The organism is Kocuria sp. KRD140, assembly GCF_017168375.1.
Lineage (GTDB): Bacteria > Actinomycetota > Actinomycetes > Actinomycetales > Micrococcaceae > Kocuria > Kocuria marina.
In genome coordinates, this window is the sequence record NZ_JABFAW010000001.1 from 197,070 (window position 1) to 254,740 (window position 57,671).

The following is a 57,671-nucleotide window of genomic DNA, read 5'->3' on the forward strand; positions in this document are numbered from 1 at the left end:
GGTCACTCCCGCACCGCCCGTCGCGCCGGTACCCCCGGCTCCCACGAGCACCCCTCGGCCCGTTCCGTCCACGGCTACGCCCGAGCCCACGAAGAGCCAGGCACCGGAACCGACCCGCGCACCTCGGCCGCCCCAACCACCGGCGCCCACGCGGCCGGCGGCGCCGACCGTCGATCCGGACCCCGCGCAGAAGGGGACTAAGCCCGCGCCGATCACCACACCAGGGAAGGGACAAACCTCTCCTGGTCGGTGAGCGACCCGTGCTGGCCCACCATGGCCAGGGGCCGGGTTCCCTGCCGGGAGACGTCGTACAGGGCGATGTCCTCGCGGGCCAGCACCCACACGTCGCCTGCTCGTTCGAGCAATCCTTGATCCGGCTCGGGGCCGAAGTACCCGTGCGCCGCAAGGTGCTGCTTGGTGGCCACCCACACGACGTCCCCGTAGTGCGCGCTCCAACGGCTTGCCAGTTCTTCCGGATCGGTGTCCGCGTCCGTGTGCAGCTGTACCGCCCGGGGCTCACCCGCGGTGAGCCGCACCCCGGCCATGAGCTCGGGGACCGCGCTGTAGTCCACGCGGTGCTCGGGGGCCACGTCCACCATGCCATGGTCCGCGGTGAGGATCACCCGGGTGTTGGCGGGCAATTTGGTCACGAGCCGCTTGAGCGCGGAATCAAGTTCCTCGAGGGAGCGTAACCAGTCGTCCGAACGCCACCCCGCTTTGTGACCGGTCTTGTCCAGCTCGTCCCAGTAGAAGTACACGAGCCCGTGCCTGCCCTCCCGCAGTTGCTCGAGGGTGCGCGCGGTGCGGGCGTACACACCGTGGGCGCCCACGAAACGGCCACCACGCAGCACGGCCCTCGTAAGGGCGGAGGACTCGAAGCGTGGTGAGCTCACCGTCACGGCGTCCGCGTGCTGCGCGGCGCGTTCCAGGACCGTGGGCTCGGGTTGCCAGGCAAGCGGGTCCACGTCCGAGGGCCAGTTGCCGAGCATGTTGACCACGCGGTCGGAGGCGGGGTCCACGACGTCGTAGCCGAGCATGCCGTGACGCCCCGGTGTGGCTCCGGTGCCCAGGCACGAGAGCGAGACGGACGTGGTCGTGGGGAACGCGGCGTCGAGCTCACCAAGTGACTGGGCCGCGCGCAGGGTGGGCGCGTAGCTCGCCGTCTCCCTCAGCAAGCGCGAGCCGAGACCGTCCACGAGCACCACCACATAGCGTTGCGCGGACGGCAAGCTGAGGGCGTTGCGGAAACCGGGGACGCCCAGGGCCGCGGCCGCGGAACCCATGACCTCCGCGACGCTGTGCGAACCGTAACGCGGCGCACGCGGCAGCTCCGGGGCGGCGGGATCCTCCACATTCACGCGTTGCGCCCCGAATCGCGGCCGTTGAACCGGTGACCGAACCGCGGTCGCGGTGCCGGCGGTTCGGGACGGGCCGCGGTGGGGTGCTGCGGCGGGGACTGCGCGATCTGCGCACCGGAATCCGTCAGCGGTGCCACATTGGCCCGGCGCAGCGTGCGCGCGAACTCGCGAGCGCCCTCCACGGCCTCCTGCCCGTCCGCCTCGGAGCTGATGCGCATGACCACGTCCTCGCTCGCGGCAGTGCCCGTGTAACCGTGGTCCGCCTGGCACTCGGGGTCCTCGCACATCGCGGGATACAGCTCGAGCTGTTGGGTCCCGGTCCAGCTCACGGCCAGGTTCAGCTCCATGATCGCGGTGCCCGGGACGTAGTTCTGCGGCTGGTGGTACGCGTAACTCAGCGTGACCGAGCGGATCTGGGAGATCGGCACGGTCTCGGACGAGACCCGAGCCACGGTGTCCGAACCGTTCTCGTCATACTGTTGGTCGTCCACGTGCGTGATGTGCAGGACGTCCTCCGCGAGCACGAGGGCCGTGATGTGCCGGTGCAACTCCGTGTTGGTGAAATGGGTTTCCAACTGCACCAGGTGGGACACCGGGCGCCGCCCGTCCAGGGAGTCCATGACCACGTCCGTGACCAGTTGCGGATAGAAACCCGCCTTCTCGATGTCCTGGACCAGGCGCGATCCATCGGGTGCTGAGTATGTCATGGCGCCATTGTCCTCCACCGCGCCGCCCGGGGCACATTGCGACCCTTCGCGGTCCGGCACACGGCGCAACCCTCCGCTGCCCGGCGCCTCACGGGGCCACCACGCACGAAACCGTGCCGTCTTCGAGCTTCGAACAGATCGGGGTCACGTCCGTGGTGGGCGCCGGTTCCGGGTCCCTCGTGGGAGAGATGGTGGGGGCCGGTGTCTGCGCCGGTGACGGATCACCGCCCCACTGCACCAGCACGGGGCCGAGCCACAGGTACCCCGCGGCGAGGGCCAGGAGCGCGAGCGTGAGCGCTAGGACCCACCACGGCCAGCGGACCGCTCGCCGAGAGTGCGGCTCCCGTTCGTCCGCCGTGCCACCCGGGTCCACGACGCCGCCGGCTCCCGTGTCCGCTTCTCGCCCTCTGGCAGCCAGGCCGGTTGCGGTACCCACGGCAGTGATACCGGCGGGGTTCACGCCCGTGAAGCCCGCAGGATCCACGATCGTGATCTCCTCGGACCGGTCCGGGGCGCTCGCCCCTCCCGAGGTGCCCACGGGGTGCCTTTCGAGCATCGCGGGCGCGCCCTCCACGGGGTTCAGCCACTCGGTCGTGTCCTGCCCGGCACCGGTTCCGATCGCGTGCGCAGCGGTCACCTCGTTCACGGGGGCGAAGGGGCGCAACCGGTCACCGCCGCGCTCGGCCATGGGCCGGTGCTCACCCCCGGCGATCACCTTCCGGTGCACCGCGTGCCACGCGATGGGCGCCTCCGTGGTCCCGCCCGCCCCGGGAGGTAACCGCGCGGCGTCGAGCACCGGGGACAGCTCACGCTCCGTGGTGGGTTCCAGGACGTCGAAGACCTCGAACGGCTCGCCATCCACCGTCTCGCTGGGCCGGTCCCGGCGGGCGGCCGCCGTGGCCGTGAGACTCGCGAGCAGCTGGTCGGCGGCGCGCGTGCGCTCCGCGGGCACGATGCTGAGCAGTCCGGCCACGCCCGCGTGTAACAGCGGGGAACCCCCGAACAAGCCGAGGCGGGCCACGTCCTCCGGGCGCAAGGGGTCGCCACTGAGATCCACCTCGGGCAGGACCATGCGCACCGCCGTGACCCCGGCCGCATAAAGGTCCATGGTGCGAGACGGATTCCCCGGGGCGTACGCCTCGGTCGGCAGGTACCCGGGGGTACCCACCACGGTGCCGGCGTGCGTGAGGCGCGCATCGGTCACGCGCACGGCGATCCCGAAGTCCGCGAGCCGGGCCACGGGGGTCCCCGAACCCGTGGGTTCGAGCAGCACGTTGGCGGGCTTGACGTCCCGGTGCACCCAGCCGTGCTCGTGGACGAAGCGCAGTGCCTCGAGCAGCTGACACATCAGCTCCTCCGCGAGCCAGTCCGCCACGGGACCGTTGTCCTGCAGCGCGGCCTCGAGGGTGCCCCCGGACACGAGCTCCATGGCGATGGCCACGTGTTCGTCCTCCGCGGCCCAGCCGTACGGAGCCACGACGTGCGGGTGCTCGAGGTCCACGGACTGTTCCCGCACGAAGCGCAACAGCTCCGCCGAATCACGCTGCCGCAACACCTTGGCCGCGCATTCCCTGCCCCGGCGCAGGTCGTGGGCTCGCCACACGGCCCCGCTGCCACCCTCGGCGATGGGTGTCAGCAGTTCGAAGCGTCCGGCTATCGTGTCCCGCACTCGGTTCGCGGTCCCGTGCTAGCCCAGCATGGCGCGCCGGGCACTGTCCGTGCGTTGTCCCGGGTCCCCGATCTTGACCGCGGCAGAGAGCACCGTGACGACGGATCCGGAGAGCACGACCGGGTTCAGTTCCAGGAACGCGATCTCGGGGAAGCGATCCTTGAGAAAGGCCACATGGTTGATCAGCTGCTCCAATCCGGTGGTGTCCACGGGCGGGACGCCCTGGTAGCCGAACAGTTTCCGCGCGGCCTTGGGCGCGCGCACCATGCGAGTGATGTCCCGGTCGGTCAGCGGGGGCACGCGGTGGGCCCAGTCGTCCAGCAGGTGCACGGCGTCCCCGGCCATCCCGAAGGACAGGACGGGACCGATGAGTGGGTCCTCCGCGGCGCGCACCACCACGGTCTGACCCGTGGGCGCCATGGACTGCACCTCGAAATCGCTCGCGTTCCAGCCCGCGAGCGTGCGCTTCATGGTCTCGATCGCGGCACCCAGTTGGTCCGCGTTCGCGATGTTGAGCACCACGCCACCCAGGTCCAGGCGGTGGCGCAGGAACGGGTCCGTGGACTTCAGGGCCACGGGGTAGCCGAGCCGTTCGGCGGCGGCGTACGCGGCCTCCGGGTCCGTGAACCGCACGGACTCGAGCACGCGGATCCCCGCGAGACCCAGCAGCTCGTTGCGCTCGGCGATCTCCAGTTCGTAGAGCGCGTCCCCGCTGATCTTCTCGCGCAGCCGTTCCAGGAACTTCTCGACGCCGTCGGAATCGAACTCCTCGGGCGACACCATCACGCCCTGGTCCTGCGAGCGCCATGTCATGTAGTCCACGACGCTCGCGAGCGCGCGCAGGGCGGCGCCGGGCGAATCGAAGCACGGCAGGGCGGCGTCGTCCGCGGTGTGCACGGACGTGGTCATGGCCTCGGGGCCGTGCTGACCCGTGAATACGACCACGGTCGTTCGGTCGGCGTCGCGCGCGGCCCGGGCGACGTCGCTCGCGAGCGTCGCGGTGTCCAGGCCGCGCACGGGCATGAGCACGAGCACGACGCTGTCGACCGCATCCGACGAGAGCTGAGCGCGCACGGCGTCCAGGACGGCCTCGTGCGCCCGCTCGGGCCCGTTGGAGGTGTCCACGGTGCCGTCCACGACGGCGGGGTCGAGCCGTAGGCGCAGGGCCGTGTCCTCGGCGAGCTGCGCGAGCGCGAGCGCGTTCGAGACCACGGCCACGCGCGGGGAGGCGGGCAGCGGCTGGCTCTCCGCGATCGCGGCGATGTCGAGCAACTGCTCGGCCGTGGTCGCACGGATCACCCCGGCCTGGCGAAACATCGCGTCGAGCGCGCCGGTTGGGGCCTGGGTGACCCGACCCGTGTGGCCCGGCGGGAGCCGCAGGCCGGTGACCTCGGACTTCGCGACGATCACGGGCTTGCTCAGCGAGAGCCTGCGCGCAATGCGCGAGAACTTGCGCGGGTTGCCCACCGACTGCAGGTAGAGACCGCACACCGTGGTGGCGGGGTCGTCCTCCCAGTACTGCATGAGGTCGTTGCCGGAGACGTCCGCGCGGTTCCCCGCCGAGAGGTAGCTGGACATCCCCACGCCGTGGCGCTGCGCGGCACCGTAGAGCATGGTGCCGATCGCCCCGGATTGGGAGAACAGTCCCAGTCCTCCGCGGCGCGGCAACTGGGGCAGAACGGACGCGTTGAGCGAGACCTCCGGATCGGTCGTGAACAGACCCAGGCTCGCTGGGCCCACCACGCGCATCCCCGCGGCGCGGGCGATCCGCACCAGGCGGCGCTGGGCGGCCGCGCCCTCCGCACCGTCCTCGGCGTAACCGCCCGTCATCACGACGACGGCGCGCACTCCCGCCCTACCGCACTGCGTCACGGTCTCCTCCACCGATTCGCGCGGCACCGCGATCACCGCGAGGTCCACGGTGCCCTCGATCTCGTCGAGGGACGAGACGAAGTGCAGCCCTTCGCGCTCGTACGGGGAATGACCTACGCCGTAGAGCGTGCCCGTGTACCCGCCCGTGAGGATGCCCTCGACCGCGTGGAACCCCGCGTGGTCCCGGTTCGCGGACGCCCCCACGACCGCCACGGTGGCCGGTGTCAGCAGGTCCGTGATGGACCGGGCCTCCGCGCGGTGCTCGCGCGCGGCCATCACCGCGAGCGACTTCTCGGTGGGGTCGATGTCGAAGTCCACGACCACCACGCCGTCCTCGAACTGACGGGAGACGTCGTAGCCGGCCTCCACGAAGACGTGGAGCATCTTGCGGTTCTCGGGCAGCACCTCCGCGGTGAAGCGGTCGATCCCGTTCTCGCGGGCGGCGGCGGCCAGGTGCTCCAACAGGATGGACCCGATTCCCCGCCCCTGGTGGTGATCGGAGATCATGAATGCGACCTCCGCCGAGCGCTGCGTGGTGCGGTCGTAGCGGCCCACACCAATCATCCGCTCCCCCAGGATCAGCACGAAGCACACGCGGTCCCGGTGGTCCACCGTGGAGAAGCGGTCCAGTTCCCGCTGGGACAGGGTCGGTTTGTAGGAGAAGAACCGCAGGTAGATGCTGTCCTCGGACTGCCCGGAGTGGAACTCCTGGAGCAGGTCCTGGTCCTCGGGGCTGATGGGGCGCAGGTGCGCGGTGGCGCCGTCGCGCAGGATGACGTCCGCCTCCCAGTACTCGGGGTAGGTCTGCTGCGGCGCGGCGTCGTCGGTGGTACCCATAGACTTCAGAGTAGCCAACCGCCTGCTCCGGTCACAGGAGCACGCCCTGATTTCAAGGAGTTACCCCTCGATGGCTCGTCGCCGCTCAGCCACGCGTTCTCCCCAGGACGAACTGCCCAAGGACTTCACCGAGCACATCGTGGACGTGGACGTCACGCAGGAGATGGAGACGAGCTTCCTGGAGTACTCCTACTCCGTGATCTACTCCCGCGCGCTGCCGGACGCCCGGGACGGTCTCAAGCCCGTGCAGCGGCGGATCCTGTTCATGATGGACCAGATGGGCCTGCGCCCGGACCGCGGCCACGTCAAGAGTGCGCGCGTGGTGGGCGAGGTCATGGGCAAGCTGCACCCCCACGGTGACGCCGCGATCTACGACGCCATGGTCCGCATGGCGCAGTCCTTCGCGATGCGCGTGCCACTCGTGGACGGGCACGGCAACTTCGGGTCGCTCGACGACGGTCCGGCGGCCCCGCGCTACACGGAGGCCCGGATGGCCCCGGCCGCGCGCACGCTCACGGGTGACCTCGACGAGGACGTCGTGGACTTCGGGCCCAACTACGACAACCAGTTCCAGCAGCCCGCGGTGCTGCCGGCCGCGTACCCCAACCTGCTCGTCAACGGGGCCACCGGGATTGCGGTGGGCATGGCCACGAACATGGCACCGCACAACATGCGCGAGGTCGCGGCCGGGGCCCGGCACCTCATCCTGAACCCCGAGGCCACGCTCGAGGAACTCATGCGGTTCATCCCCGGTCCGGACCTGCCCTCCGGCGGTCGGATCGTGGGCCTCGAGGGCGTGCGGGACGCCTACCGCACCGGGCGGGGTTCGTTCCGCACGCGCGCCACGGTCTCCGTGGAACAGGTCTCGCCCCGCAAGCAGGGCATCGTGGTGACCGAGCTGCCGTACATGGTGGGCCCCGAGAAGGTCACCGAGAAGATCAAGGACGCGGTCCAGGCCAAGAAGCTCGCCGGGATCTCGGACGTCGTGGACCTCACCGACCGCACCAACGGGCTGCGCCTGGTCATCGAGCTCAAGAACGGGTTCAACCCGCAGGCCGTGCTCGCGCAGCTGTACAAGCACACACCGCTCGAGGAGTCCTTCGGGATCAACAACGTGGCTCTCGTGGAGGGTCAGCCCCGCACCATGGGGCTGCTCGAGCTGTTGCGGGTCTACAGCGACCACCGGATCAGTGTCGTGCGCCGGCGCACCGCGTTCCGCCTGGCCAAGCGGCAGAACCGGTTGCACCTCGTGGAGGGGTTGCTGATCGCGATCCTCGACATCGACGAGGTCATCCAGATCATCCGTTCCTCCGAGGAGACGGCCGAGGCCCGGGACCGGTTGATCGCGGTCTTCGACCTCTCCCGCGCGCAGTCCGAGCACATCCTGGAACTGCGGTTGCGTCAGCTGACCAAGTTCTCCCGGATCGAGCTCGAGGCCGAGCGGGACACCCTGCAGCGGGAGATCGCCGAACTCGAGGCGATCCTGGGCTCGGAGAGCGCGCTGCGCGGCGTCGTCGCGGACGAGCTCACCGAGACCGCGGAGAAGTTCGGTGACGAGCGGCGCACCGTGCTGCTCGAGGCCGAGGACCTGCCCGCGGTCACCGCGGAGAACGCGCGCGGGAAGAAGAACGCGGCACCGTCCGTGGCGCTCGAGATCAGCGACGACCCGTGCTGGGTGTTCCTGTCCACGACCGGGCGGATCGCCCGCAGTGCCGTGCGCACCCCGCTCGCGGATGGCTCCCGGCGCTTCAAGCACGACGCCCTGACGAGCGTGGTGCCCTCGACGGCGCGCGGTGAGATCGCCGCGATCACGTCCACGGGCCGGATGCTGCGCGTCTCGTGCGTGGACGTGCCCGTGCTGCAGGAGTTCGACGGCGTTCCCCGCCTCGCGGACGGCGTGCCCGCCGCGGACTTCCTGGGTCTGGACAAGAACGAGACGCTCGTGGGACTCGTGCCCAGCAATGCCGTGTTCGCGATTGGGACCGCGGACGGCGTGGTCAAACGCGTGAACCCCGACTACCCGCTGAACCTGGACCAGTGGCCCGCGATCAAGCTCAAGGACGGGGACTCGGTGGTGGGTGTGGGTGCCGCGCCGGTCGACGCGGAACTCGTGTTGGTCTCCTCGGACGCCAAGCTGCTGCACTTCCCCGCATCCGCGGTGCGCCCCCAGGGCCGAACGGCCGGTGGCGTGGCCGGGATGAAACTCGCGGCGGACGAGCACGTGATCTTCTTCGGGGCGGTGGCACCGAGCGAGTCCACCGTGGTGGTCACCCAGGCCCGCAGTGACGGTCAGCTGCCCGAGATGGGCGAGGCGTCCGTGAAGGTCACCCCGCTCTCGGAATTCCCCGCCAAGGGCCGCGCGACCGCCGGTGTGCGGGCCCAGCGACTACTCGCGGGTGAGACCGGGTTGACCCTGGCGTGGGTCGGCCACGGGCCGGGCAAGGCCGTGTCCGCGGCGGGCGTCGCGCGATCGCTCCCCGTGGAGTATGGGCGCCGGGACGGTTCCGGTGTGGGCATCGACCGTGCGGTCGCAGCCGTGGGACCCGCGCTCAGAGGTCTCCCCGTGCCGGGGACCACGACGAATGGGGAGTCAGCCGCGGAGGACGAATGACCCGCGGACCGGGCGCCGCGGAGGAGGATGGATCGGCGACGGTCGGCGACCGACCCGCGCACGGGGCGACGGCGGCGTCACCCGCGGACGACCGACCGTCCGGGGCGTCGCGCCGCCCGGCGCGTGAGACGGCGCCGCTGCCCGAGCACACCACCTGAGGCGCTCAGGCGTCGATCTGCTCCTGGTTGAGCTGGGCGGCACCGGCCACGATGAAGTCCTTGCGTGGGGCCACCTGCGAGCCCATGAGCAGGGAGAACGCGCGCTCGGCGGCCTCGGCGTCGGACACGCGCACGCGCCGCAGGACACGGTGGCGGATGTCCATCGTGGTCTCCGCGAGCTGATCGGCGTCCATCTCCCCCAGGCCCTTGTAGCGCTGGATGGGCTCCTTGTACCGACGATCCTGCTCTTCGAGGCTGCCCAGCAGCGTGTCGAGTTCGCGCTCCGAATACGTGTAGACCATCTCGTTGGGCTTGGAGCCCGGGTTGACGATCTGCACCCGGTGCAGCGGGGGCACCGCGGCGTAGACCCGTCCGGCCTCCACGAGCGGGCGCATGTAACGGTAGAAGAGCGTGAGCAACAGGGTGCGGATGTGGGCGCCGTCCACGTCCGCGTCCGTCATCATGATGACCTTGCCGTAGCGGGCGGCGTCCAGGTCGAAGCTGCGACCCGACCCGGCCCCGATTACCTGGATCAGGGCCGCGCACTCGGCGTTCGCGAGCATGTCCGTGATCGAGGCCTTCTGCACGTTCAGGATCTTGCCGCGGATCGGCAACAGCGCTTGGTAGTTGGAGTTGCGGGCGAGCCGGGCGGTGCCGAGCGCAGAGTCGCCCTCCACGATGAACAGCTCCGAGCGGTCCACGTCCGCGGAACGGCACTCCACGAGTTTCGTGGGCATCGACGACGTCTCGAGCGCGTTCTTGCGCCGCTGGGTCTCCTTGTGCACTCGGGCCGAGATCCGGGACTTCATCTCCGCGACGACCTTCTCGAGCAGCTGACCGGCCTGGGCCCTGTCGTCCCGCTTCTTGGAAGTCAGCTGCTTGGTGAGCTCCGCCTCCACGACCTTAGCGACGATCTGGCGCACCGCAGGGGTGCCCAGCACCTCCTTGGTCTGCCCCTCGAACTGGGGTTCGGCCAACCGGACCGTGAGTACCGCGGTGAGCCCGGCCAGGACGTCGTCCTTCTCGAGCTTGTCGTTACCCGCCTTGAGCTTGCGGGAGTTGGTCTCCACCTGCTTGCGCAGGGTCTTGAGCAGCGCATTTTCGAAACCGCTTAAGTGGGTGCCACCCTTGGGCGTGGCGATGATGTTGACGAACGAGCGCACCGTGCTGTCGTACCCCACGCCCCAGCGCAGGGCCACGTCCACCTCGCACGTGCGATCCACGTCGGTGAGCCGGGCGTGTCCGGACTCGTCGAGCACAGGGACCCGCTCGGTGAAACTGCCCTGCCCCTGCAGCCGCCACACGTCGGTGACGGGCGCGTCCGCGGCGAGGAACTCCGCGAACTCCGAGATCCCGCCGTCGTACTGGAAGACCTCCTCCACGGGACCGTCCGCGCCCGGTGTACCCGGCAGGCGGCGTTCGTCCTGCACGGTGATCTTCAGCCCGGGGATCAGGAACGCGGTCTGGCGGGCGCGGCGCACGAGCTCCTCGGTGGAGAAGCGCGCGTCCGGGGTGAAGATCTGATCGTCGGCCCAGTAGCGGATCCGTGTGCCGGTGACGCCGCGCTTGGCTCTGCCCACGACCTGCAGGTGCGAGTCGGTCGTGAACGCCTCGAACGGTGCACTCGGGGACGGCGCCCCCTTGTCCGTGAACGTCCCGGGCTCACCGCGTTTGAACGACATCTGGTAGGTCTTGCCGCCACGGTCCACCTGCACGTCCAGGCGCGCGGACAGCGCATTGACCACCGAGGCACCCACGCCGTGCAGCCCGCCCGACGCCGTGTACGAACCGCCGCCGAACTTGCCGCCGGCGTGCAGTTTGGTGAACACGACCTCCACGCCCGTGAGGCCCGTGCGGGGTTCGGTGTCGATGGGGATGCCGCGACCGTCGTCATGGACCTCCACGCACCCGTCCCGGTGCAGGATCACCGTGATGTCCTGGCCGTACCCCGCGAGCGCCTCGTCGACGGAGTTGTCGATGATCTCCCACAGGCAGTGCATCAGACCGCGCGAGTCCGTGGAGCCGATGTACATGCCCGGGCGTTTGCGTACCGCCTCGAGGCCCTCCAGGACGGAGAGGTGGCGGGCGTTGTATTCGGAACGGGACGGTGTCACGGTGGTGCTACTCCGGGGTTCGGGGGCGGCCCGCGGGCGGTGCGGGACCATCCCACTGTAGTCGGCACCCGGGGTTTGTGCGCGGTGGGCGAAACAGGGCCTTCGTGGGAAGCATTGACTGCACGCGTGGGTTGTACTGGTACGTGCGATCGGGGCGCGACACCCCTGATGGCCGTGCGGCGGCTCAGATGAGCGCCGTCGCATTCCGTACCCCGTGAGGAGGATCCCATGAACGCGACACTCGAAGCGCGTGAACTTAACGCGACCCACCGTTGCGACGCCTGCGGTGCCCAGGCATACGTCCGCGTGGTCCTCGAATCCACCGGTGGCGAGCTGCTGTTTTGCGCCCACCACGCTCGTGCGAACGAGGAGAAGCTGCGCCCGTTGGCCGCCACGTGGCAGGACGAGACGCAGCACATCGGCGCCTGAGCGACAGGCCCACCCGCGGCGTTCCGGTCCCCCGCCGGAACGCCCGGACACGAAGGAAGGCGCGCATCCTCGGATGCGCGCCTTCCTTGTCATGTGTCCTTCACATCATATGTCCCTCACGGGCCGGGCTTGCGGCCCCACAGGATCACGTTGGTGCCCAGGTACTTGGTCTCGAAGTCCACGTCCGTGAAGCCGACCTCGCGCATGAGCTGCGCGACCTGCGTGGGCTGCATGAATCCGAGGGTGGAGCTCTCCAGGTAGGAGTAAGCGTCCTTGTCCTTGGCGACCACCCGTCCTAGCAGGGGCAACACAATCCGCATCCCCGCGGTGACCGCGAGCTTGAGCAGCCCCCGGGGCGGTGCCGTCTCCAGGACGACCACCCGCCCCCCGGGCGCGAGCACACGGAACTGTTCGCTGAGTACGCGCGGGACGTCGCTCACGTTGCGCAGCAGGTAACCGTGGGTCACCGCGTCGAAGGATTCGTCCGCGTACTCCAGCGAGTGGGCGTCCGCGAACTCCCACGCGATGCCGTCCGCGCCGGGCTTCGTGCGGGCGCGCTCGAGCATGTTCTCGGAGAAGTCCACCGCCGTGATCTCGGCGCGGGGTTCACGACGCCGCGCGGCCAGCGCGATCTCCCCCGTGCCCGTGGCGATGTCCAGCAGCCGGCCGCCCGGCGTCACGGCCGCCCGCTGGGCCACCTCGCGGCACCACTGGGCGTGCCGACCCAGGGTCATCAGCGTGTTGATCCGGTCGTAGGAGTCCGTGATCCGGTCGAAGATGCCCTGGACCTTCGTATCCCGTTCGGTCATGGAGTGCTTACCGTTCTTGTTCATCGAGGACATCAGTCCAGGTAGTCCCGCAGCACCTGCGAGCGGGACGGGTGACGCAGCTTGGACATGGTCTTGGACTCTATCTGGCGAATCCGCTCACGGGTGACGCCGTAGACCTTCCCGATTTCGTCCAGGGTCTTGGGCTGACCGTCCGTGAGCCCGAAGCGCATGGCCACCACACCGGCCTCGCGTTCGGAGAGCGTGTCCAGCACCGAGTGCAACTGCTCCTGCAGCAGCGTGAAGGACACGGCGTCCGCGGGGACCACGGCCTCGGAGTCCTCGATCAGGTCGCCGAACTCGGAGTCACCGTCCTCACCGAGCGGCGTGTGCAACGAAATGGGTTCGCGACCGTACTTCTGGACCTCCACGACCTTCTCGGGGGTCATGTCGAGCTCGTTGGCGAGCTCCTCCGGGGTGGGTTCGCGCCCCAGGTCCTGCAGCATCTGGCGCTGCACGCGGGCCAGCTTGTTGATGACCTCGACCATGTGCACCGGGATGCGGATGGTGCGGGCCTGGTCCGCCATGGCGCGGGTGATGGCTTGGCGGATCCACCACGTGGCGTACGTGGAGAACTTGAAGCCCTTGGTGTAGTCGAACTTCTCGACCGCGCGGATCAGGCCCAGGTTGCCCTCCTGAATCAGGTCCAGGAACAGCATGCCGCGGCCCGTGTAGCGCTTGGCCAGGGACACCACGAGGCGCAGGTTGGCCTCGAGCAGGTGGTTCTTGGCGCGGCGGCCGTCGTGGATCACCCAGCGGTAGGCGCGGCGGGTGTCCGCGTCCATGGAGTCCTGTTCGTCCGCGAACTTGTGCTCGGCGTACAGCCCGGCCTCGATGCGCAGGGCCAGGTCCACCTCCTGCTCCGCGTTGAGCAGCGCGACCTTTCCGATCTGCTTGAGGTAGTCCTTGACGGGGTCCGCGGTGGCACCGGCGACGACCACCTGCTGAGCGGGAGCGTCGTCGTCGTCGTTGTTGGTCAGCACGAAGCCGCGCGCACTCTTGTCCTGGCGGCCCTTCATGAGCGGGGCCGATTCCTCCACTGAGGCCTGCTGGGACTCCTGGGTGTCCTCGTCCTCGAGGTCCTCCGGGGTGTCCTCGGGCACCAATTCGTCCTCGGCGAGCGCCTCCTCGACGGGATCCGCCTTCTTCCGACCGCGTCCGCCCGCGGGGGCCTTGGCGGCGGGCTTGGCGGCGGTTTTGGTGGTCTTGCGGGTGCCCGTGGACTTGGCGGTGCCCTCCGCGGAGTCCGCGGTGGTCTTGGTGCGGGTCGTGGACTTGGTCGCCGCGGTCTTGGTTGCGGCCGTCTTCTTGGCGGCGGTCTTCCGGGTGGCGGTCTTCTTCGCCGCGGGCGCGGCGGTGTCTGTCTCGTTCGACGCCGCCGCGTCCGATGTGGCAGCGGTGGTCTGCGACGACGCCGCGGCGGTCCCCCGTGTGGCGGAAGCGGTCTTCTTAGCGGCGGTGCTCTTGCGCGCCACAGTCTTCTTGGCCGCGGCGGCCCGCTTCACGGCGGGCTTCTTGGCAGCGCCACTCGTGCTAGCGCCGCCCGTGCCTGCCTGAGAAGTGGTCTCAGCGGGGTCCGTCTGCGCCGTGGAGGCCTGAGAAGCGGACGCGGTCTTGCTGGCAGCTGGTGACACGGAGAACCTTTCGTTGGACAGATCTACGGGTGCGCACCGCATCAGCGGCCAACACACCTATGACCCTGTCAAGTCCGGCGTGGTGACACGAGGTCCCGCCGAGACTCTGAGGGCCTTATTCGCCCTAACACCGACCCTTCGCAGTTTGTTCCCGCACACCGTGAAAAGTTTTTGCCCGCCCCCGTTACCTCTAGCGATGTGCCCCCATCACCCCTGGTCCGAGGCACCGCGTTCCCACACGCCCCGGCCCGGCCACGCGGTACGCCGGTCCACGCACCACCACGGCGTGGGCTGGTGCCGCAACCGGTGCGCCACGTCGGCCGCCGCGGAACGGCCGGGCATCACGGATCGTTCGGACCCCGCGGCACCCTCCCGGTTCGCGCAGCGTGCGAGCAACCGCGACGCCGTGTGGGCGCGACCCCGGTACACCTCGAGCTGCGCCAAGGTGGCCACGACGCTCGCGGCAGCCGCGGTCAAGGGTTGCCGATCACTCGAGGGGTTTGGGTCACTTGACGGCTCTCGGTCACCCGACGTCTCCCGGGAACCCGACAAGTCTCGAGGACCCAACGACTCCCGCGAGCCCGCCACGATCCCGGTAGGGTCGGCGAGCGGGTCGCGCCCCGCACCCAGAATCCCGTCCAGCACCTGCAATACCCGGTACGCACCGTCCAGGGTGTCCCAGTCCGGCGGGCCGTCCCATTCCCCGGCCACCGCGACCACGCAGCGCAGGGCCTCGTCGATCTCGTCCTGCGAGGGCTCGGACCCCGCGATGCCGCCGCCCAGTCGCACCATGGCGGCCCGCAACCCTGCGAGCGCCGCCGCGGCCCGAGCGGTGCTCCCGCTCAACCACGCGTACAGCAGCGCGTCCCTGACGAGGTCGTCGTGCACCCCCTCGATCAGCAGCGCGAGATGTCCGTCCGACAGACCCAGGACGGCATCCACCCAGTGCTGCCTGTCCGCCTGGACGCAACGCACCGCGCGGTGCCACGCCGTCAACGGATGCCGCGGATCGGGGTCGATGGTGGGCGGCGTCGGACCCGGCACCGTGGTCCGCGCAGGTGCGGAATCGCCGTCGTCCGTGCGCAGTCGCTCCCACGCACGCGTGACATGCTGTGCCCTCCGGGCGAACCGGTGCCGCCACCGCGGATGGTGCTCGGGCGCATCCGGTTCGGCAGCGCTACCCAGTGCGATCATCTGGGCGTTGACCGCGCTGTCCCGGATCAGCTCGACGGGCAACGCCCGGTCCGGTTCCGCGAGGTCCCACCAGTGCTGCGGACCCACCACGAGGGCGCGTAACACGGTGAGTCCCGCCCGTTCCACGGCGCACTCCCACCGGGCCGCGGCCACGGCCTCGCGATCCATCCCGCCCTCGAGGGCCTGGTCCGAGTACACCGTCACGACCACCTCCCCGCAGTGACGCACACGCGCGAGGACCTCGGCGAGCTCCGCACCGAGCTCGTACGGATCGGTCTCCACGGTGGGTGAGTTCATGCTCAGGCACAGGGCGCTGCTGTCGGCCACGGGGAAGAACAGCACCGAGGTGTTACGGGGCTGGCGACCCACCTGATGAGGGATCAGCGCGAGGAGGTCCTCGGTGCTGCGGATGCGAACGGTGTCGGCGGCTTCATGGGAAATGGTCATGACGCCACCCTGGCGACCGGACGCCCCTCGGTGGGGTCGGTCCGCGCGCATGTGCACGAGCTCGCTCCCGACACACCCCGGGGCGGTGCTGTGGAGGGCGCTTGCCGCGGTGGGCGAAGTGGGGTGCCGTCGGCGGTGGAGCGGTAGGGCGTGGCGAGCCGGAGCCGTAATGGGACGCGCGGCGCGGGTTCCCACTCACCCAGGGGTCAGACGGAATCGGGGCCGCGCACCCGGCGCACCTTGCGTGTGCAGCGAAGGATCGCGACCGTGCCCACGAGGGCCACGAGGGCCTGGGCGGCGATCGCGGGACGGAACGCATCGGCGTCGTACAGCGTGGGTGTGATCCCGGCGCCGAACAGCAGGTCGAGCACGAGCCCCGTGACGTAGATCGCGAGCAGGGACGCCGCGAACCCGCCCACGTTGGCGAGTCCCGTGGCGGTGCCGTTGCGCTGCGGCGGGTTGAAGGAGCGCACGATGTCGAACGCCAGCATGGACGCGGGCAGGGACAGAGCGATCATGCACACGGCCACGTAGACGACCACGGCGGGGGCGTGGCCCGGCCAGACGAGCAGTGCCGTCCACCCGGCCCAGCTCACGAGCACGCATGCCAGGGACAGTGTGGAGCGCCGGCGCGCGAAGCGCGCACTGAGTTTGCCGATCACCGGCGCCACCGCCACGTTGAACACCACGTACACGGTCATCACGGCGGAGGCCTGCGTGGGGTCCAGCCCCTGTGCGTTCTGCAGGTACGGGTACGCCCACATGAGGGCGAACGTGTTGCCCACGAACTGCACGGTGAAGTGGACCCAGAAGCCCAGCTGGGTCCCCGGTTCCTTGATGGCCTGCCCCATGGAGGTGCGCACGGTCGCCAAGGAGATCGCGTCGTTGAGCTCACGCGCGCCCGGCGGGTTGCTGCGCAGGAACAGGCCGGAGAGCACCGCGGCGAGCAGGGCGATCGCCGCCATGACCGCGAAGGACGGCACCCAGCCGACCACGTGGAGCAACGCCGCGAACGGGATCACGGAGAAGAGCTGGCCCAGGTTGCCCGTCATGCCCACGACCTGGGTGAGCATGGGTACCTTCAGCGCGGAGAACCACACGGGGAGCAAGCGCATGACGCACACGAACGTGGCGGCGTCGCCGGCGCCCACGAGGATGCGACCCACCACGCCCTCGGCCACGGACTGCGCCGCGGCCAATTGCAGTTGTCCCGCCGCCATGGCCACGGCCCCCACGGTGATGAGGATGCGCGGGCCGAACCGGTCCACGAGCACCCCCACGGGCACCTGTAGTGCCGCATAGACGAGCACCTGCATCATGGAGAACAGGGACAGCCCCGAGGCCGCGGTCTGGAACCGGTCGGCGGCCTCCACCGTGGCCACGCCGAAACTCGTGCGCTGCGCGACCGCGGAGAAGTACGCGAAAACACCCACCGCGAAAATCAACCATGCGGTGGGTGAGTCCTTGTACCGGGACGGACGGGGTGCAACCGGTTCGGGCATGCGGATGGGCCTCCTACGGGCTCGGCGACGGAGGCCCGTGCATACCGGGTGCGGGGCCCTACTCTCGGTGGTCCTCCGGGTCGCTCTGCGCGGCCAGGAACGCCTCCGCGGCGGCACCGAGGTCGTCGGCGTCGGGCAGGTCGGCGTCGTCGGGCCCGGCGAGAATCGAACGACGGGCGGACGCGTCCACCACGTCATCGTATCGCCGTTCCATGTTCTGGATGACAGCCTGGACCTCGGGCGAGGAGTTCGCCTGCGCGTCGATCTGACGGATCACGTCCCGGGAGGCCTCCCGTAACTCGTCCGTGGGCAGAGTGCGCCCGGTCACGGCACTGAGATACTCGAGGGCCGCGACGGCCGCCTGCGGAAGGTAGGACTCCGCGAGGTACTGCGGCACGTGCACGGACAACCCCACGTGATCGATCCCACCCTCCTGCAATCGCAGTTCGAGCAGGTGCGAGGCGGATGCGCTGACCTCGAACGTGGGCTTGTTGCCGTCGATCCGGGGCAGCAGATCCGCACGCGGACCATGGGCGGTCACCAGGATGGGCCGCGTGTGCGGCACGGGCATGGGGATCCCTCCCACGAGCGCCACGAGACTCACCCGCAGTCGTTGCGCGAGCCCCACCACGGCGGAGCTAAACCGCTCCCACTGGGTGTCCGGCTCGGGTCCTGTGAGCAACAAGAAGTGCCGATCCAGCCCGTCGGTGACCACATGCAGGTTCAGCTCGGGCGCCTCGAAGTCCTCGAAGTGGTCCTCCGAGAACTTCACGTGGGGGCGCCGGGAGCGGTAGTCGTAGAGCTGGTCCAGGTCGAAACGGACCACGGTCTCGCTCGGCATGGAGTCGAGGATGACGGCCTCGATCTGACCGGCCAGGTGGCCGGCCTCCACGTATCCGGACAGCGCCACGATCATGGGCAGCCCACGCAATCGCTCGTCTCCCAGCAACGCGGGATTCCCCAGATACAGGGCCGTGGGATCCAGCACACTTCCTCCTCGTCGAATCATGGGCGCGGCACAGGGGCGCCGACGCTCGTGAGAAGGGAACGCCCGGAGCGACCCCGCCTATTCCCCGCTTCCCCGGGGCTGTGCTGGCTAGGATCGGAGTCGTGCGCGCCACACGAACGCCGCGCACGCCGCGGCCATCCGTACCGCGCCGCATCGTCGTCAGCCACCCGTGAAAGGACACGACAGTGACCACTCCGCAGGACATCCTGGCCACCCACGAGGTACGCCTCGAGAGCAGCACCAAGCCCCTGGGCACCTCCGCAGACGCCCTCGTGCTGGGGGTACGCCACGACGGCGAGCTCGCGGTACCGAGCGACGTCAAGGCGGGCGTGCGGCGTCGTCTGACGGAGCTCGCCGAACGGGCCCGGGTCTCCGGCGGGCTCGACCGCGTGCTCGTGGTGCCCGCCCCGGACGAGGTGGACGCGCGGTCCGTCGTGTTCACGGGACTGGGCCGTGGTGAGGACGACGAGCGTGGCGAGAACCTGCGCCAAGCGGCCGGTGCTGCGGCGCGGACCCTGCGCGGGGCGGCCGAAACCGCCGTGTTCGCGCTGCCCGTGGCCTCCGAGACCGAGGTCCAGGCCGTGGCCGAGGGGATCGGGCTGGGCGCGTTCAACTACGTCACGCAGAAGTCCCGCACGGCCTCCGAGGCCGACGTTCCGCTGAGCGCGGCGACCGTGGTCGTACCCAAGAACCTCGGCAAGACCGCGAAGGACGCCGTCATCCGGGCCGCCCAGGTGGCGCGCGCCGTGCGCCTGACGCGCACCCTCGTGGACCTCTCCCCCGACACCGCGACCCCCGAGTTCGTCGCGGCCGTGGCGACCACCGCCGCGAAGGGCACGAAGGTCTCGGTCGAGGTGCTCGCCGAGAAGGAACTGACCCGCGGCGGTTACGGCGGCCTGCTGGGCGTGGGGCGGGGCTCCGTGAACGGGCCGCGCCTGGTCAAGCTGCAGTGGTCCCCGGCCCGCGCCAAGAAGCACGTGGCGCTCGTGGGCAAGGGCATTACGTTCGACTCCGGCGGCCTGTCGTTGAAGCCGCCGGCCTCGATGATGACCATGAAGTCGGACATGGCCGGTGCCGCCGCGGTGCTCAGCACCGTCCTCGCGGCCGCTGCGCTCCAGTTGCCCGTGACCGTGACGGGCTGGCTGTGCCTCGCCGAAAACCTGCCCTCCGGCTCCGCGACCCGTCCGGGTGACGTGTTGAGCATGTTCAGCGGTCACACCGTGGAGGTGTTGAACACGGACGCCGAGGGCCGCCTGGTGCTCGCGGACGGGCTGTGGGCCGCGGGCCAGGAGAACCCGGACCTGTTGCTGGACATCGCGACCCTGACGGGCGCGCAGATGGCCGCGCTCGGCGTGCGTACCGCGGGCATCATGGGCGACGACGCCGCTCGCGAACGTGTCGTGCGCGCCGCTTCCCGCGCGGGCGAATCCGCGTGGCCCATGCCGCTGCCCGAGCACCTGCGTCCGTCCCTCGACTCGTTCGTGGCGGACCTGAAGAACATGGGCGACAAGTACGGCGGGATGCTCGTGGCCGGGCTGTTCCTGCGGGAGTTCGTCCCCGAGCAGCGTGGCCGGCGGATCCCGTGGGCGCACATCGACATCGCGGGCCCCTCCTTCAACGAGTCGCAGCCCTGGGGGTACACACCCAAGGAGGGGACCGGCTTCGGGGTGCGCACCATGCTCGCGGTGGCCCAGGACCTCGCCGAGTAGGTTTTCCCCGGTCGTGCGCCACGCTGCGGGGGTCCACCGGGATGCAATGTCTGGTGAGCCCCCCGGGGTGGCGTTAGGCTGGACCCCAACCGTGACCGCCCCACACACACCCAGGATCGGGACCCGGGCGGGCATCAGAAACCAAGAACTCGAACCCCGAGGGAGCCAACGTGGCCGACAACCAATACGACATTCTGGTCCTGGGCGGAGGATCCGCCGGGTACTCCGCCGCACTGCGCGCGGTGCAGCTGGGTTACAGCGTGGCGCTGATCGAGAAGGAGAAGCTGGGAGGTACGTGCCTGCACTGGGGTTGCATCCCCACCAAGGCGTACCTGCACTCGGCCGAACTCGCCGAAGGCGCCCGGGAGTCGGAGAAGTACGGCATCAAGGCCTCCCTCGAGTCCATCGACATGGCGGCCGTACGCGAGTACAAGAACAAGGTCGTGCAGGGCAAGTACAAGGGTCTCACCGGGCTCATGAAGATGCGCAAGGTGGACGTGATCCAGGGCAACGGCAAGCTCACCGGCCCCAACACCATCGACGTGGACGGCACCACCTACACGGGTGAGCACATCATCCTGGCCACTGGTTCCTTCTCCAAGACCCTGGGCATCGAGATCGGCGGCCGCGTGATGACCTCCACCGAGGCCCTCGAGATCGACTTCGTGCCCAAGTCCGCGATCGTGCTGGGCGGCGGCGTGATCGGCTGCGAGTTCGCCTCCATGTGGCGCTCCTTCGGCGTGGACGTGACCGTGATCGAGGGTCTGCCCCACCTCGTGGCCAACGAGGACCCGGCCATCGTGAAGATCGCTGAGCGCGAGTTCAAGAAGCGCGGCATCAAGTACAACCTGGGCACGTTCTTCGAGAAGGTCGAGCAGAACGACGACGGCGCCAAGGTCACCCTCGCGGACGGCAAGGAATTCGAGGCCGAGATCGTGCTGGTGGCCGTGGGCCGCGGCCCCAACACCGAGGGCATGGGCTTCGAGGACCAGGGCATCCCCATGGACCGCGGTTTCGTGACCCCCGACGAGCGCCTGCACACGGGCGTGGCCAACATCTACGCGATCGGTGACATCGTCCCCGGCGTGCAGCTCGCCCACCGCGGCTACCAGCAGGGCCGCTTCGTGGCCGAGGAGATCGCCGGGCTCAACCCCGTGGTGGTCCCGGACATCAACGTCCCCAAGGTCACGTTCACCGAGCCCGAGATCGCCTCCGTGGGCTACTCCCAGCCCAAGGCGGAGGAGAAGTTCGGCAAGGACAACGTGGAGACCTTCGAGTACAACCTCGCTGGCAACGGCAAGAGCTCCATCCTGGGCACCGGCGGCATCATCAAGCTGGTGCGCGAGAAGGACGGACCCATCGTGGGGTTCCACGCGATCGGGACCCGCATCAGTGAGCAGATCGGTGAAGGCCAGCTCATGGTGAACTGGGAGGCCTACCCCGAGGACGTGGCGGCATTCGTCCACGCCCACCCGACCCAGAACGAGGCCATCGGTGAGGCAGCGATGGCATTGGCCGGCACTCCGCTGCACGGCTGATCCACTGCACCGGGTGCCCGCCCCACGGGGTGGGCACCCGGCCCCTCACCACCCCGGGACCGCACGGACCCGGGACACGTTGCACATTTTCCGATCTTTAGAGAGGGACGGACGACACAATGTCTGAAACCGTTAACCTGCCCGCGCTGGGCGAGTCTGTCACCGAAGGAACCGTGACCCGCTGGTTGAAGCAGGTGGGCGACGAGGTGGCCGTGGACGAGCCCTTACTCGAGGTCTCCACCGACAAGGTCGACACCGAGGTCCCCTCCCCCGTGGCCGGCGTCGTCGAGAAGATCCTGGTCGACGAGGACGAGGACGTGGAGGTCGGTGCCCCGCTGGTCGTCATCGGTGACGGCTCCGGTTCGGGTTCCGATGACTCCTCGGACGCTTCCGCCGAGGAGGTCGAGGACGCCGCGACCGAAGCCGATTCCGGTGAGAACACCGAACAGGCCGCGGAGACCGAGACCGAGCAGGCCCCCAAGGCCGACACCAAGCAGTCCTCGGGCAACTCCGTGGAGGTCACCCTGCCCGCGCTGGGTGAGTCCGTGACCGAGGGCACCGTGACCCGCTGGCTCAAGGAGGTCGGCGAGCAGATCGAGGTCGACGAGCCCCTGTTGGAGGTTTCCACCGACAAGGTCGACACCGAGGTCCCCTCCCCCGTGGCCGGGACCCTGCTGGAGATCAAGGTCCAGGAGGACGAGGACGCCGAGGTCGGCCAGGTCCTGGCGATCGTGGGCGACGAGTCCGCCGCCGGCTCCGGTGGCTCCGACTCCGACTCCGACAACGGCTCCTCCGACGAGTCGGGTGAGACCAAGGCCGAGCAGATCGAGGACGCCGCGACCGAAGCCGATTCCGGTGAGAACACCGAACAGGCCGCCGAGGCCAAGGCTCCCCAGAAGAGCTCCGGCTCCGAGGAGAAGCCCACTCCCGCCAAGCAGTCCGAGTCCGGTGCGTCCTCCGATTCCGGTGCCAAGTCCTCGGACTCCGGTACCAAGGACGTCCCCGGCTACGTGACCCCGCTAGTGCGCAAGCTGGCCCGTGAGAAGGACGTGGACCTGTCCACGATCACCGGCACGGGCGTGGGTGGGCGCATCCGCAAGCAGGACGTGCTCGCCGCCGCGGAGGAAGCCGCCAAGCAGTCCGAGGCTCCCCAGGTCCAGGACACCGGCGCCAACATGGCACCGGCCGTGTCCCGCCAGGGCTCCGAAGCCCAGCCGGCCTCCGCCCCCGCCCCGGACGCCAAGCGCGGCACCACGGAGAAGGCCCCCCGCATCCGGATGACCATCGCCAAGCGCATGCGCGAGTCCCTGGACGTCTCCGCCCAGCTCACGCAGGTGACCGAGGTGGACATGACCCGCGTGGCCCAGCTGCGTCAGAAGGCCAAGGACCAGTTCCAGAAGCGCGAGGGCGCCAAGCTCACGTTCATGCCGTTCTTCGCCAAGGCCGTGGCCGAAGCATTGCAGGCGCACCCCGTGCTCAACGCCACGTTCAAGGAAGAGTCCAAGGAGATCGTCTACAACGCCTCCGAGGACATCGCGATCGCGGTGGACACCCCCCGCGGGTTGCTTGTGCCGGTCGTCAAGAACGCCGGTGACCTGAACCTGGGTGGTCTGGCCAAGCAGATCGCGGAAGTGGGTGCCGCCGCCAAGGACGGTTCCATCTCCCCGGATCAGCTGACCGGTGGGACCTTCACCATCACGAACATCGGTTCCTTCGGTGCTCTGTTCGACACGCCCATCATCAACCAGCCGCAGGTCGCCATCTTGGGCACGGGCACGATCGTCAAGCGCCCCATGGTGCTCACGGACGCGGACGGCAACGACACCATCGCCATCCGCCACATGTGCTACTTGTCCCTGACCTACGACCACCGTCTCGTGGACGGCGCGGACGCCGGCCGGTTCCTGGGCACGCTCAAGAAGCGCCTGGAAGCGGGTCAGTTCGAGTCGGAGGTCGGCCTGTAAGGGTTGCCCTGTGACCCACCGCGGTCAACCGTTCGGTTGATTTCCCGGCCGCCGGGATGTGTTCTGGATCACTCAGAACGCATCCCGGCGGTTTCGTGTGACGGGGCTCCGATAGGCTCGAATCATGTCTTTCCTCTTCAGCCTGATGTTGTTCCTCCACTTCCTCGGTCTAGCCGTCATCATCGGCACGTGGCTCTTCACCATGAAGCGCCCCACCGTCACGTCCGGTCAGTTCTGGGCCGCGATCGTGATGCTGCTGACCGGTCTGGTCATGGTGGTCTTCCGCGAGATGCAGGACGGTTTCGCGGTCAACCACATGAAGATCGGCGTCAAGCTGATCATCCTGCTCGTCGTGGCCGTCGCGGCGTTCATCGGGATGCGCAAGACCAAGCGTGGTGAGCCCGTATCCACCGGGCTGGCCCACGCGGTCGGCGGTCTGGCCGTGATCAATGCCGCCGTCGCCGTGTTCTGGTGAGCCACCCGCTTCCCTGAACGTCCCCCGTTCCCACCGCACGCCCCGGCGCCGCGCGTTCCCTTGGGATCGCGACGGCACAGGGGCTTCGCGTTGCTCACGACCCGCGGGTCAGCGCCTCCGCCCATGGGCGGCGGCTGCCTCGCAGCCACCCGTTGCGGACCTGTCGATGCCGTCGGCGCGCGGCAGCCTCCCACGGCGATCCGACCATCATGACGAGACCTTCACGAGCCGACCCTCATGTCGCAGCCGTCGCGCGGGGGCCGTCATGGGCCGCCTCTCACGGGGCGGCCTCGACCGGTGTGACGTCGGCGAGCCGCCACCCCTGCGGGGTGTGGGTCACCGAGATCCGCAGGGTCTGAAGGGCCTCGTCCCCCTGCCGGGTCACGTGGGAGCCCGTGGGTAACTCGCCGTGCCAGCCCCGCGTCCGGACCTCGGCGTCGTAGGTGCGAGTGCGGGCCGCCTCGGCGGGCGTGAGACCCGACCCGGCGCGGGGCCGCTGTTCGGTCAACCGGGCGACGTCCATGCTGACACCGGACAAGGCCGTGAATCCCGATCCCGAGGTGTCCTGGGCCTTTGCGCGCCGGATCAGGTCCCGATCCCGCGCGGCGAGTCCCGAATCCGCGACGTACACTTCCGCGACGGCCGTCTCGTCCCCGGCCGCGAGCGCCGCCGCGCGGGCGGACACGAGGCCTTCGACGGCCCTTCGCGCCTCACCGTCCTTGTCCTGCATGGTCTCTCCTGGCGCGGTGGCCGATCGCTCGGTGGCTTCCCTGGACGCCCCCGCAGCGTCCGGCACGGGGGTCGCCCCAGGGGACCGCGAGCTCGTTCCGGAGGGTGTCCCGGCGGCCGCATCCGGGGGCGAGGACGCCGTTCCCGCCTCGGCTGCCGACGTCGCACCGGATTCGGCGGGCCTGGCGACGGGCCCGCCAGCGTCCCACGCGAGGAATCCCCACGCCAGGGCCGCTGCACCCAGGACTCCGGCGGCCGCGAGCCACGCCCTGCGCCGCACGGATGTGTCCACCCCGGCCACGGCGACGCCGCCCGGGCTCATCCGAATCCGACGCGGGGGAACGAGCCGACGGGGAACGGGGCGCAGTGGCATGAGGCGGCGGGGCCGCACCACGGTGCCGTCCGCGCGGATGACCTCCGGGGTCATGCGTTCGGGTGGCCGGCCGACCGGTTTGCTCCGCGGTGCGGAGGCCGAGAAACCCGCGGCGAGTTCCTGCGCGGAGGGGCGCGCGGCGGGGTCGTCAGCCAGGGCGGCTTCGAGCATCAGCACGAGGTGACGCGGCGCGGCGGGACACATGAGCGTCAATGGCACCCGGTGCGACTCGGGGCCGGGGTGGCGGCCCGTGAGCGCGAGCCACCCCAGCACGCCCAGGGCATGCACGTCCTGCACCGCGGTGTATGCATCCTCCGCGGGGCCGAGCGCCACCCCGGGGTGCGTGGGCCGATCCGCGACACCCCATGGCACGGGCCCCACCGAGCTGCCCGCGGGAACGCCGTAGCCGTCCACGAGCGCGCGCTCGTCCAGCGTGAGGAGGACGTGATGCGCCGCGAGGTCCCCGTGCACCCAGCCACGCTCGTGCAGGTGCGAAAGCGCACGGGCGACCGCCGCGAGAACCGGCGCGGTGTCCTCCGGCCGCAACCGTCCCCGGTCGCGCATGGTGTCCTCAAGGGTCTTGCCGCGGACGTGGTCCGCCACGAGCGCCCGGGATGCGCCGTCCCCGCCGAGGGTCGCGCGCACGCTCACGAGCTCGGGATGCGGTGACTCCGCCCATGCCTCGACGAGGGCGGCGATCTGCTCCTCGCCGGCCCGCCGGTGTTCGCGGTCCTCGGTCACGACGAACGTGACGGTGTACTTCTCATGGGTCGTGCGTTCCCGGGCCAGCCACGTGCGGGACCCACCGCCCTCCCCGAGCTTCTCCACGAGTTCGAGACCGTCGCGCTCGACCGTCTCGGCGGCCGGATCGCTCATCGACTCGGGCGACTCCGCACGGTCGGCGGGCTGCACACGGTGGGCGGGTACCGAATGGCCGGCGGATACCGCACTAGCGGAGGGGGCCGCACCCGGGGACGCCGCGGCGTCGTCGTACCCCTCGCGGCCGTGACGACGCCGCTCACCCGCGCGCACGGCCCGCAGGCGGTCCCGCGCGCTGTGCCCACGCGACGGCGCGGACGCGTCACGGGTCCTGGACGGCGCCTCGAGCTGCTCCGGTTCCTGCTCTGCGTTCATGACCCCACTGTGCCGGGAAACACGGCGGCCCGCTCGCGTTATCCACAGACGGGCGGAAGGGATAGGCTGGCGGAATGGCTCTGCACTTCGAACGCATCGGTCTGGCACCGGACTTCGTGAACTACCGCGAGTGCTTGGACCTGCAGCGGGAGGTCCATGGCGAGGTCGTGGCCGGAACCCGCGGCAACACGGTGCTGATGGTGGAACACGAACCCGTCTACACCGCCGGGCGCCGCACCGAGAAGCACGAGTACCCGTGGGACGGCACGGACGTGGTCCCGATCGGCCGGGGCGGGAAACTGACCTACCACGGCCCCGGGATGCTCGTGGGGTATCCCATCGTGCGCTTGCCGATCCCCTTGGACGTGGTGCGCTTCGTGCGTGTCCTGGAAGAGGTCATCATCGCCGTGGTCCGCGACTTCGGCGTGCCCGCGACCACCGTGGAGGGCCGGTCCGGCGCGTGGGTGCTCGCGGACGAGCGGGGCCCCGATCGCAAGATATCGGCGATCGGCGTGCAGGTCTCCAAGCGTGCGACGATGCATGGTTTCGCCTTGAACTGCTCGAACGACCTGCGCCCGTTCGGCAAGATCATCCCGTGCGGGATCACGGACGCCGGCGTGACTTCGATCAGCCAAGAGACCGGGAATCGGATCGACCCGGCGGACGTTGTGCAGCGTATGGAGCAGGAACTCGCGGCCCGTGAGGCGGACCTGTGCGTCGCCTTCGAACCCGATGTCCCGGCACCGCCCGTGCGACTGCCGCACACGGGTGACTCCCGAGCGAGGGACGCCTCACCCACCGCGGTGTCCTGACCGGGCCACAGCCACCGCACGAATCGCGGATCGTCGAGAACAGACCCCTGAGAACGGCCCGTACCGCTCATCCGCGTGGACCGGGCCCCGCCAGCGCCACCAGCGAGGAGTACTCATGACCATCGCCCCCGAAGGCCGCAAACTGCTGCGCGTCGAGGCACGCAACGCCGAGGTGCCCATCGAGAAGAAGCCCTCGTGGTTGAAGAACACCGCCAAGATGGGACCCCAGTTCACGGAACTGAAGTCCATGGCCCGGGGTCGCGGGCTGCACACGGTGTGCGAGGAAGCCGGGTGTCCCAACATCTACGAGTGCTGGGAGGACCGTGAGGCCACGTTCCTGATCGGCGGGGACACGTGCACGCGCCGCTGCGACTTCTGCGACATCGCCACGGGCAAGCCGGGCATGGTGGACGTCGCCGAGCCTCGCAAGGTCGCCGAGTCCGTGCGTGACCTGGGACTGCGCTACGCGACCGTGACCTCGGTGGCCCGTGACGACCTCGCGGACGGCGGCGCATGGCTCAACGCCGAGACCATTCGCGCGATCCACGCCCTGAACCCGAGCACGGGTGTGGAGATCCTGATCCCCGACTTCAAGGGTCAGCCGGACGCCCTGCAGCAGGTCATCGACGCCCAGCCCGAGGTCTTCGCGCACAACCTGGAGACCGTCCCCCGCATCTTCCGCCAGATCCGTCCCGCGTTCGCGTACGAACGGTCCCTGGACGTGCTGACGCAGGGCAAGGAGAACGGGATGATCGTGAAGTCCAACCTGATCCTGGGAATGGGCGAGACCGACGACGAGGTCTACGACGCCCTGTGCGACCTGCACGACGCCGGGTGCGACATCATCACGCTCACCCAGTACCTGCGCCCCGGGCCCACGTTCCACCCCATCGACCGGTGGGTCAAGCCCGAGACCTTCGTGGAGCTGTCCAAGCAGGCCGAGGAGATCGGCTTCCTGGGCGTAATGGCAGGGCCCATGGTGCGTTCCAGCTACCGCGCCGGCAAGCTGTGGGCACGCGCCATGAAAAAGATGGGCCGCGAGATCCCCGAGCACCTGTCCCACATCGACGACTCGGGTTCCGCGAGCCAGGAAGCCTCCTCCCTGTTGGCCCGCCTGGGCTGATGCCCGCGTCAACACCGCTCCGCGGACGACGCCGCCCGCTTCCGGGCGGCGTCGTCCGTTCCGAGCGCCGCGCGGCACCCGGGAGGGCTTCCCTACGGACGAGACGCCGCGTCGTCGGGCCTCAGCGGATAGAATGGCGGAGATCCCCTGTGTCAGCGAGTGCGAGGAAGAACTGTGTCACCAGCCACGTCCACCAAGGCCAAGGCCGCCGAACGCGACCGTAAGCGCGAGGAGAAGCGCCAGCGCAAGGCCGCCAAGGGCCCGGGCATCTTCGCGCAGATGAAGCAGGTCTTCCAGATGACTCGCGAGCGCGAGCCGAACATCCTGTGGTGGATGATCCTGCTCGGCCTAGGCGTGCTGCTCGTGTTCCTGCTCATCGGTGTGCTACTCGGCAACTGGATCACGTGGTTGCTCATCGGCATCCCGTTCGCGGTGCTCGCCGCCGTGATCCTGCTGTCACGGCGGGCCGAGAAAGCCGCATTCTCGCGCATTGAGGGACAACCCGGTGCCGCGGGGGCCGCGCTGTCCACCCTCAAACGCGGGTGGATCGTGGAGGAGGAACCCGCCGCGATGGATCCCAAGTCCAAGGACCTGCTGTTCCGCGCCGTGGGCCGCCCCGGTGTCGTGTTCATCACCGAGGGCCCGGTCAACCGCGTGGACAAGCTCGTGAAGAAGGAACGCCGCCGCATCGGCCCGGTGATCCAGAACGTCCCCATCCACGTGCTCAAGTCCGGCAACGGCGAGAACCAGATCCCCCTGAGCAAGCTCACCAAAGAGATGAAGCGCCTGGAGAACAAGCTCACTAAGCAAGAAGTTCAGGTGGTCCACCGCCGGATGAACACCCTGCAGAACAAGCTGCCGATCCCCAAGGGCGTGGATCCCATGCGTGCGCGCCCAGATCGTAAGTCCATGCGCGGTCGCTGAACCAGCGCCCACGGGCCGTGGGGCGATCCTGCTGATCAGCGCACGCGCACCAGGACGGTGTCGACCGCGCGATCGTGCAGACCCCGTTGGTCCTCGTCCGCGATCAGCGCGGGGATCACCAGACACAACAGCAGCGTGCGAAGGGCCGCTCTGCCGAAACCGGCGGGGCGGCCCTTCATCGTCTGGACCTGCAACCCCATGATCCAGTGCCCCGGGGTGCGCCCGAAGAACCCGACCATGAGCACGCTGATCACGAAGAACACCGCGAGGTTCATCAGCCCCGACCCGTTCCACTGCGCCAGGAACAGCCCCGCGAGAACCACCGCAAGCACCCAGTCGATCACCAGGGCCACCAGGCGCGCAGGGAAGCGAGCGATCGAGCCCGGCCCCTCAGCGGGGCGACCCAGACGACGACCGGGGTACGGCTGGCTTCCCTGGGGGGCGCCGTCGAGCCACGAGCCCATGTCCTGGCGAGAAATCATGACTTCACCCTAACGGGCCGACGTGGGAGCTCGTGCACCCGCCGGTAGACTGGGGCTCGTACTGACCGGTCGGCGAGCCCTCCGTGCATCACGCTCCGGGCGTTACACGGACGAAACATTCGTGTCATGGACGGGCAACGCCAGGTTCCTACGCTGGACATCAGAACCGAACGACCGCGGTGGTCCCCGCCACCGCGGCGTCGATCGGACGCCCACACAGAAGGAGAACAGGTCCATGTTCCAATCAGCCGAAGAAGTGCTCGCGTTCCTCAAGGACGAAGAGGTCATGTTCGTCGATCTGCGTTTCACGGACATGCCCGGTGTGCAGCAGCACTTCAACCTCCCGGCCAAGGCGGTGGACGAGGACTTCTTCACGGACGGACAGTTGTTCGACGGTTCCTCCATCCGTGGTTTCCAGGGCATCGCCGAGTCCGATATGCAGCTGATCCCGGACCCCCAGTCCGCGTTCGTGGACCCCTTCCGGCTCGAGAAGACGCTCGTGGTCACGTGCTCCATCGTGAACCCGCGCACCGGCGAGCCCTACCACCGCGACCCGCGCGGTGTAGCCGAGCGCGCCGAGGCGTACCTGGCCTCCACCGGTATCGCGGACACCGCGAACTTCGCGTCCGAAGCCGAGTTCTTCGTCTTCGAGGACGCCCGCTTCCAGGTCTCCCCCGAGCACACCTTCTACCGGATCGACTCGGACGAAGCCTCCTGGAACAGCGGCCGTGAGGAAGAGGGCGGCAACCTCGCGAACAAGACCCCCGTGAAGGGCGGCTACTTCCCCGTGTCCCCCGTGGACAAGCAGGCGGACCTGCGCGACGCCATGTGCGTGGCCCTGGACGAGGTGGGCCTTGAGGTCGAGCGCTCCCACCACGAGGTCGGTGCCGCGGGTCAGGCGGAGATCAACTACAAGTTCTCCACGCTGACCGCCGCCGCGGACGACCTGCTCAAGTTCAAGTACGTGATCAAAAACACCGCGGACTCGTTCGGCAAGACCGTCACGTTCATGCCCAAGCCCGTCTTCAACGACAACGGCTCGGGGATGCACTGCCACCAGTCGCTGTGGAAGGGCGGGGAGCCGCTGTTCTACGACGAGAAGGGTTATGCAGGCCTGTCGGACGTGGCGCGCTGGTACATCGGCGGCCTGCTGGAGCACTCCTCCGCGGTGCTCGCGTTCACCAACCCCACCGTGAACTCCTACCGCCGCCTGGTCAAGGGCTTCGAGGCCCCCGTGAACATGGTCTACTCGCAGGGCAACCGCTCCGCGGGCATCCGGATCCCCATCACGGGCACCAACCCCAAGGCCAAGCGCCTGGAGTTCCGCGCGCCGGACCCCTCGTGCAACCCGTACCTCGCGTTCGCCGCGCAGCTGATGGCCGGGCTGGACGGGATCCGCAACCGCATCGAGCCGGCGGACCCCATCGACAAGGACCTCTACGAGCTGCCCCCGGAGGAGGCCAAGGACATCAAGAAGGCCCCGGGCACCCTGTCGGAGGCGCTCGAGGCCCTTGAGGCGGACCACGAGTTCCTGCTCGCCGGTGACGTGTTCACTGAGGACCTGATCGAGACCTGGATCGAGTACAAGCGTGAGGTTGAGCTCAAGCCGCTCTCTGTGGTCCCCCACCCGCTGGAGTTCCAGATGTACTTCGGCGTCTGATTCCCCGCTCCACACGGACGCAGCCCCGCTCCTCGCGAGCGGGGCCGCGTTCGCGTCACAGCACGGGCGACGTCGCCCGCTCGCCTCGTGGGGGCCGCGCCACACGCCGGGTGGCCGGGTCCAGTAGCCACAGGTAGATGCCGTACGTCAGGGCCACGAGCGCGGCGATGACCCGCGCCGCGAAGAGGTTCAGGTCCAGGTAGGGGAACACGTCCAGCTGGTCCGCCACGGCGTAGACCATGAAGAACGCGGTCACGAAGAACAGCACGTCCACCTGCCAGTCGTCGCGGATCCCGGAGATCGCGAACAACGGGATGAGCCACACCACGTACCATGCCTGGATGATGGGGGCCAGCAGCACGAACGCGGCGAGCGCCCACGCGAGCCGGCGGAACAGTTTGGCGTCCCGCCCCACGAACATCAGCACGACCACCACCGCGGCGGAGAGCACCGTCCCGGTCGTGTGCACGGCGTCCATCCACGCGGAGCCGTTGAACCCCCACGAGTTGCCCACGAGCTGCGCGAACAACCCCAGCAGTCCGATCGGCGCGTACCAGATGTACACGGTGCCCGGTGTAGAGACCGCGGAGACCCACCCGAAACCGAAGCCGTTGACGAATCCCATGAGCGCCAACAAAGCCGCGGAGTAGGCCAGCGTGAGGGCCCAGATCGCGAACCGGCGCGGCCATGACGCACCGCGCCCGGCCCAGAGCAGGCCCACGAACGGCAGGAAGATCAGTGTGATGGGCTTGATCGCCACAGACAGGGTCACAAGGGTCGTGCCCGCGATCCCACCCTTCCAGTTGCGGTGCATTGCCGCCACGTAGGTCCCGATCAGGGCCAGGGCCAGCATGATCGCGTCGTTGTGGGCAGCCACCACGAAGTTCGTGAGGAACAGCGGATTGGCCACCGATAGCCACATGGTCCGCCGCGGATTGACGCCGTGCAGCCGGGCCAGGCGCGGGATGACCCACATGCACGCGATCACGGACACCACGCACAAGGCCCGAAACAGCAGCACGGAGGCGTCCGGGTCCGCACCGGTCACGAGGACCACGAGCTGTTCGAGCCACAGGAACACCGGGCCGTACGGCGGCGGGGATTCCGCCCATAACTGGTCCGCGCCCAGTTGGAAGAAGTTGTCGATCGTGGAGACCCCGGACTCGTACGGGTTCAACCCGTTCGCCATCACGCGGCCCTGCCCGATGTACGAGTACACATCCCGACTGAACAACGGGATGCTCACGAGCATGGGCGCCGCCCACGCCGCGATCGAGATCAGCACCCAGCGGGCGCTCTCCGGTCCCCACGGTCTGAGTTTCTGGCCCAGGCGCAGCCACTGCCGCACCAGGAGCATGGCTCCGAGGGCGAGCATCACGACCGAGACCACCACGCCCACGGTCTCGAAGCGCATCCACATGATCAGCGGGATGCGCCGCAGCGAGGACACGCTCGCGAGCCATCCCACGCCCAGGGAGCCGAACAGCAACATGAGCGAGCCCAGCGAGCCCATCACCACGGTGCGGGTCAATGACACCGAGGACGTCGCGTCCCGTCCCGGGGCTGCGTCCCGTCCGGTTCCGGGGAGCGTCGGGTGACGTTCCGTCCTGGACGTGATGCGCACTACGGGCCTCCCGGTGCTTCCGCGGTGGCCGCAGATGAGGGGTCTGGGAATCGTCCGCCGCGGCGCGCGGTGCGCGGGGGCGGCGTCGGGGTGATCCTACCGTGCGACGTCGTACGCCAACCGGATGCCCGGGGCGAGGCAGCGTCGCGGGGGTGCCCGCACGACGCGATAGATTGGAGGGCGTGACGACTGCAAACCGGAGAATAGTGTGGATCGACTGCGAGATGACGGGGCTGTCCCTGTCCGATGACGCGTTGATCGAGGTGGCCGCGCTCGTGACCGACGACGAGCTCAACGTGCTGGGCAGTGGCGTGGACGTGGTCATCAAACCCCCGCAGGCCGCGCTGGATCAGATGTCTTCTTTCGTGCGGAACATGCATGAGACATCCGGGCTGCTGCCGGAGCTCGAGAACGGCATGGACATGGCGCAGGCGCAGGACGCGGTGCTGGACTACATCCGCAAATGGGTCCCCGAACCGGGCAAGGCGCCGCTGGGTGGTAACTCCGTGGGGACGGACAAGACGTTCCTCACGCGGGACATGCCGCAACTCGTGGATCACCTGCACTACCGGGTCATCGACGTCTCCACGATCAAGGAGCTCGCGCGGCGCTGGTACCCGCGCGCGTACTTCCAGGCGCCCGAGAAGACGGGCAATCACCGTGCGCTCGGCGACATCGAGGACTCGATCGACGAGCTGCGATACTACCGCCACATCCTCTTCCCCGGCGATCCCGGCCCCACCTCCGACGACGCCCGCAAGATCGCCGCGCTCATCAAGGCCTCCCCGACCCGCTCGGGTTCCTGACCGGGACCTGACGCGTTCAGGCGCTCGATGCAGGAATCCGCCCGGGCGTGCGCTATAGTGGTCGTCGTTGCCCGGAGGGATCGAACGGTTCTTCCACGGGTTCAATGGTGGGCGTAGCTCAGTCGGCAGAGCGCCTGGTTGTGGTCCAGGAGGTCGCGGGTTCAACCCCCGTCGCTCACCCCATGCACGAGGTGCGAACATCGATCGGTGTACCGGTCGGGGTTCGCACCTCGTTCTCGTTGGCGGGTCAGTCCTGCATGACCTCGACCGCCCGCTTCCCAGCGGCCCGTCCGGCCTGACCACTCCCACCGCTGCGGCCATCCCCGCCACCCCGACCGCCCGCGCCCGCCGTCCAAATGCACGGTGGAGGAAAAGCAGCTTGGCGCGCGAATATCTGTTCTAACTCAGTAAAAGCACAGCCGGGGGTGCTCCTATGTTCTGAGTCAAACCGCGAGGGTGGTTGGTTCGGGGCTGGGGGTAGGTGCCATTGCGGAGCATCGCGTAGATGACGTTGCAGCGGCGGCGGGCGAGGCAGATGACGGCGGCGTGGTGTCGGTTTCTCTCGGCGCGCTTCCGGTCGTAGTAGGCCTTGGAGATCGGATCTGAGTCCGAGGCGACCCACGCGGAGTAGAACAGCGCGTTCTTCGGGCGTTTGTTGCCGGATCAGGCGGGGAACTCACTCCTGATCGAGGTCCCTGATCTTCGCGTGACCGGCGCGACGACGGCGTAGGCTGCGAGATGGCCTGCGGTCTCGAATGCGGAGCCATCGCCGATGGCCAGGAGGATCTGGGCGGCGGTCTTGATGCCGATCCCCGGCATGCTCATCAAGACCCCGGCGAGAGAGAAGTCCTCCAGCATAGCCTCGACCTCCCGGGCTACGGTCGCGCGTTGTTCCTTCAGCTCCTTGACCTGCCCGGCCACCCTCGGGATCACCAACTCCACGGCCGCGGTCGCTGGAACGACCACGGTCTGCTCGCTGAACGCCGTGAAGATCCGATCGACCAGCACCTCCGGGTCAGCGGGATGGATCTGTGTGGGCAGAGACCGGATCCGGTTCAGTGCCCGGGTGGTCTCGTGGGCGAGGTCCGCGGCCTTTCGCATCGCCAACCCGGGTAGGTAGGCCACCGCGCAGCCGACGTCGCGAGCGACTGCGATGGGCAGGGCTCCGATGGTGTTGGGCTGATCGACGACCATCAGCACGTCGCCGTGCTCCTGCAGGTGTGTGAAGAGGTCGCGCGGCTGGGCCTCGTCCTGCGGGAGGGGCTTGTCGAAGAGCCTGTTCCCGTCGGGGTCCAGCGCGCAGGCATGATGCCCGGTCTTCCCCACGTCCAGGCCGATTACGGCCGCGAATCTGGCGTTCATGATGTCGTCCTCGTTGAACGCATCACTGCTGGTCGCAGTCTTGAGACCCGATGCCGGCACCCACGTTACGAAGAGACCTCAGAGAAGCTGCCGTGTCCCTATGAGAGGTCAACGCGTGTCTCTCGACCGGGCGGCAACACCCCCCCGGACCATGGATGGCTGGGCAGACAAGCCATACCCGGTCGAGCACCAAACGCCCGGCGATCGGGGGTACTCACAACGTAACTGGCGGGCACCACGAAGCCCCTCCTACCTCCGAGCGCGCCGCGAGGTGGGAGGGGCTTCCTCGATCTTGCTTAGAACCGGAACGGAATGGGGATGGGCCCGCAGCAGCAGACTCCACTCACGTCGCCGCGGCCCGCGGGGCCGAGCATGAGTGCCGCCCGGTAGCAGGCCGCGAAACGGAGCATCGTGGGGATGATCCCTCGGATCACGCCGTACTGCGCAATGATGCCGCGCACCGCCGCGGAGCAGGACTGCCCGCCCCGTGCCACGAGATGCGCGCACGTGAATCCTTTACGCGGTGAGAGGTGGCGCTGGTATCCGCGGATGAGACGATCGACCCCACGGCGGGGTGCAGTGGCTACTCGAAGCAGTACGTCAGTCAAGGGCGACCGGCTCCTCTTCCCATGAGCATGATCGTGGTGTGCACAGGGTCATGGCTTGAGGACCACCTTGATGCAGCCGTCCTTCTTCTCCTGGAAGATCTTGTACATCTCCGGTGCGTCCTCCAAGGACACGTGGTGGGTGGCCAGTGACTCGAGGCCGAGGACGTCGTCCGGGCGGCTCGCGATCTCCAGCAGCTCATCGGTCCAGTGGCGCACGTGGCACTGGCCCATGCGCATGCTGATGCCCTTGTCGAACATCTCCATCATGGGCATGGGATCCGCCATTCCGCCGTACACGCCCGACACCGAGACCGTGCCCGCGCGGCGCACGCTGTGGATCGCGGTGTGCAACGCGTCCAACCGGTCGATACCGGCCGTCTCGATGGCCTTGCGCCCGAGCGGCTTGGGCAGTCGCGCCGCACCGGCGACGATCTTCTCCGCAATGGGGTTGCCGTGCGCTTCCATGCCCACGGCATCCAGGACGCCGTCGGGGCCGCGCCCATCCGTCATGTCGACGAGCGTGTCGGAGACCTCGTCCACCTCACGCATGTCCACGGTCTCGATCCCCCAGCTCTTGGCCAGGGCGAGGCGCTCGTCCACACGGTCCACGGCGATGATCCGCTTGACGCCCTGCAGCTTGGCCGAACGCACCGCGAGCTGGCCCACGGGTCCGAGGCCCAGCACCGCGAGGGTGTCCTCCTCCCCCACGTTCGCGTACTTCACGCCCTGCCACGCGGTGGGCAGGATGTCGCTGAGGTAGAGGAAACGCTCGTCGTCGAAGTCCTTGGGCAGTTTCACGGGGCCGAAGTCCGCGTGCGGGACGCGCACCATTTCCGCCTGGCCCCCGGGGACCGACCCGTAGAGGGAGGAGAAACCGAACAGCGCGGCGCCCGTTCCCATCTCGCGGACCTGGGTGGTCTCGCACGCGGCGTACAGCCCGCGGTCGCACATCCAGCAGTGACCGCACGCGATCACGAACGGGACGACCACGCGGTCACCGGGTGCGAGGTTGCTGACCTCCGGTCCCACTTCTTCCACGATGCCCATGAACTCGTGACCCATCACGTAGTCCTTCTGCAGGTATGGGCCCAGCACGCCGTAGAGGTGCAGGTCCGAACCGCAGATCGCGGTGGACGTGACCCGCACGATGGCGTCGGTGGGATCCTGCAGAACGGGATCGGGGACGTTTTCGACCCGGACGTCGCCAAGTCCTTGCCATGTGAGTGCTCGCATTCACCCAGTAAAGCATGATCACCCCGCCCGGGCACCACCCCTGCAGGGGGGGGTCGAACCTGGGCGGCGCACCGCGTAGCGTGTCCCGTATGACCGCATCGCATCAGGTTGCCCTCGTGGCCGGAGCCTCCCGTGGACTGGGGCTGCTCGTGGCCAAGGAACTTCTCTCGCGTGATTTCGACGTCGCCGTGTGCGCTCGCGACGCCGCCGAGCTGGCCCGCGCGCGCGAGATGCTGTCCCCGTTCGGCACGGTGCACGACTACGTGTGCGACGTCGCCGAGGCGGACCAGGTCGAGGCCTTGGTGCGGGATGTGGAGCGCGATCTGGGACCGGTGGACGTGCTCATCACGGTCGCCGGGATCATCCAGGTGGGCTCGGTGGAGGGTGTCACGGTGGAGCAGTTTCGGGACGCCGTGACCACCATGACCATGGGTCCCGTGCACACCGCGCTCGCGGTGTTGCCCGGGATGCGCGAGCGTGGCCGCGGCCGGATCGGCACGATCGCGTCCGTGGGCGGACTGGTCTCCGTGCCGCACCTGTTGCCGTACTGCACGGCCAAGTTCGGCGCGGTGGGGTTCAGCGAGGGTCTCGCGGCGTCCCTGTCGGGGACCGGCGTCACCGCCACGAGCATCGACCCCGGCCTCATGCGCACGGGATCGCACGAGCGCGCCTACTTCACGGGCGAGTCGCAGAACGAGTACGCGTGGTTCGCGCCGTCCGCGTCCCTGCCGGTGTTGTCCATGAACGCCGACCGCGCGGCCCGCTTGATCGTGGACGGCGTTCTCGCGGGACGCCCGATCGTGCTGCTGGGGTGGTTGCCCAAGGTCGCCCAGCGAGTCCGGGGTATCGCCCCCGGGCTCACGATTCGCGCGTTGGGCGTGGTGAACCGGGTGCTCCCGTCCGCGTCCCCCCAGCAGACGGATCTCGTGGTGGGGGCCACCGCCAAGCAGCGCCTGGGATCCCGCGTGGTCAACGCCCTGAGCACGCTCGGCAGCAAGGCCGCACAGCGCAACAACGAGCGCTGAACGAACCGCGGTCGTCCGGCTCGCCGGTGCGCCCCGTGCCGGACGACGGCGCGCGCGGCGGCGGCATGCAGCGGCAGCGCCTGGCGGCGTGGTTCGCGACGGCTGTGCAGCATGGCGTGACGCGCCCTCGCCAGCCGGGTCAGCGCCGTCGCACCCTAATCCCTCGGTACACGATGCCCAGCGCCAGCACGAGGACGCCGCCCGCCACGGACGCGATCGGGAGCGTGACCACGAGGACCACGCACAGCACCGTGCCCAGGACGGACACCGCGCGCGGGTAGCGGCGATGCGGCCCGGTCTGCGTGAGCGCACTGAGGTTGGCCACGAGGTAGTACAGCAGCACCCCGAACGACGAGAAGCCCACCACCCCGCGCACGTCCATGGTGAACACCGCGATCACGACCACCGCTGCCACCACGATTTCGATGCGGCGCGGGACGCCGTGGCGCTCGTCGAGCACGGCGAGGGGCGCGGGCAGATCCGCCGTGCGGGCCATGGCCAGGCCGGTTCGACCGATCCCCGCCGTGAGCCCCAGCAGCGCCCCGAGCGTGGCGGCAGCGGCCGCAATCGTGACCACAACCGTGGTCCACGGCCAGTCGGCGGCCGCGGCGAGGTCCGCGAGCGGCGTCGTCGTACGGGACAGGGCCTCGGGACCGAGGACGTGCAGCGAGAGCACCGCGAGTACGCCGTAGATCACGAGGACCGCACTCAGGGAGATGACGATGGCCCGGGGGATGATCCGGGCGGGATCGCGCACTTCCTCCCCCATGGTGGCGATGCGTGCGTACCCGGCGAAAGCGAAGAACAGGAGTCCCCCGGCCTGCAGGACGCCGTACGCCCCGCCCGGCGGTGCCGCACCGAAGGTTGATGCGGCGGGGCCGGACCCGGCGAAGAGCCCGGCCACGATGACCACGGCCAGGCCCGCGAGCACGATACCCACGAGCACCTTGGTGGCCGAAGCAGTGCGCGTCACGCCGAAGCAGTTGACCGCGACCACACCGAGCACCGCGAGAGCAGCGACGGGCCGTTGCCAGGGCTCGGGGACCACATAGGCGGCGAACGTCATGGCCATGGCCGCGCAGCTCGCGGTCTTACCGGTGAGGAAACACCACCCGGCGAGGAACCCCGGCCAGGGGCCGAGGCGCTCGCGACCGTAGACGTAACTACCGCCGGCCACGGGGTACTGGGCGGCCAGCTGGGCCGAGGACAGTGCGTTGCACAGTGCGACGACCGCGGCCAGCACGAGGGCCAGCGGTAACCAGGCGCCCGCGGAGGCCGCAGCGGGGGCGAACACCACGAAAATGCCGGCGCCGATCATGGAACCGAGCCCGATGGTCACGGCGTCCGTCAGGCCAAGTCTGCGGTGCATGGCGGAAGGATTCGTCACGAGGCTCCCGGGTTTCACATCACGTGCCCGTGACACACCAATGGGCGGGCCGCGTATCGCGTCCCGCCCACGGTGGTGTCATGTGCACTTGTCTGTCGTGGCTCTCGAAGGTGGCCTAGAAGACGGGCTTGCCGCCGGTCACACCGATCACCGTGCCGGAGACGTAGGACGCCTCCGCCGGGCTGGCCAGGAACACGAACGCCCCGGCCATCTCGGAGGGCTGTCCCGCGCGGCCGAGCGGGGTGTCCGACCCGAACTGAGGCATGCTCTCGCCGGCCTTGGTCGCGGGCTGCAGCGGGGTCCAGATGGGTCCGGGGGCCACGGCGTTGACGCGGATCCCCTTCTCCCCCAGCTCGCTGGCCAGGTTGACCGTGAAGTTGTTGATCGCGGCCTTGGTGGAGGCGTAGTCGATCAAGTTCTCGGACGGGTCGTAGGCCTGGATGGAGCTCACGTTGATGATCGAGGAACCACTCTTCAGGTACTGCAGCGCCTGCTGGGAGACCCAGAACAGGGCGTACAGGTTGGTCTTGAAGACGCGGTCCATCTCCTCGGTCTTCAGACCCTGCAGACCGCCGTCACGGCGGGCCCATTGGAAGCCCGCGTTATTGACGAGGATGTCCAGGCCGCCGAGCTGCTCGGCGGCATCGTCCACGACCTGACGGGCGGTGGCTTCCTCGCGCAGGTCCGCGGGCAGCAGGACGGCCTTGCGACCGGCCTTCTCGATCCACTGCTTGGTGTCCTGCGCGTCCGATTCCTCGTCCGAGAGGTAGTTGATGGCCACGTCCGCGCCCTCACGGGCGAACGCGATGGCCACCGCGCGGCCGATGCCGGAGTCGCCGCCGGTCACGAGGGCCTTGAGACCCTCGAGGCGACCGCGGCCCACCCAGTTCTCCTCACCGTGGTCCGGGAAGGGCTGCATGTCCGTGGACAGGCCGGGCGGGGTCTGTTCCTGCTCGGGGAAACCGCCCTCTTCACCGGCGAGTTCCCGTGCTTTCCTGGCTGCTGCGTACTTGTCTTCGGTCATGTGTCCATTGTGCCCCGCCGTACCCCGGGCTGTCGCCCACCCGGGAGGATGAAACCGCTGGTCGGTCCCGGATGACGCTGCGGGTCAGACCGCGGTTGTGCGCTGCTGCTGACCCGTGGGATCCATCCCGTGCTGGACGCCCCACAACACGGCCTGACTGCGTCGCTCCACGCCCATCTTGCGGTAGGCGGAACGGATGTAGGACTTCACCGAGTTGATGCTGAGGTAGCAGTGCCGGGCGATTTCGTCATTGGTGAACCCCTGCGTGATCAGCGCGATCACCTCCGCCTCACGCGTGGAGAGCCCCTCGGGCCGGCCGGGCCAGTCCGGCAAGGTGATGTCCTCCCGCACTGGTTCGGGGGCCACCACGCGCTCCCCCTCGTGCACGCGCACGAGGGCGTCCGCGAGTTCGTCCCCGGTGAGCTCCTTGGAGAGATAACCGTGTATGCCCAGATCGAGTGCTTCGTCAACGTGCTCGGCGCGCACGTGCCACGTGTACATCACGACCTTGAGGCAGTGGGGGTCATCCAGTAGGCGCATCACGTCATGGGTGCCACGGTCCTTCGCGGCGAACGCGTCATAGAGCACCACGTCCGCGTCCGTGTGCGGCAGACACCCGGAATCGAGTTCCACGACCCGCAGGCGCGGATGACCCTGCAGCATACTCGCCACACCCTGGAGGACCACGGGATAGTCGTTGATCAGGGCCAGGGTGATGACAGGGCGTTCGGAACTCACACCCCGAGCATAATCGTATGCTCACGCATCATCGGTCGAACCCTGTTCGAAGACGTGCCAGTCCTCCCCCGCGCGTGTCAAGACCCCCAAGTTGCGGAGTTCCCGCAGCCACCCCTCCATGGGGTCGAACCCCCACGTACGGCGGAAGAGGTTGGCGTTGCGGGCGATCGCCGCGGCGTGCTGGACGGGCGGTGACTGGGTCGGGTGGTACTGGTGGTACGCGGCGGCTCCGCCGAGCCACCACAGGCTCCCCCCGCTCGCGGCCAGGCGCTGACCGAAATCCGTGTCCTCGCCCCCGTAGCCCACGTAGCGCTCGTCGAATCCGGCCGCCGCGTGCCATGTCCGTACCGTGGTCGCCATCGTCAGCGACCACAGCATCCGGGGGTCGCCCTCGACCAGTTCCCCGGGCCCCGGCAGCACGCGGGCGGCGTGATCCCGTCCCGCGCGGGCGACGCCCTCGGGCGTGTAATCGGCCTCGGTCATTCCCTCCGGGAGGTACTGCACGCGCCCGCTCACCACGGCGCGCTGGTCTGCGAGCCGCTCGAGGGCGCGCGTGTAATCGGCCATCAGGTCACGGTGGGGAAGGCAGTCCACGTCCAGTAGCACCACGGTGTGCGCACCCAGCTGCTCCGCGCGTGCCACGCCGGCATTGCGCGCGGCGGCCAATGGCAGTTCGGCGGCCGGCGGCAGTTCCACGAGGTCGGTGGGCAGTTCCGGCCGTTGCTCGAGCACTCCGCGGATCCCGGGATCGCCCATGCTCACGACCACATGGGTGACCGGGGGTTCGCTCTGCGCGGCCACCCAGTCCCGTTGCCGCCGCAGGTGGGTGTGCCGTCCGCTCACGATCGTGATCAGGGCAGCGGCCGTCACGACGTGACCCCGTGCAGCAGGTCCTCGAGCGCGCGCGCCGCACGGTATGCGCCGTCGCCATGGCGCCACGCGTTCCAGCGGGAGCCGCCGAGTTGCCGGGCACGTGCGAGCAACCGGGGCCACGCGGCGGCGGCGGGCCAGTGCTGCAGGCCCACGCAGATTCCCGCGCGCTCGAGCGCGGCGGCCGTGGCGGCTTGCTCGTCGTGCGGTCGCGGCTGGGCGACGACGACGGCGCGCGAGTGCGCCGCGGACAGCTCCGCCACGGCGTTGTTGCCCCCGTGGGAGACGACGACGTCCGCCTCGTGCAGTTCGCGCCACAGGTCCGGGGAGGGGTTCTCCGGCGAGCGCACGGTCCACGACCACCCGGGGGTCGCCGCGCGAGCCGCCTCGATCTCGGTGTCCCCCACGTCGGTCCCGCCGCGGCCCCAGACCACCAGGACGCGTTGGCCGCCGACGTCGCTCGCGCCGCTCCCGCTCGCACCTCGCGTCGCGGTGCGCTCACCGGGAGCTGGCTCGCCGGAAGAGTACGCGCCGGGAACGTGCTCGGCGGAGGATCCCGGCACCCGCACGGGGACGTCGAAGCGGGAGATGGCCCCCGTGAACGTGGTCTTACGGGTCCATTCCTCGGGCCAATAGGTCTCCGCGGTCTCCCGGGACCACGGCGCGATCAGAGCGGTCGCGGCGTCGTACGCCGCACGGTGGGTGCGGTCGGTGCGATCCCCCCGCATGGCCATGACCACGGTGGGCACACCCATCAGACGCGCGAGCAGGGTGACCTCCGCGGAGGTGTCCGTGACCATGAGTTCCACATCCGAGCGCAAGCGCTGCGCCATGAGACCCATGCGTTCCCGGTACCCGGGATGCTCGAGAGGCGCCCAGTGCAGCACGTCGTTGGCGGTGGGGTCCACGGGGTCCTGGGCGACATCCGGGGGCAGCTGGACCCACTCGCCGGGCCACGCCTCCGGGCGCTCCAGGGAACTGAACCCCGTCACGGGCACCGTGAGTTCCCGGGCGATCTGGGTGGCCCGGTTGCGGTGGCCCAGGCCCTGGTGGTGGATGTAGTACCCAATCACGCGCTCACCAGTTCCCGGTAGAGCGCGGCGTAGGCGTCCACGGTGACGTTGAGGGAACAGTGCTCGAGCGCGTAGTGGCGCACCCTGGTGCGGTCCAGGGCCACCACGCGGGGCAGCTCCGCGACCGCGGACGCCACCGTCTCCACCTCGCTCGCCCCGGGCTGGGACGTGTGCCCACCGGGATCGCGCACGATCTCGCTCAGGCCGCCGCGGGCCACCGCGAGCACGGGCGTGCCGCACGCCATGGCCTCCGCGGCCACGAGGCCGTAGGGCTCCTCCCATGCGGGCGTCACGAGGCTCGCGGCGCTATTGCCCACCAGGGTGCGCAGCTGCTGCGTGTCCAGGTGACCCACGTAGGTGATGTCCTCGTTGAGCAACGGCTTCAGCCGCGCCTCGAAGTAGTGCCGATCCGCGATGGGCCCGGCGATCCGCAGTTTCCACCCGGCCTTGCTCGCGATCAGCGCCGCGATGTGCGGGGCCTTCTCCGGGACCACGCGCCCGGACCACACGAGGGCATCCCCGCCGGGTCCCGGCCGCCACTCGTGCGGGTCCACGCCGTTGCGGATCACGCGGGCGGGCGTGACCTTGCTCCACATCTGGGCCACCGAATCGCTCACGGCCACCGTGGGTGCCGTGGGCGTGAGACGCAGCGCGGGTTCGAGCCACGGGGTGGCCGGGGTGTGAAGGGTGGTCAACAGAGGTTGCGGGATGGCCGGGGACATCACAATGGGCAGGAAGTGCAACGAATTGTTGTGCACCACGTCGATGTCCGGGCGGCGTGCGAAGTCCCGCATGACCTGCAGGTACGAGAAGGTCTCCCGCACCTGCGCCTCCGGTGGCATGGCGACGTCGTTGCGCGCCTCGTCGCTGAGCACGAGCGGTTCCACGTCCAGTTCCTCGACCCCGAGCTCGGGGTCGGAACCCGGCGCGGCGAAGACCACCACCTCCATCCCGCGGCACTTGAGCCCGCGGGCCAGGTGCCATGTGAAGGACTCGAGACCCCCGGAGAACGGCGGGGCGATCGGGAACCGGTCGTGCGCGAGCAGTGCCACCTTCATGCGGCGTCCCCTTTCCCGGCCTCCCGGACCACGACGGCGCGGCGGTAGACCTCGGCGTGGGCTGCGGCGATGCGACGTCGTTGTTGGGTGCGTTCCAAGGCGCTCGCCTGCCAGGGCGCGTTCCCGCGCAGACCCGCGAGCGCTTCCCGGATCTGATCGGCGTCCGGCTGACCGTCCCGGTCCCAGTCGAAGCGCAGCACACCCGGATGCTGCTCGTGGTAGAACCCCACGGACGGCGCCAGGACATGGGTGCCCAGGTCGTAGCACAGTTCGAGCCACCCGGAATGGGTGCCGAAGCGGTACGCGAGCACCGAGAGATCGAGCCCGCGCAGGTACTCCCACAACTGCTCGTCGGTGTAGAACTCGTGGACGTTGACCTGAACGTTGAGTGTCCGACGCGCGGTCTCCAGTAGGTGACTCACCACGGGGTCGTGGTGCGGGGTGCCCCGGGTGACCACGTCTGTGTGGACGTCGAGCTGCAACCGGATCTCCCCGCGGGACGCGCATTCGAGCAGCACGCGGGCCACCGGCAGGGGGTTCATGTTCGCCCGCATGCTCTTGAGGTTGAGTCCCACCACGGGTACGGATCCCACGGGCGCGTGATCGCGCCACCGGTCTAGCGGGAGCAGGTGCGGGTGCGGGATGACCGTGGCCCGGCGGCCCCAGCACCGCTCGATCACGCGTGCGGCGCCGTCGGTCAGGGTAATCAGTTCGTCGGCGGCCGGGATCAGCACGTCCAGGGCGGCGTCCTGGGCAGCGGGGTCCGTCTGGTGGGGGTTGCGCAAATCGTGCACCGTGTAGACGAACGGTTTGCCCAGCTCGTGCAGGGTGTCCACGATCCGTCGCAGCTCCGCGGGTGAGGTCTGGTCGAACCCGAAGTGCAGGTGGTAGATGTCGAACTCGTGTGCGTGCCGCCGGATCCAGGCCTCGCTCAGCATCACGAGGGGCCACCACGGAGCTCCGGGGACCGGGTGTGCGGGCGCGGGGTCCGGCAACCGGTGGACGGGCTGCACGGCGCCGGGGTCACTGAGGTGCTCGACGTACACGTGACCGTGGGGTAGGGACGCGACCCTCACTCGATGTGACCTCCTGCGCAGAACTGACGTGAACGGATGGGACGCCCGCTGGCTGTGCGGACCGGGAACGGCGCGGGATCCGGCGCCTGAGCCGGTTGTGTGCACGGCCCCCGGCGACGATACACACATTACTGATGGTCAGGGACACGATATATTGTCCTCCGTCCGCCCGCCCTCCGCGCGGCCGCGCGGCGTGGGTCCAGGGACCACGCCCACATATGACGTCCACCCGTGAATCCCGAGGTGCTCTCCGCATGACCGTCTGTCCCATTGTGATCTCCGGTAACCCCGTGCTGCATCGCCCCGCGGCCCGGGTGACCACCTTCGACGACGCCCTGCGCGAGCTCGTGGCGGACATGCATGAGACCATGGACGCGTCCCACGGCGTGGGTCTGGCGGCGCCGCAGATCGGGGTGGGGCTGCGGATCTTCACCTACATCTTCGAGAACGAGGACGGTGTGCCCCCGCGCGGCACGCTCGTGAACCCCGTCCTGAGCACCGGCCGGATCTCCGAGACCGCCCCGGACCCGGACGACGAGGCCGAGGGATGCCTCTCGGTGCCCGGCCAGTCCTGGCCCCTCAAGCGGGCGGACTGGGTGCGGATCGCCGGGCAGGACGAGAACGGGGACCTCGTAGCGTTCGAGGCCAACGGCTGGTTCGCCCGGGTCATGCAGCACGAGTACGACCACCTGGACGGGAAGCTGTACGTGGACCGGCTCAACCGCAAGTGGTCCAAGAAGGCCCGCAAGGCCATCTCCGCGGAACAGTGGGGCACGGATTCGACGTGGCTGCCCGGTGTGGACGAGGACCCGTTCGGGCACTGACCCGCTGAGGGGATCCCGCATCACGGACGCGGCGTGGCGGCAGGCCCCGTCTCAGCGCCCTCGTCAGGCGAGCCGGTTGCTGCCCGTGGCTCAGCGCGGCTTGGTTACTGCGGATCCAACACGATCGTGAGCGTGCCCGCCTTGCGGGTCGTGGGTTCGGTCAGTTCCACCGTGAACCTCTCGGCCAGCGCCGCGCTCACCTGCTCCACGGTGTCCAGCGGACGCCCCGCTCCCCCGATCTCGCACAGCGCACGGGCCACGAGTCCCCGCGTGTGTTTGGCGTGATGTGACACCACGGAACGGCTCCCGTCCGGCTTGAGCTGCTCGACCCGTACCGTGACGGTCCGCGCGGCGGGAGGTTTCCACGCCGCGGCGTAGGCCGCCGAGCGACAGTCCACGATCACGCCGTCGGCGGCGAGCGCGTTCAGCACCGGGGTCAATCGCGGTTTCCACCACGCACCGAGCTTGCCGGTGTCCGGCAGCGCGGTCCCCATACTCAGGCGGTAGGCGGGGATGCGGTCGGTGGGTCGCACCGCGCCCCACAGTGCGGAGATCACGAGCAGCGACGCATCGGCGACCTCGCGGGCCTCGGGGGCGAGGGAGCTGACATCCAGCGCGTCGTAGAGCACCCCCGCATAGACGTCGGGGGCGAGCGCGGCAGGTGCGGTCGCGAGTTCACGGTTGCGGGCGACGTCGTCCGCGAGCGACGGCCCCACACCCAGGATCTCTAGGGCGTCCGGGCGTTCGCTGACCTCGGCGAGGTGCTCTGCCAACACTGCGCGATCACGTGAGAGCTCGGGGAAGCTGAGTTCGGCGGGCATGACGGGATTCCCGGTCGCGGGCGCGGTCTTGGACTCGGAGGGAGGCAGCAGAATCAGCACCCCACGAGTGTAGAGGGACAGGTGGGCCTGTGAGCCGGGTTCTGTGCCGCGGGCGGTTACCCGCACCGCGGTGACGACCATCCATCTAGACCGTGCGTTGCCGCACGGCTCGAGCAGCCTACCCGGACGCTCGGGCGAGCAGCCCTCGAACGCGCCCTGCATGGCCTTGCTCCGGACGGGGTTTACCGAGCCGCGCCGGTCACCCGGCGCGCTGGTGGTCTCTTACACCACCTTTTCACCCTGACCCGCTCGCGGCGGGCGGTCTGTTTTCTGTGGCACTGTCCTGCGGGTTACCCCGAGTGGGTGTTACCCACCGTCCTGCTCTGCGGAGCCCGGACTTTCCTCGAGACGCCGTCCTTCACGACGACGCCGCGCGGTCGCCCGGCCCACCTGTCCGCCGTCGATCCTACCGCGCCGCCGGGCCACCCGACGCTCAGCGCCTGGCACCCTTGGCGCGGGGCACCCGAGTCAATGCGAGCGGCCGATGAGGAGCGGGCCGCGCAGTTCAGGACCGGACGCGTGCAAGCCCGGGCTCACACCAGAAGCAGCGCGGAACACTCGGGGCACTGGGGCACGGTCTGCGGCGGAGTATTTGTCAGCGCCGCGGCGTCGGCGGGGCTCAACCGGGTGCCGCACGCCCCGCACGTTCCGTTCTCGAAGCGTGCGACGGCGATCCGGCCTCCCCCGCGGGCGGTGCGCAGGCCGTCGTAGCGGCTCAGCAGGGCGGGATCAGTGAACTCCGATACACGCGTGGAGCGCTCCGCGGTCAGCCGCGCGTGCTCCTCTTTGAGCCGGGACAGCTCCGCGTCCCGCTCGGCCACCGCCGCGCGGGCCTCAGCGTCCGCGGCGCGCAACAGGGGCAGCTTCCGGTCCCGGTCCGCGGTGACCTCCTCGGCGTGGTCCATGGCCTGCAACTGCGCGTCCTCGGCCCGTCCGCGCTGCGCGGTGAGGGTGTCGATCTCGTGCTGGATGCCCATGAGGTCCTTGGCGGAGCCGCCGTGGTTGAGCCGCTCGGTGTCCTTGTCGATCCGGTCCTGGATCCGGGTGACCTCCCGCTCCGCCTCGGCCACCGCCCGCTCGGCCTCCTGCTGGGCGGTCTCGAGGGCGCGGGCCGCCGCGATCGCTTGCGTCCGCCGGGCCATGAGGGAAGCCACCCGCTCGGAGGTCTGCAACTCCTTGGCCCGGGCCATCACGGTGAGCAACCGGGAGTCCACGGACTGGAGTTCCAACAGGGCGGGAAGGGCCGAGCGGGGCGAGGTCATGGCGTTCTCCTGGGGTGCGGCTGGTCGAGTGCGGTGGTAGGTCCGCGTGTGCTTCAGGTCCCGGGCGTGTCGATCCGGAAGTCCCACGGATCGGTGCGCAGCGAGCTGACGGAGGTCTCCACGGCAAATCCCCGCCGCTCGAGTTCGTGCCGCAGGTCCTCGGCGGCCCACGGCAACCACAGGGCCTCGCTCGCGGAGTGGGCGGAGTCGATCAGCGCAGGGGTGCCCGATCCCCCGGGCCCCAGGGCGGCTTCCCGCGCTTCGGAGGCCGGGTGGTGGCGCAGGTCCGCGGTCACGAACACGTCCGCCCCGTGGGCGCGGACCTCGTTGAAGAGGGAGTCCCCGGAGCCCCCGCACACCGCCACGGTGCTCACGGGTCGCTCGGGATCGCCGGCCACGCGCAGGCCCTGCGCCGTGGGCGAGATCCGCTGCGCGAGTCGGTCCGCGAGGTCGCGCAACGTCACCGGTGCTGTCTCTTATACACCTCTACGCGGGGGTCCGTGTCGTGCGGGACGAGCGGAGCGGCGTCGTCGGGAGAGACACCGCACGCCGCGATCAGCGCGTCCGACACGCCCCGGCGCGCGGAGTCCGCGTTCGTGTGGCAACACAGCAGGGCGCAGCGGTTCTCGATGAGGTCGTGGATCGCACGGCCCTTGAAGAGGTGCGCGGCCACCGACGTGACCCCGCGCAGCAACAGCGGGTGGTGGGTCAGCAACAGGTCCGCGCCCCTGGAGACGGCCTCGTCCACGACGGCGGCCACGGGATCCACCGCGAAGTGGATCCGCCGGATCGGCTGCTCCGCCCGCCCCGTGACGAGCCCGGACGCGTCCCAGTCCTCCTGCAACCGGAAGGGCCACAGGGTGTCCGCGGCGGCGAGCACGTCCTCGAGCGTGGGCGGGGCGTCGGACGGGCGTTCGGTGCTCATGGCCTCATCCTAGGAGTTCGCGCTGGGCGAGCGGCGGGAATCTTCTGGCGCGTCACGCGTTGTACTGGGCATGACTTCATCGACACCGCAGACGTTCGTGCTGGCCGGTGGCTGCTTCTGGTGCCTGGACGCCGTCTACCGCAGGGTGCGCGGCGTGCAGGGGGTGCGCAGTGTGTACACGGGAGGGCACACGGACCACCCCGACTACGAGTCCGTGTGCTCGGGCACCACGGGCCACGCCGAGGCCGTGGAGGTCACGTTCGATCCCTCCGTGGTTCCCGCCGACGTGATTCTGGACCTGTTCTTCACGGGCCACGACCCCACCACGCTCAACCGCCAGGGCTACGACGTAGGCACGCAGTACCGCTCCGCCATGTTCCCCGCCGACGACGAGCAACGGCACCTCTTCGAGGCCGCGATCTCCCGGGCGCAGACCCTGTTCGACGATCCCGTGGTGACCACCATCGAGCCGCTCGGGCCCGTGCACGAGGCAGAGGACTTCCACCAGGACTTCTACGGGAACCAACCATTCAACGGCTACTGCCAAGTGATCATCAACCCCAAGCTCGCGAAGGTGCGCCAACATTACGCCGTGTGGCTGAACGACTGAGCCGCCACCCAGGCCACCGATACGCTGAAGAAGACTCTGTGCGGGGACCGGCACGTGTGCCATGCCCCGCGGACCGACTGAACAGGAGACATGTCATGGGCAAGATTTACAACGACGTCACCGAGGTCGTGGGAGGCACTCCCCTCGTCCGCCTGAACCACCTGGACAAGGACCTCCCCGGCAACGTGGCCGTGAAGCTCGAGTTCTACAACCCCGCCAACTCCGTGAAGGACCGGATCGGCAAGGCCATCGTGGATGCCGCCGAGGCCTCCGGCCAGCTCAAGCCCGGTGGGACGATCGTGGAGGGCACCTCCGGTAACACGGGCATCGCCCTGGCCATGGTGGGTGCTGCCCGCGGGTACAAGGTCATCCTGACCATGCCGGAGACCATGTCCACCGAGCGCCGGGTCATGCTGCGCGCCTACGGTGCGGAGATCGTGCTGACCCCGGGTGCCGACGGCATGCGCGGCGCCGTGGACAAAGCCCAGGAGATCGTGGACTCCTCGGACAACGCGATCCTCGCGAGCCAGTTCGCCAACCCCGCCAACCCCCAGGTGCATTACGAGACCACGGGTCCCGAGATCTGGAACGACTCCGACGGCGCCGTGGACGTTTTCGTGGCCGGTATCGGCACGGGCGGGACCATCTCCGGCGCGGGCAAGTACCTGCGCGAGCAGAAGCCGGACATCCGGCTCGTGGCCGTGGAGCCCTCCGACTCCCCGCTGCTGACCGAGGGCAAGGCCGGCCCCCACAAGATCCAGGGTCTCGGCGCGAACTTCGTCCCGGACGTGCTCGACCGTGAGATCTACGACGACGTCTACGACGTCACCGTGGAGAACTCCGTGAAGTACGCCCGCGAGCTCGGCACCCAGGAAGGCATCCTGGGCGGCATCTCCTCGGGCGCCATCGTGTGGGCCGCCCTGCAAGAGGCCGCCAAGGAGGAGAACCGGGACAAGCTCATCGTCGCCGTGGTGTGCGATTTCGGTGAGCGCTACATCTCCACGATCCTGTACGAAGACATCCGGGGCTGATCCACTCGACCCGACCGTGCGGGTGTCCGGGATGCGCACCACAAGTGAGGCGCACCCCGGGCACCCGTTCTTCACGGCGGGCGGCCCACCCCGGCACACCACGGAAGAGGAAACACACGTGAGCTTCTGGCGCAGACTCAACGAGGACCTCGACACGGCTCGGACGCACGACCCCGCGGCGCGGTCCAACCTGGAGATCGCTCTGAACTACTCGGGGCTGCACGCCATTTGGGCCCACAGGTTGTCCCACCGGTTGTGGCGCAACCCGGACCGCCGGTTGCTGGCGCGCACCGTGTCCCAGCTCGCCCGCTGGGCCACGGGCGTGGAGATCCACCCGGGCGCCACGATCGGTCGGCGCTTCTTCATCGACCATGGCATGGGTGTGGTGATCGGTGAGACCGCGGAGATCGGTGACGACGTGATGATCTATCACGGCGTGACCCTCGGTGGTCGCTCCTTGGAACCCGTCAAGCGTCACCCCACGATCCAGGACCGCGTGACCATCGGTGCCGGTGCCAAGATCCTGGGTCCCCTGACCGTGGGCCATGATTCCTCCGTGGGCGCCAATGCCGTGGTGGTCAAGGACGTCCCCGAGGACTCGATCGTGACCGGCATCCCCGGCAAGGTGCGCCGGCGCACCCCGGAGAAGCAGGAACCGCTCGTGGACCCCGCGACCTACATCGATCCCGCCATGTGGATCTGAAGCTGACTACCTGACGGGTTCGACGAGAACGGGCCGGGTCTCCACGTGGGGGCCCGGCCCGTTCTCGCTACCACCCCCTGTCTCGGGAGCGGTCGACGGTTCACGTGCTCAGGACACGACCTCGGAGCGGTCCCCGCTCCACAGCACGTGGAAGCTGGAGTCCGGGTCGTCGATGCGCTTGTACGTGTGGGCACCGAAGTAGTCCCGCAGGCCCTGGGTCAGGGCGGCGTTCAGCCGCGGGCGGCGCAGAGCGTCGTAGTACGCGAGCGCGGAGGAGAACACCGGGGCGGGGATGCCGCGTTCGACGGCGCGTGCCACCACGCGGCGCCACGACGGCAGTGCGTCCTCGATGGACGTGATGAATTCGGGCGCGAACAGCAGGTTCAACGGGGCCTTGTCCCCCTGGTAGGCGGCCATGATCACGTTGAGCAGTTCGGCGCGGATGATGCAGCCGTTGCGCCACAGGCTCGCGATGGTCGCGAGGTCCAGCTGCCAACCGTACTCCCGCCCGGCCATGGTGAGCATGTCCAGGCCCTGCGCGTAGGACACGAGCTTGGACGCGTACAGTGCCTTGCGCACGTCCTCCACGAACCCGGGGTCCTTCACGACGTCCTCGGTGGTGTCCCCGATGCCGGCTGGAAGCACCTCTTGGGCCTCCTTGCGCATCACGGGCTCGGAAGATGACAGGGCGCGGGCGAACACCGACTCGGCGATCGCGGTGACCGGGGAGCCCAGTTCCAGGGCTTCCTGCACGGTCCAGCGGCCGGTGCCCTTCTGACCCGCGGCGTCCGCGACGACGTCGATGAAGGGCTTGCCCGTCCGGGAGTCCACCTGACGCAGCACCTGCGCGGTGATCTCGATGAGGTAGGAGGACAGCTCGGTGGCGTTCCATTCCTCGAACACGTCCGCCTGCTCGGCGGGCTCCAGTCCGGCCACGGAACGCAGCAGCTCGTGCGCCTCACCGATGACCTGCATGTCCGCGTACTCGATGCCGTTGTGCACCATCTTCACGAAGTGACCCGCGCCGTCAGTGCCGATCCACGCGCAGCACGGAGCGCCGTCGTCCGCCTTGGCGGAGATGTCTTCGAGCATGGGGCCCAGGCTCTTGTAGGACTCCTCGGAACCACCCGGCATGATGGACGGGCCGTTGAGGGCGCCCTCCTCACCGCCGGAGACACCCACGCCGACGAAGTGCAGGCCCTTCTCTGCGCACTCGCGCTCACGACGCCGCGTGTCCTGGAAGTAGGAGTTGCCGCCGTCGATGATGATGTCGCCCTCGTCCAGCAGCGGGGTCAGCTGCTCGATCACGGAATCCACGGGCGCGCCCGCCTTGACCATGATCAGCACGCGGCGCGGCTTCTCGAGGGAATCGACGAGCTCCTCCATGGTCTCGGTGGGGATGAAGTCCCCCTCGGAACCGTGCTCCTCCATGAGGGCCGTGGTCTTGCCCTCGGAACGGTTGTGCAGGGCCACGGTGTACCCGTGGTGCGCGAAGTTGCGGGCCAGGTTGGCGCCCATCACGGCCAGGCCGGTGACGCCGATGTGAGCTTTCTTTTCTGCTGCCATGGTCCCTAGCCTACGCATCTGCCCTGTGGGGTTGCAGCGATTGCCGCCTGTTCCCCCGGACACGCTCGGACATGCAGAAATCCCCGGGACTTGAGTCCCGGGGATTTCTCGAAGTGGTGGAGACCGACGGAATCGAACCGCCGTATCTGTCACGCCCGAAAGCGATCTAGCGCACCAGCGTCCCCTCAAGCAAGACACGTCACCGAGCGCGTTTGCATCATCAGCTTAACGCATCGTGACCGCGCGGTGTCAAACGCGACGCCGAACGGGGAACCTCTGGTGGTCAACATCACACACGGACTCTTGCATCGTGTTGGGTCCCGCCGTGACCTGCGGGTAGGCTGATCCGCAATCGGGTGCTGGCAGCTGGTCCAGTCGTGCCCACCCGATCCCGGGCCTTTAGCTCAGCTGGTAGAGCGCCACGTTTACACCGTGGATGTCATCGGTTCGATCCCGGTAGGGCCCACCGCACGTACGACGAACGGACGTCAAGCCCGTCGCGCCGGGGTCGCGGAATGGCCCCGGCCTATCTCCTAGGTCGAGCGATGCAGGTCTACTGAGACGGTGGGGACTCTCCGAGCACATCGTGGACGGCGTCGTCGACACGAGTATCAACGGCACGTTCCTGAGCCCCGTGGCCGCAGTGATCGCTGGCAGCATCGAACTCGCACAGGTGCGCAAGGCGCATCTCAGGACGATCTTCGCGGGACCCGGAGGGAACCTTCCGGTCCCTCACGCCACGGGCGGGCGCCACATCCCGATCGCGGGGACCGTCCCGCGGGACGGCACCGGTCCCCGGGAGATGAACCCGAAACGCGAGTAGAAGGGCACGAGATCCAGCGAGGAGGCCTCCAGGTACGCCCCAGTGTGCTCGCGGTCGATGTGGGCGAGCCGTTCGTTGAGCAGCATGCTCCCCACTCCCGTCCGCTGCAGATCGGGCAGGGTCCCCACGGCCTTGAGGTACCAGTGCGGGGTGGCTGGATGCTGGCGGTGGGCCAGGAACTCGGTCGCAAGGGCATCCGGGAGGCGATCACGGAACACCCGCGCGTAGGCCAGCAGACCCGGAAGCATCCGAGGGATCGAGACCTTGCTTCCGGGGGCCTCCCACAGGGCCACGCCCAACGGACGCTCCTCACCCCGCCGCTCGGCGAGATACGCGTGGCCGCCCGCCTGCAGGGTCTCCCGCACGATGCGCTCCCACAGGACGGTCAGGGACCCGATCACGTCACCGGGCGGGAGCAGACCCACCACGTGGGGGTCCACCGAGAACGCCCGGGCCAGGGTCGCGGCGGCGCGCTGCGTGTCCGCGGCGGCCGCGGGGAGGATGTCGATCTGCTGCGCGGCGTCGTGGTCGGCGCCCTGAGTCGTATGCACAACCAGAGAGTAACAGCACGCCCCTAAGAGCGGGCCGGGTGCCGAACCCGTCCATGACGAGCTCGTTCACCCGGCAGGCAAAGGACGTGCGACGCTCAGAGAAGTCGCGGCTGCGTGGGCGTCTCCGCCGGTTTCTTGGCCCGACGACGCCGCGTCGGAGCGGCCTTTTTCGGTGCCGTGTCGTCCTCGGGGGCCTCCGCGGCAGTGTCCTCCGACGCCGCGTCCGTGCCCTGCGCGGGGCGCCGGCCCGAGCGACGTCGTACGCCACCGTTGGTTCCCGGACCCGCAGCGGGAGGAACGAGGGTCTGCTGACCCGCGAGCTCCGCCTGCTGATCGCGCAGCACGTTGATCGCGCGCTCAAAGTCCTCGAGGTCGTCGAACGCCTGGTACACGGACGCGAACCGCAGGTAAGCCACGACGTCCAGGCGGCGCAGGGGCGGGAGGATGGACAGGCCCACGTCGTGCGCCTCGACCTCCGCACTGCCCGAGGCCCGGATGGATTCCTCCACCTCCTGGGCGAGCATCGCGAGGTCGTCCTCGCTGACGGGGCGTCCCTGACATGCCTTGCGCACGCCGTTGACGATCTTCTGGCGGTCGAACGGTTCGGTCACCCCCGAGCGCTTGATCACCGAGATGGTCGTGGTCTCGAGCGTGGAGAAGCGTCGGCCGCACTCGGTGCACCGGCGGCGTCGGCGGATGGATGTGCCGTCGTCCGAGGTGCGCGAATCCACCACCTTGGAGTCGTTGTGCCGGCAGAACGGGCAGTGCACGGCTCAGCCTTCCCGGCCCGGTGCGGCGGCCTCGGAGCGGATCGTGACGGCGCGGCCGTGCGCGGGCAGATCCTCGGTGTCCGCGAGCGCCACGATGTCGTCCTCGAGCTGCGCGAGCGCCTTCTCGCTGTACTCGATGACCTGCACGGCCTTCATGAACGACGCCGCCTGCAGTCCCGAGTTGAACACCGCGGTCCCGCCCGTGGGCAGCACGTGGTTGGAACCGGCGGCGTAGTCCCCGAGGGGCACGGGACTGTACGGGCCCACGAAGATCGCGCCGGCGTTGCGCACTCGCGCGGCCACCGCGGCGGCGTCCCTCGTGTGGATTTCGAGGTGTTCGGCGGCGTACGCGTCCGCAACCGCCACGGACTGGTCGAGGTTGTTCGTGAGCACGACCCCGGACTGGGGTCCACCCAGTGCCGTGGCGATCCGCTCACGGTGTTTGGCGGCGGGCACCTGGACCGCGAGCTGCTCCTCGACCGCCCGGGCCAGGTCCTCGGAATCGGTGATCAGCACGGACCCCGCAGCGGGATCGTGTTCGGCCTGCGAGATGAGGTCCGCGGCCACGAACCTCGGATCCGCAGAGTCGTCGGCGAGCACCGCGATCTCGGTGGTGCCGGCCTCGGCGTCCACGCCCACCACGGAGCGCAACTGCCGCTTGGCCATGGCCACGAAGATGTTGCCCGGGCCGGTCACGGTGTTGACGGGTTCCAGGACGTCCTCACCATCGGTGATCCCGTAGGCCAAGGCGGCGAGCGACTGCGCGCCGCCTACGGCCCACACCTCGTCCACACCGAGCAGACCGGCCGCGGCCAGGATCACGGGGTGGGGCAGTCCGTCGAAGTCCTTCTGGGGCGGCGAGCACAGCACCACGGATTCCACGCCCGCGGCCTGGGCCGGCACGACGTTCATGACGACCGAGGACGGGTACACGGCCAACCCACCGGGGATATAGAGCCCTGCGCGACGCACCGGGGTCCACCGGTGGCGCAGGACGGCACCGGGGGCGACCTCCACGCTCACGTCCTGCGGCCGCTGCGCCCGGGCGAAGGCGCGCGTGCGCTCGATCGCGGACTCCAGTCCGTGGCGCACCGCGGGGTCGAGTTCGGCCACCGCGCGCTCGATCTGCTCGGGCGCCACCCTGATCCGTTGCTGGTCCACGCCGTCGAACGTGAAGGCGAGATCCCGCAGCGCCTGCGCGCCACGGGAGCGGACGTCCTCGATGATCGAGCGGACGCTGTCCTCCGCCTCAGCGACCGACGACGCCGCTTGGCGCGGCACCGCCGCACGCAGCTCGTTCCAGTCCAGGTGCCGTCCCCGCAGGTCGATGACCCGCAGGTGGGAACCGGTGGTCGCCGGGGATGCGGATTCAAGGCTGTACTCACTCACCCGCCCAGTCTACAATCGCGCCCCGCGCGGACCGCTCGGGCAACACCCGCACACGGCTAGAACCCACGCACCGTGCATGCCGAGGTCACGCAGCGTCAAGTCCGACGCCGCGCGGCGGCCCGGGCAGCGTCGCGCAACTACCCGTGCGGCGTCGAACCGCGGCCCGTTCGACGCCGCCCGTTCACGAGCGCCCGGTGACGCGCCCGGCGCCGCGTCGTCACGCCTCGAGGCAGGCCGGGCCCAGGAGGACCTTGAGGTCACCGAACAGGGCCGGCGACGGGTTGACCCGGTACTCGGGGCCCAGGCGCATGACCTGGACGCTGCGATGCGTGTCCAAGTGGATCCGCACCTCCGAGTCCCCCTTGTGATTGCGCAGCACCTCCCCGATCCGGCGGATCACGGCCTCCGTGGCCCGGTGCTCGGGCAGGGCCACGCACACGGGTCCCGAGGAACCATCCACGCTCAACTCGGGCACCGTGAGTTCCTGGGCGGAGATGGAGATGGAACCGTCGTCGCGGCGCTGCATACGGCCCTTGATCACGCAGATCAGGTCCTCGGCAAGGACCCCGGCGATGGGCGCATATGCCTTGCCGAAGAACATGATCTCGATGGATCCCGAGCGGTCCTCCAGCTCCACGCGCGCGTACGCGTTGCCGGACGACTTCGCGATCCTGCGGGACAGGGACGTGATCATCCCACCCACGGTAATAACCGCACCGTCGGGACGGGTGTTCTCCTCGGTGAGCAGCGAGGCGATCGCGGTGTCCGTGTACTGGCCCAGGGCGTCGTCGAGCCCGCGCAGGGGATGGTCGGAGACGTAGAGACCGAGCATCTCGCGCTCGAACGCCAGCAGGTCCTTGCGCTCCCACTCGGGGACCTCCGGGACCTCCACGGAGAACGTCTCCTGCTCGGCGTCGTCGGCGCCGCCCATCGCGAAGATGTCGAACGTGAACTCGCCGTTGTCCTCCTTCTTCTTCTGCGCGACGACGTCCTCCACGGCTTGCTCGTGGCACATCACCAGGCTGCGGCGCGTGTGACCCAGCTGGTCGAACGCACCGGCCTTGATCATGGACTCGATGGTGCGCTTGTTGCACACCACGGCCGGGACCTTGGCCAAGAAATCGGTGAAGGACGTGAACTTGCCCTGCTCGGTGCGCGCGT

46 protein-coding genes, 3 tRNA genes, 1 other RNA gene and 2 pseudogenes (1 of these 52 only partly in view) are annotated in these 57,671 nt (G+C 69.2%); 18 read left to right on the forward strand and 34 right to left on the reverse strand.

Annotated elements, in window-relative coordinates:
* Positions 1-212 precede the first annotated feature (212 nt).
* The 4 genes from J1M36_RS00870 to J1M36_RS00885 form a co-directional block, all read right to left on the reverse strand.
* Positions 213-1,283 carry an alkaline phosphatase family protein gene (locus J1M36_RS00870; RefSeq protein WP_167319164.1) on the reverse strand — a complete coding sequence of 357 codons (1,071 nt, stop codon included), beginning with the start codon at positions 1,281-1,283 and terminating at the stop codon, positions 213-215.
* A gap of 71 nt (positions 1,284-1,354) precedes the next feature.
* Positions 1,355-2,065 (reverse strand): DUF5998 family protein, encoded by a 711-nt coding sequence (locus J1M36_RS00875; RefSeq protein WP_035961403.1) that lies wholly within the window; start codon positions 2,063-2,065, stop codon positions 1,355-1,357.
* Between the two features lie 88 nt (positions 2,066-2,153).
* Complete coding sequence (locus J1M36_RS00880; protein ID WP_206478336.1) at positions 2,154-3,734, reverse strand: serine/threonine-protein kinase; 1,581 nt, start codon at positions 3,732-3,734, stop codon at positions 2,154-2,156.
* A gap of 18 nt (positions 3,735-3,752) precedes the next feature.
* Positions 3,753-6,443, reverse strand: coding sequence for a GNAT family N-acetyltransferase (locus J1M36_RS00885; protein WP_206478340.1), 2,691 nt, complete (start codon positions 6,441-6,443; stop codon positions 3,753-3,755).
* 70 nt (positions 6,444-6,513) lie between these two features.
* On the opposite strand from J1M36_RS00885, the gene J1M36_RS00890 reads away from it, so the two are divergent.
* Positions 6,514-9,054 (forward strand): DNA topoisomerase (ATP-hydrolyzing), encoded by a 2,541-nt coding sequence (locus J1M36_RS00890; RefSeq protein ID WP_206478345.1) that lies wholly within the window; start codon positions 6,514-6,516, stop codon positions 9,052-9,054.
* Positions 9,055-9,217: 163 nt separating this feature from the next.
* On the opposite strand, the gene J1M36_RS00895 is transcribed toward J1M36_RS00890, so the two are convergent.
* Entirely contained in the window at positions 9,218-11,326 is a 2,109-nt protein-coding gene (locus J1M36_RS00895) for a type IIA DNA topoisomerase subunit B (protein ID WP_064847256.1), read from the reverse strand.
* 228 nt (positions 11,327-11,554) lie between these two features.
* Here J1M36_RS00895 and J1M36_RS00900 point away from each other — a divergent pair, with 228 nt between their 5' ends.
* Positions 11,555-11,755 (forward strand): hypothetical protein, encoded by a 201-nt coding sequence (locus J1M36_RS00900; protein WP_035961388.1) that lies wholly within the window; start codon positions 11,555-11,557, stop codon positions 11,753-11,755.
* Positions 11,756-11,871: 116 nt separating this feature from the next.
* Here J1M36_RS00900 and J1M36_RS00905 read toward each other — a convergent pair whose 3' ends face one another.
* From J1M36_RS00905 to J1M36_RS00925, 5 genes are all read right to left on the reverse strand, one after another.
* Positions 11,872-12,588, reverse strand: coding sequence for a class I SAM-dependent methyltransferase (locus J1M36_RS00905; RefSeq protein ID WP_241246687.1), 717 nt, complete (start codon positions 12,586-12,588; stop codon positions 11,872-11,874).
* Between the two features lie 8 nt (positions 12,589-12,596).
* Positions 12,597-14,216, reverse strand: a complete 1,620-nt coding sequence (locus J1M36_RS00910) for an RNA polymerase sigma factor (protein ID WP_318541949.1) — start codon at positions 14,214-14,216, stop codon at positions 12,597-12,599.
* A 207-nt stretch (positions 14,217-14,423) separates the two neighbouring features.
* Positions 14,424-15,857 (reverse strand): DUF4192 family protein, encoded by a 1,434-nt coding sequence (locus tag J1M36_RS00915; RefSeq protein WP_206478347.1) that lies wholly within the window; start codon positions 15,855-15,857, stop codon positions 14,424-14,426.
* A gap of 206 nt (positions 15,858-16,063) precedes the next feature.
* Positions 16,064-17,359 (reverse strand): MFS transporter, encoded by a 1,296-nt coding sequence (locus J1M36_RS00920; RefSeq protein WP_206478348.1) that lies wholly within the window; start codon positions 17,357-17,359, stop codon positions 16,064-16,066.
* A 58-nt stretch (positions 17,360-17,417) separates the two neighbouring features.
* A complete protein-coding gene (locus J1M36_RS00925) occupies positions 17,418-18,347 on the reverse strand; it encodes a proteasome assembly chaperone family protein (RefSeq protein WP_193519420.1) in 930 nt (309 codons plus the stop codon).
* Positions 18,348-18,553: 206 nt separating this feature from the next.
* Here J1M36_RS00925 and J1M36_RS00930 point away from each other — a divergent pair, with 206 nt between their 5' ends.
* The 4 genes from J1M36_RS00930 to J1M36_RS00945 all read left to right on the forward strand — a co-directional run bounded on the left by J1M36_RS00930 (position 18,554) and on the right by J1M36_RS00945 (position 24,054).
* Complete coding sequence (locus J1M36_RS00930) at positions 18,554-20,077, forward strand: leucyl aminopeptidase (RefSeq protein ID WP_064845176.1); 1,524 nt, start codon at positions 18,554-18,556, stop codon at positions 20,075-20,077.
* 170 nt (positions 20,078-20,247) lie between these two features.
* Positions 20,248-21,615 (forward strand): dihydrolipoyl dehydrogenase, encoded by a 1,368-nt coding sequence (lpdA, locus tag J1M36_RS00935; RefSeq protein ID WP_064845175.1) that lies wholly within the window; start codon positions 20,248-20,250, stop codon positions 21,613-21,615.
* A gap of 119 nt (positions 21,616-21,734) precedes the next feature.
* Positions 21,735-23,579: a 2-oxoglutarate dehydrogenase, E2 component, dihydrolipoamide succinyltransferase gene (sucB, locus tag J1M36_RS00940; protein WP_206478350.1), complete on the forward strand. Its 1,845-nt coding sequence runs from the start codon at positions 21,735-21,737 to the stop codon at positions 23,577-23,579.
* Positions 23,580-23,703: 124 nt separating this feature from the next.
* Complete coding sequence (locus tag J1M36_RS00945) at positions 23,704-24,054, forward strand: hypothetical protein (RefSeq protein WP_035961358.1); 351 nt, start codon at positions 23,704-23,706, stop codon at positions 24,052-24,054.
* Between the two features lie 277 nt (positions 24,055-24,331).
* On the opposite strand, the gene J1M36_RS00950 is transcribed toward J1M36_RS00945, so the two are convergent.
* Positions 24,332-26,290, reverse strand: a complete 1,959-nt coding sequence (locus J1M36_RS00950; protein WP_206478358.1) for a protein kinase — start codon at positions 26,288-26,290, stop codon at positions 24,332-24,334.
* A 74-nt stretch (positions 26,291-26,364) separates the two neighbouring features.
* On the opposite strand from J1M36_RS00950, the gene lipB reads away from it, so the two are divergent.
* The 3 genes from lipB (at position 26,365) to J1M36_RS00965 (ending at position 29,149) form a co-directional block, all read left to right on the forward strand.
* Entirely contained in the window at positions 26,365-27,102 is a 738-nt protein-coding gene (gene lipB / locus J1M36_RS00955) for a lipoyl(octanoyl) transferase LipB (RefSeq protein WP_098054537.1), read from the forward strand.
* Between the two features lie 115 nt (positions 27,103-27,217).
* Positions 27,218-28,225: a lipoyl synthase gene (lipA, locus tag J1M36_RS00960; protein ID WP_085105942.1), complete on the forward strand. Its 1,008-nt coding sequence runs from the start codon at positions 27,218-27,220 to the stop codon at positions 28,223-28,225.
* Between the two features lie 174 nt (positions 28,226-28,399).
* Entirely contained in the window at positions 28,400-29,149 is a 750-nt protein-coding gene (locus tag J1M36_RS00965) for a DUF4191 domain-containing protein (RefSeq protein ID WP_035961354.1), read from the forward strand.
* Positions 29,150-29,184: 35 nt separating this feature from the next.
* Here J1M36_RS00965 and J1M36_RS00970 read toward each other — a convergent pair whose 3' ends face one another.
* Positions 29,185-29,631 carry an RDD family protein gene (locus J1M36_RS00970; protein ID WP_064845162.1) on the reverse strand — a complete coding sequence of 149 codons (447 nt, stop codon included), beginning with the start codon at positions 29,629-29,631 and terminating at the stop codon, positions 29,185-29,187.
* A 235-nt stretch (positions 29,632-29,866) separates the two neighbouring features.
* Here J1M36_RS00970 and glnA point away from each other — a divergent pair, with 235 nt between their 5' ends.
* Positions 29,867-31,291 (forward strand): type I glutamate--ammonia ligase, encoded by a 1,425-nt coding sequence (gene glnA, locus J1M36_RS00975; RefSeq protein WP_064845161.1) that lies wholly within the window; start codon positions 29,867-29,869, stop codon positions 31,289-31,291.
* 55 nt (positions 31,292-31,346) lie between these two features.
* Here the strand turns inward: glnA and mptB are convergent, their stop codons facing one another.
* The gene (gene mptB, locus J1M36_RS00980; RefSeq protein WP_342358260.1) at positions 31,347-32,828 is read right to left on the reverse strand and encodes a polyprenol phosphomannose-dependent alpha 1,6 mannosyltransferase MptB; all 1,482 of its coding nucleotides are present in this window, start codon (positions 32,826-32,828) and stop codon (positions 31,347-31,349) included.
* Positions 32,829-33,097: 269 nt separating this feature from the next.
* On the opposite strand from mptB, the gene orn reads away from it, so the two are divergent.
* Positions 33,098-33,721: an oligoribonuclease gene (orn, locus tag J1M36_RS00985; RefSeq protein ID WP_098054541.1), complete on the forward strand. Its 624-nt coding sequence runs from the start codon at positions 33,098-33,100 to the stop codon at positions 33,719-33,721.
* 107 nt (positions 33,722-33,828) lie between these two features.
* A tRNA-His gene (locus J1M36_RS00990) sits at positions 33,829-33,904 on the forward strand.
* A gap of 216 nt (positions 33,905-34,120) precedes the next feature.
* On the opposite strand, the pseudogene J1M36_RS00995 reads toward J1M36_RS00990, so the two are convergent.
* The 3 genes and pseudogenes from J1M36_RS00995 to J1M36_RS01005 form a co-directional block, all read right to left on the reverse strand.
* Positions 34,121-35,083, reverse strand: a pseudogene (locus J1M36_RS00995) (transposase).
* A gap of 296 nt (positions 35,084-35,379) precedes the next feature.
* Positions 35,380-35,691, reverse strand: coding sequence for a membrane protein insertion efficiency factor YidD (gene yidD / locus J1M36_RS01000; RefSeq protein WP_231885405.1), 312 nt, complete (start codon positions 35,689-35,691; stop codon positions 35,380-35,382).
* Between the two features lie 48 nt (positions 35,692-35,739).
* Positions 35,740-36,924, reverse strand: a complete 1,185-nt coding sequence (locus J1M36_RS01005; protein WP_098054543.1) for a zinc-dependent alcohol dehydrogenase — start codon at positions 36,922-36,924, stop codon at positions 35,740-35,742.
* An 89-nt stretch (positions 36,925-37,013) separates the two neighbouring features.
* Between J1M36_RS01005 and J1M36_RS01010 the strand changes: the two genes are divergently transcribed.
* Positions 37,014-37,949, forward strand: coding sequence for an SDR family oxidoreductase (locus J1M36_RS01010; RefSeq protein ID WP_064845157.1), 936 nt, complete (start codon positions 37,014-37,016; stop codon positions 37,947-37,949).
* A gap of 139 nt (positions 37,950-38,088) precedes the next feature.
* Here J1M36_RS01010 and J1M36_RS01015 read toward each other — a convergent pair whose 3' ends face one another.
* The 7 genes from J1M36_RS01015 to J1M36_RS01045 all read right to left on the reverse strand — a co-directional run bounded on the left by J1M36_RS01015 (position 38,089) and on the right by J1M36_RS01045 (position 45,304).
* Positions 38,089-39,336 (reverse strand): APC family permease, encoded by a 1,248-nt coding sequence (locus J1M36_RS01015; protein ID WP_064845156.1) that lies wholly within the window; start codon positions 39,334-39,336, stop codon positions 38,089-38,091.
* Between the two features lie 115 nt (positions 39,337-39,451).
* Positions 39,452-40,360 (reverse strand): SDR family oxidoreductase, encoded by a 909-nt coding sequence (locus J1M36_RS01020; protein WP_085105936.1) that lies wholly within the window; start codon positions 40,358-40,360, stop codon positions 39,452-39,454.
* A gap of 84 nt (positions 40,361-40,444) precedes the next feature.
* Positions 40,445-41,098, reverse strand: coding sequence for a response regulator transcription factor (locus tag J1M36_RS01025; protein ID WP_167318579.1), 654 nt, complete (start codon positions 41,096-41,098; stop codon positions 40,445-40,447).
* 21 nt (positions 41,099-41,119) lie between these two features.
* Positions 41,120-41,968, reverse strand: a complete 849-nt coding sequence (locus J1M36_RS01030; RefSeq protein WP_206478363.1) for a galactosyltransferase-related protein — start codon at positions 41,966-41,968, stop codon at positions 41,120-41,122.
* Positions 41,965-43,041 (reverse strand): glycosyltransferase, encoded by a 1,077-nt coding sequence (locus tag J1M36_RS01035; RefSeq protein ID WP_206478365.1) that lies wholly within the window; start codon positions 43,039-43,041, stop codon positions 41,965-41,967. Before J1M36_RS01035 ends, J1M36_RS01030 begins: the two co-directional genes overlap by 4 nt.
* Positions 43,038-44,099: a glycosyltransferase gene (locus J1M36_RS01040; RefSeq protein ID WP_193519412.1), complete on the reverse strand. Its 1,062-nt coding sequence runs from the start codon at positions 44,097-44,099 to the stop codon at positions 43,038-43,040. The genes J1M36_RS01035 and J1M36_RS01040 overlap by 4 nt, the downstream gene beginning before the upstream one ends.
* Entirely contained in the window at positions 44,096-45,304 is a 1,209-nt protein-coding gene (locus tag J1M36_RS01045) for a glycosyltransferase (RefSeq protein WP_206478367.1), read from the reverse strand. Before J1M36_RS01045 ends, J1M36_RS01040 begins: the two co-directional genes overlap by 4 nt.
* A gap of 125 nt (positions 45,305-45,429) precedes the next feature.
* Here J1M36_RS01045 and def point away from each other — a divergent pair, with 125 nt between their 5' ends.
* The gene (gene def / locus J1M36_RS01050; protein ID WP_206478369.1) at positions 45,430-45,999 is read left to right on the forward strand and encodes a peptide deformylase; all 570 of its coding nucleotides are present in this window, start codon (positions 45,430-45,432) and stop codon (positions 45,997-45,999) included.
* 104 nt (positions 46,000-46,103) lie between these two features.
* Here the strand turns inward: def and J1M36_RS01055 are convergent, their stop codons facing one another.
* The 5 genes from J1M36_RS01055 to J1M36_RS12960 all read right to left on the reverse strand — a co-directional run bounded on the left by J1M36_RS01055 (position 46,104) and on the right by J1M36_RS12960 (position 49,067).
* Positions 46,104-46,880 carry a peroxide stress protein YaaA gene (locus J1M36_RS01055; RefSeq protein ID WP_206478371.1) on the reverse strand — a complete coding sequence of 259 codons (777 nt, stop codon included), beginning with the start codon at positions 46,878-46,880 and terminating at the stop codon, positions 46,104-46,106.
* Positions 46,881-46,894: 14 nt separating this feature from the next.
* An RNA gene (gene rnpB, locus J1M36_RS01060) (RNase P RNA component class A) lies at positions 46,895-47,273 on the reverse strand.
* 140 nt (positions 47,274-47,413) lie between these two features.
* On the reverse strand, positions 47,414-48,142 hold the full coding sequence (locus J1M36_RS01065; protein ID WP_206478373.1) for a C4-type zinc ribbon domain-containing protein: 729 nt from the start codon (positions 48,140-48,142) through the stop codon (positions 47,414-47,416).
* Positions 48,143-48,195: 53 nt separating this feature from the next.
* A complete protein-coding gene (locus tag J1M36_RS12955) occupies positions 48,196-48,606 on the reverse strand; it encodes a Nif3-like dinuclear metal center hexameric protein (protein WP_342358261.1) in 411 nt (136 codons plus the stop codon).
* On the reverse strand, positions 48,603-49,067 hold the full coding sequence (locus J1M36_RS12960) for a Nif3-like dinuclear metal center hexameric protein (RefSeq protein WP_274605997.1): 465 nt from the start codon (positions 49,065-49,067) through the stop codon (positions 48,603-48,605). The genes J1M36_RS12955 and J1M36_RS12960 overlap by 4 nt, the downstream gene beginning before the upstream one ends.
* Positions 49,068-49,137: 70 nt before the next feature.
* Between J1M36_RS12960 and msrA the strand changes: the two genes are divergently transcribed.
* From msrA to epsC, 3 genes are all read left to right on the forward strand, one after another.
* Complete coding sequence (gene msrA, locus J1M36_RS01075; protein WP_035962271.1) at positions 49,138-49,677, forward strand: peptide-methionine (S)-S-oxide reductase MsrA; 540 nt, start codon at positions 49,138-49,140, stop codon at positions 49,675-49,677.
* A gap of 95 nt (positions 49,678-49,772) precedes the next feature.
* Entirely contained in the window at positions 49,773-50,708 is a 936-nt protein-coding gene (cysK, locus tag J1M36_RS01080; RefSeq protein ID WP_035961305.1) for a cysteine synthase A, read from the forward strand.
* A gap of 118 nt (positions 50,709-50,826) precedes the next feature.
* Positions 50,827-51,411 carry a serine O-acetyltransferase EpsC gene (gene epsC, locus J1M36_RS01085; RefSeq protein WP_035961303.1) on the forward strand — a complete coding sequence of 195 codons (585 nt, stop codon included), beginning with the start codon at positions 50,827-50,829 and terminating at the stop codon, positions 51,409-51,411.
* 108 nt (positions 51,412-51,519) lie between these two features.
* Here epsC and gndA read toward each other — a convergent pair whose 3' ends face one another.
* Together gndA and J1M36_RS01095 are read right to left on the reverse strand one after the other, a co-directional pair.
* Positions 51,520-52,977, reverse strand: coding sequence for an NADP-dependent phosphogluconate dehydrogenase (gene gndA / locus J1M36_RS01090; RefSeq protein ID WP_098054562.1), 1,458 nt, complete (start codon positions 52,975-52,977; stop codon positions 51,520-51,522).
* A 114-nt stretch (positions 52,978-53,091) separates the two neighbouring features.
* Positions 53,092-53,162 (reverse strand) — tRNA-OTHER (locus J1M36_RS01095).
* Between the two features lie 208 nt (positions 53,163-53,370).
* Between J1M36_RS01095 and J1M36_RS01100 the strand changes: the two genes are divergently transcribed.
* Positions 53,371-53,443: transfer RNA gene (locus J1M36_RS01100), tRNA-Val, on the forward strand.
* 266 nt (positions 53,444-53,709) lie between these two features.
* Here the strand turns inward: J1M36_RS01100 and J1M36_RS13060 are convergent.
* From J1M36_RS13060 to dnaE, 4 genes and pseudogenes are all read right to left on the reverse strand, one after another.
* Positions 53,710-54,351, reverse strand: a complete 642-nt coding sequence (locus tag J1M36_RS13060) for a GNAT family N-acetyltransferase (RefSeq protein ID WP_206478381.1) — start codon at positions 54,349-54,351, stop codon at positions 53,710-53,712.
* Positions 54,352-54,680: 329 nt separating this feature from the next.
* Positions 54,681-55,121, reverse strand: a pseudogene (nrdR, locus tag J1M36_RS01110) (transcriptional regulator NrdR); the annotation flags it as partial.
* Between the two features lie 3 nt (positions 55,122-55,124).
* Complete coding sequence (gene hisD / locus J1M36_RS01115) at positions 55,125-56,510, reverse strand: histidinol dehydrogenase (RefSeq protein WP_206478382.1); 1,386 nt, start codon at positions 56,508-56,510, stop codon at positions 55,125-55,127.
* Positions 56,511-56,727: 217 nt separating this feature from the next.
* Positions 56,728-57,671: the 3' end of a DNA polymerase III subunit alpha gene (dnaE, locus tag J1M36_RS01120; RefSeq protein ID WP_131333087.1), read on the reverse strand. Its footprint extends 2,611 nt past the window's final position; only the last 944 of its 3,555 coding nucleotides appear in the window; the start codon falls outside the window, past its right edge; its stop codon occupies positions 56,728-56,730.

Bases quoted from the DNA above. Each gene is read 5' to 3' on its own strand.
- J1M36_RS00870 (WP_167319164.1), bottom strand. From the start codon at position 1,283: ATGGGTTCCGCGGCCGCGGCCCTGGGCGTCCCCGGTTTCCGCAACGCC.
- J1M36_RS00875 (WP_035961403.1), bottom strand. From the start codon at position 2,065: ATGACATACTCAGCACCCGATGGATCGCGCCTGGTCCAGGACATCGAG.
- J1M36_RS00885 (WP_206478340.1), bottom strand. From the start codon at position 6,443: ATGGGTACCACCGACGACGCCGCGCCGCAGCAGACCTACCCCGAGTAC.
- J1M36_RS00890 (WP_206478345.1), top strand. From the start codon at position 6,514: ATGGCTCGTCGCCGCTCAGCCACGCGTTCTCCCCAGGACGAACTGCCC.
- J1M36_RS00900 (WP_035961388.1), top strand. From the start codon at position 11,555: ATGAACGCGACACTCGAAGCGCGTGAACTTAACGCGACCCACCGTTGC.
- J1M36_RS00905 (WP_241246687.1), bottom strand. From the start codon at position 12,588: ATGAACAAGAACGGTAAGCACTCCATGACCGAACGGGATACGAAGGTC.
- J1M36_RS00915 (WP_206478347.1), bottom strand. From the start codon at position 15,857: ATGACCATTTCCCATGAAGCCGCCGACACCGTTCGCATCCGCAGCACC.
- J1M36_RS00920 (WP_206478348.1), bottom strand. From the start codon at position 17,359: ATGCCCGAACCGGTTGCACCCCGTCCGTCCCGGTACAAGGACTCACCC.
- sucB (WP_206478350.1), top strand. From the start codon at position 21,735: ATGTCTGAAACCGTTAACCTGCCCGCGCTGGGCGAGTCTGTCACCGAA.
- J1M36_RS00945 (WP_035961358.1), top strand. From the start codon at position 23,704: ATGTCTTTCCTCTTCAGCCTGATGTTGTTCCTCCACTTCCTCGGTCTA.
- J1M36_RS00950 (WP_206478358.1), bottom strand. From the start codon at position 26,290: ATGAACGCAGAGCAGGAACCGGAGCAGCTCGAGGCGCCGTCCAGGACC.
- lipB (WP_098054537.1), top strand. From the start codon at position 26,365: ATGGCTCTGCACTTCGAACGCATCGGTCTGGCACCGGACTTCGTGAAC.
- lipA (WP_085105942.1), top strand. From the start codon at position 27,218: ATGACCATCGCCCCCGAAGGCCGCAAACTGCTGCGCGTCGAGGCACGC.
- J1M36_RS00970 (WP_064845162.1), bottom strand. From the start codon at position 29,631: ATGATTTCTCGCCAGGACATGGGCTCGTGGCTCGACGGCGCCCCCCAG.
- glnA (WP_064845161.1), top strand. From the start codon at position 29,867: ATGTTCCAATCAGCCGAAGAAGTGCTCGCGTTCCTCAAGGACGAAGAG.
- J1M36_RS01005 (WP_098054543.1), bottom strand. From the start codon at position 36,924: ATGCGAGCACTCACATGGCAAGGACTTGGCGACGTCCGGGTCGAAAAC.
- J1M36_RS01010 (WP_064845157.1), top strand. From the start codon at position 37,014: ATGACCGCATCGCATCAGGTTGCCCTCGTGGCCGGAGCCTCCCGTGGA.
- J1M36_RS01020 (WP_085105936.1), bottom strand. From the start codon at position 40,360: ATGACCGAAGACAAGTACGCAGCAGCCAGGAAAGCACGGGAACTCGCC.
- J1M36_RS01040 (WP_193519412.1), bottom strand. From the start codon at position 44,099: ATGAAGGTGGCACTGCTCGCGCACGACCGGTTCCCGATCGCCCCGCCG.
- J1M36_RS01045 (WP_206478367.1), bottom strand. From the start codon at position 45,304: ATGTGTGTATCGTCGCCGGGGGCCGTGCACACAACCGGCTCAGGCGCC.
- def (WP_206478369.1), top strand. From the start codon at position 45,430: ATGACCGTCTGTCCCATTGTGATCTCCGGTAACCCCGTGCTGCATCGC.
- J1M36_RS01065 (WP_206478373.1), bottom strand. From the start codon at position 48,142: ATGACCTCGCCCCGCTCGGCCCTTCCCGCCCTGTTGGAACTCCAGTCC.
- J1M36_RS12960 (WP_274605997.1), bottom strand. From the start codon at position 49,067: ATGAGCACCGAACGCCCGTCCGACGCCCCGCCCACGCTCGAGGACGTG.
- msrA (WP_035962271.1), top strand. From the start codon at position 49,138: ATGACTTCATCGACACCGCAGACGTTCGTGCTGGCCGGTGGCTGCTTC.
- cysK (WP_035961305.1), top strand. From the start codon at position 49,773: ATGGGCAAGATTTACAACGACGTCACCGAGGTCGTGGGAGGCACTCCC.
- gndA (WP_098054562.1), bottom strand. From the start codon at position 52,977: ATGGCAGCAGAAAAGAAAGCTCACATCGGCGTCACCGGCCTGGCCGTG.